The organism is Youxingia wuxianensis, from assembly GCF_014385085.1.
Lineage (GTDB): Bacteria > Bacillota > Clostridia > Oscillospirales > Ruminococcaceae > Youxingia > Youxingia wuxianensis.
This window is the reverse complement of sequence record NZ_JACRTD010000005.1, coordinates 114100-171770: the sequence shown is the minus strand read 5'-3', so window position 1 is coordinate 171770 and position 57671 is coordinate 114100. Positions and strand designations below refer to the sequence as shown.

General features: G+C 54.9%; 60 protein-coding genes and 1 pseudogene (2 of these 61 only partly in view). 42 read left to right on the top strand and 19 right to left on the bottom strand.

Translation table 11 applies throughout. The features are described from left to right. The 22 genes and pseudogenes from H8705_RS08520 to H8705_RS08415 all read left to right on the top strand — a co-directional run. Positions 1–64, top strand: the end of a protein-coding gene (locus H8705_RS08520) for a DUF4320 family protein (RefSeq protein ID WP_262395392.1). The gene continues 332 nt to the left of window position 1, outside the view; the window shows 64 of its 396 coding nt (coding positions 333–396); its start codon lies beyond the left edge, outside the window; its stop codon occupies positions 62–64. Further along, the gene (locus H8705_RS08515; protein WP_262395391.1) at positions 61–594 is read left to right on the top strand and encodes a hypothetical protein; all 534 of its coding nucleotides are present in this window, start codon (positions 61–63) and stop codon (positions 592–594) included. The genes H8705_RS08520 and H8705_RS08515 overlap by 4 nt, the downstream gene beginning before the upstream one ends. Before the next feature lie 83 nt (positions 595–677). Beyond that, on the top strand, positions 678–1262 hold the full coding sequence (locus tag H8705_RS08510; protein WP_087238891.1) for a DUF6550 family protein: 585 nt from the start codon (positions 678–680) through the stop codon (positions 1260–1262). A 66-nt stretch (positions 1263–1328) separates the two neighbouring features. Beyond that, complete coding sequence (locus H8705_RS08505; protein ID WP_262395390.1) at positions 1329–3086, top strand: hypothetical protein; 1758 nt, start codon at positions 1329–1331, stop codon at positions 3084–3086. A 22-nt stretch (positions 3087–3108) separates the two neighbouring features. After that, a complete protein-coding gene (locus H8705_RS08500) occupies positions 3109–3456 on the top strand; it encodes a DUF3852 domain-containing protein (protein WP_087295600.1) in 348 nt (115 codons plus the stop codon). 9 nt (positions 3457–3465) lie between these two features. Beyond that, on the top strand, positions 3466–3891 hold the full coding sequence (locus tag H8705_RS08495) for a hypothetical protein (RefSeq protein WP_118427275.1): 426 nt from the start codon (positions 3466–3468) through the stop codon (positions 3889–3891). A gap of 95 nt (positions 3892–3986) precedes the next feature. Beyond that, a complete protein-coding gene (locus tag H8705_RS08490; protein WP_118427273.1) occupies positions 3987–4886 on the top strand; it encodes a conjugal transfer protein TrbL family protein in 900 nt (299 codons plus the stop codon). Further along, positions 4883–6734 (top strand): annotated as a pseudogene (locus H8705_RS08485) (DNA cytosine methyltransferase). Before H8705_RS08490 ends, H8705_RS08485 begins: the two are co-directional and overlap by 4 nt. Positions 6735–6851: 117 nt before the next feature. After that, entirely contained in the window at positions 6852–7187 is a 336-nt protein-coding gene (locus H8705_RS08480; protein ID WP_262395389.1) for a 4-oxalocrotonate tautomerase, read from the top strand. Positions 7188–7250: 63 nt separating this feature from the next. After that, on the top strand, positions 7251–7508 hold the full coding sequence (locus tag H8705_RS08475; protein WP_116721455.1) for a hypothetical protein: 258 nt from the start codon (positions 7251–7253) through the stop codon (positions 7506–7508). 1 nt (position 7509) lies between these two features. Then, positions 7510–7902: a hypothetical protein gene (locus tag H8705_RS08470; RefSeq protein WP_116721456.1), complete on the top strand. Its 393-nt coding sequence runs from the start codon at positions 7510–7512 to the stop codon at positions 7900–7902. Continuing rightward, a complete protein-coding gene (locus tag H8705_RS08465) occupies positions 7899–8480 on the top strand; it encodes a hypothetical protein (RefSeq protein WP_262395388.1) in 582 nt (193 codons plus the stop codon). The genes H8705_RS08470 and H8705_RS08465 overlap by 4 nt, the downstream gene beginning before the upstream one ends. A 145-nt stretch (positions 8481–8625) precedes the next feature. Continuing rightward, the gene (locus H8705_RS08460; RefSeq protein ID WP_262395410.1) at positions 8626–10389 is read left to right on the top strand and encodes a VirB4 family type IV secretion system protein; all 1764 of its coding nucleotides are present in this window, start codon (positions 8626–8628) and stop codon (positions 10387–10389) included. 398 nt (positions 10390–10787) lie between these two features. Beyond that, complete coding sequence (locus H8705_RS08455; protein ID WP_316248651.1) at positions 10788–11585, top strand: hypothetical protein; 798 nt, start codon at positions 10788–10790, stop codon at positions 11583–11585. Positions 11586–11599: 14 nt separating this feature from the next. Continuing rightward, on the top strand, positions 11600–11857 hold the full coding sequence (locus tag H8705_RS08450; RefSeq protein WP_087238872.1) for a DUF6103 family protein: 258 nt from the start codon (positions 11600–11602) through the stop codon (positions 11855–11857). Then, complete coding sequence (locus H8705_RS08445) at positions 11854–12468, top strand: DUF3848 domain-containing protein (RefSeq protein ID WP_262395386.1); 615 nt, start codon at positions 11854–11856, stop codon at positions 12466–12468. Before H8705_RS08450 ends, H8705_RS08445 begins: the two co-directional genes overlap by 4 nt. Continuing rightward, positions 12465–13493: a hypothetical protein gene (locus tag H8705_RS08440; protein ID WP_262395385.1), complete on the top strand. Its 1029-nt coding sequence runs from the start codon at positions 12465–12467 to the stop codon at positions 13491–13493. The genes H8705_RS08445 and H8705_RS08440 overlap by 4 nt, the downstream gene beginning before the upstream one ends. 116 nt (positions 13494–13609) lie before the next feature. Then, complete coding sequence (locus tag H8705_RS08435; RefSeq protein ID WP_262395384.1) at positions 13610–14221, top strand: hypothetical protein; 612 nt, start codon at positions 13610–13612, stop codon at positions 14219–14221. A 3-nt stretch (positions 14222–14224) separates the two neighbouring features. Beyond that, positions 14225–16183: a MobP3 family relaxase gene (gene mobP3, locus H8705_RS08430; RefSeq protein ID WP_262395383.1), complete on the top strand. Its 1959-nt coding sequence runs from the start codon at positions 14225–14227 to the stop codon at positions 16181–16183. A gap of 255 nt (positions 16184–16438) precedes the next feature. Continuing rightward, positions 16439–17101 carry a DUF3991 and toprim domain-containing protein gene (locus H8705_RS08425; protein WP_262395382.1) on the top strand — a complete coding sequence of 221 codons (663 nt, stop codon included), beginning with the start codon at positions 16439–16441 and terminating at the stop codon, positions 17099–17101. Between the two features lie 116 nt (positions 17102–17217). Then, complete coding sequence (locus tag H8705_RS08420; RefSeq protein WP_262395381.1) at positions 17218–19035, top strand: type IV secretory system conjugative DNA transfer family protein; 1818 nt, start codon at positions 17218–17220, stop codon at positions 19033–19035. Beyond that, the gene (locus H8705_RS08415) at positions 19032–19289 is read left to right on the top strand and encodes a helix-turn-helix domain-containing protein (protein WP_087272026.1); all 258 of its coding nucleotides are present in this window, start codon (positions 19032–19034) and stop codon (positions 19287–19289) included. The genes H8705_RS08420 and H8705_RS08415 overlap by 4 nt, the downstream gene beginning before the upstream one ends. Positions 19290–19458: 169 nt before the next feature. On the opposite strand, the gene H8705_RS08410 is transcribed toward H8705_RS08415, so the two are convergent. The 14 genes from H8705_RS08410 to H8705_RS08345 form a co-directional block, all read right to left on the bottom strand. Then, positions 19459–20979: a transposase gene (locus tag H8705_RS08410; RefSeq protein ID WP_262395380.1), complete on the bottom strand. Its 1521-nt coding sequence runs from the start codon at positions 20977–20979 to the stop codon at positions 19459–19461. A 339-nt stretch (positions 20980–21318) separates the two neighbouring features. Further along, positions 21319–21735: a winged helix-turn-helix domain-containing protein gene (locus H8705_RS08405; RefSeq protein ID WP_195450538.1), complete on the bottom strand. Its 417-nt coding sequence runs from the start codon at positions 21733–21735 to the stop codon at positions 21319–21321. Then, a complete protein-coding gene (locus tag H8705_RS08400) occupies positions 21732–22127 on the bottom strand; it encodes a metal-dependent transcriptional regulator (protein WP_262395379.1) in 396 nt (131 codons plus the stop codon). The genes H8705_RS08405 and H8705_RS08400 overlap by 4 nt, the downstream gene beginning before the upstream one ends. 18 nt (positions 22128–22145) lie before the next feature. Further along, on the bottom strand, positions 22146–23894 hold the full coding sequence (locus tag H8705_RS08395) for an ABC transporter ATP-binding protein (RefSeq protein WP_262395378.1): 1749 nt from the start codon (positions 23892–23894) through the stop codon (positions 22146–22148). After that, entirely contained in the window at positions 23895–25679 is a 1785-nt protein-coding gene (locus tag H8705_RS08390; RefSeq protein WP_262395377.1) for an ABC transporter ATP-binding protein, read from the bottom strand. Between the two features lie 125 nt (positions 25680–25804). Then, a complete protein-coding gene (locus H8705_RS08385; RefSeq protein ID WP_262395376.1) occupies positions 25805–27271 on the bottom strand; it encodes an ABC transporter ATP-binding protein in 1467 nt (488 codons plus the stop codon). After that, positions 27268–28020, bottom strand: coding sequence for an energy-coupling factor transporter transmembrane component T (locus H8705_RS08380; protein ID WP_195450533.1), 753 nt, complete (start codon positions 28018–28020; stop codon positions 27268–27270). The genes H8705_RS08385 and H8705_RS08380 overlap by 4 nt, the downstream gene beginning before the upstream one ends. Beyond that, a complete protein-coding gene (locus H8705_RS08375) occupies positions 28020–28616 on the bottom strand; it encodes an MptD family putative ECF transporter S component (RefSeq protein WP_195450532.1) in 597 nt (198 codons plus the stop codon). Before H8705_RS08375 ends, H8705_RS08380 begins: the two co-directional genes overlap by 1 nt. Positions 28617–28746: 130 nt before the next feature. Next, entirely contained in the window at positions 28747–29733 is a 987-nt protein-coding gene (locus tag H8705_RS08370; RefSeq protein ID WP_087334709.1) for a helix-turn-helix domain-containing protein, read from the bottom strand. 33 nt (positions 29734–29766) lie between these two features. After that, entirely contained in the window at positions 29767–30573 is an 807-nt protein-coding gene (locus tag H8705_RS08365) for a class I SAM-dependent methyltransferase (protein ID WP_262395375.1), read from the bottom strand. A gap of 24 nt (positions 30574–30597) precedes the next feature. Beyond that, positions 30598–31344: a class I SAM-dependent methyltransferase gene (locus tag H8705_RS08360; RefSeq protein WP_392392080.1), complete on the bottom strand. Its 747-nt coding sequence runs from the start codon at positions 31342–31344 to the stop codon at positions 30598–30600. 111 nt (positions 31345–31455) lie between these two features. Further along, the gene (locus H8705_RS08355) at positions 31456–32148 is read right to left on the bottom strand and encodes a class I SAM-dependent methyltransferase (RefSeq protein ID WP_262395373.1); all 693 of its coding nucleotides are present in this window, start codon (positions 32146–32148) and stop codon (positions 31456–31458) included. Between the two features lie 18 nt (positions 32149–32166). Next, positions 32167–32952: a ZIP family metal transporter gene (locus tag H8705_RS08350; RefSeq protein ID WP_262395372.1), complete on the bottom strand. Its 786-nt coding sequence runs from the start codon at positions 32950–32952 to the stop codon at positions 32167–32169. A gap of 13 nt (positions 32953–32965) precedes the next feature. After that, positions 32966–33823, bottom strand: coding sequence for a class I SAM-dependent methyltransferase (locus H8705_RS08345; protein WP_262395371.1), 858 nt, complete (start codon positions 33821–33823; stop codon positions 32966–32968). A gap of 233 nt (positions 33824–34056) precedes the next feature. Between H8705_RS08345 and H8705_RS08340 the strand changes: the two genes are divergently transcribed. Both H8705_RS08340 and H8705_RS08335 read left to right on the top strand, forming a co-directional pair. Further along, positions 34057–34332: a metal-sensing transcriptional repressor gene (locus tag H8705_RS08340; protein ID WP_087180278.1), complete on the top strand. Its 276-nt coding sequence runs from the start codon at positions 34057–34059 to the stop codon at positions 34330–34332. A gap of 103 nt (positions 34333–34435) precedes the next feature. Further along, positions 34436–36310 carry a heavy metal translocating P-type ATPase gene (locus H8705_RS08335; protein WP_262395370.1) on the top strand — a complete coding sequence of 625 codons (1875 nt, stop codon included), beginning with the start codon at positions 34436–34438 and terminating at the stop codon, positions 36308–36310. A gap of 112 nt (positions 36311–36422) precedes the next feature. On the opposite strand, the gene H8705_RS08330 is transcribed toward H8705_RS08335, so the two are convergent. From H8705_RS08330 to H8705_RS08320, 3 genes are all read right to left on the bottom strand, one after another. Then, positions 36423–38153 carry an ABC transporter ATP-binding protein gene (locus H8705_RS08330; protein ID WP_262395409.1) on the bottom strand — a complete coding sequence of 577 codons (1731 nt, stop codon included), beginning with the start codon at positions 38151–38153 and terminating at the stop codon, positions 36423–36425. Continuing rightward, positions 38150–39895 carry an ABC transporter ATP-binding protein gene (locus H8705_RS08325; protein WP_262395369.1) on the bottom strand — a complete coding sequence of 582 codons (1746 nt, stop codon included), beginning with the start codon at positions 39893–39895 and terminating at the stop codon, positions 38150–38152. The genes H8705_RS08330 and H8705_RS08325 overlap by 4 nt, the downstream gene beginning before the upstream one ends. Before the next feature lie 75 nt (positions 39896–39970). Continuing rightward, the gene (locus H8705_RS08320; protein WP_006572684.1) at positions 39971–40600 is read right to left on the bottom strand and encodes a TetR/AcrR family transcriptional regulator; all 630 of its coding nucleotides are present in this window, start codon (positions 40598–40600) and stop codon (positions 39971–39973) included. Between the two features lie 166 nt (positions 40601–40766). Here H8705_RS08320 and H8705_RS08315 point away from each other — a divergent pair, with 166 nt between their 5' ends. The 6 genes from H8705_RS08315 (at position 40767) to H8705_RS08290 (ending at position 46119) form a co-directional block, all read left to right on the top strand. After that, entirely contained in the window at positions 40767–41387 is a 621-nt protein-coding gene (locus H8705_RS08315) for a TetR/AcrR family transcriptional regulator (protein ID WP_006572682.1), read from the top strand. A 69-nt stretch (positions 41388–41456) separates the two neighbouring features. Next, positions 41457–43208: an ABC transporter ATP-binding protein gene (locus H8705_RS08310; RefSeq protein ID WP_262395368.1), complete on the top strand. Its 1752-nt coding sequence runs from the start codon at positions 41457–41459 to the stop codon at positions 43206–43208. After that, positions 43205–44944 (top strand): ABC transporter ATP-binding protein, encoded by a 1740-nt coding sequence (locus H8705_RS08305; RefSeq protein WP_087270337.1) that lies wholly within the window; start codon positions 43205–43207, stop codon positions 44942–44944. The genes H8705_RS08310 and H8705_RS08305 overlap by 4 nt, the downstream gene beginning before the upstream one ends. Before the next feature lie 166 nt (positions 44945–45110). After that, complete coding sequence (locus tag H8705_RS08300; protein WP_262395367.1) at positions 45111–45677, top strand: class I SAM-dependent methyltransferase; 567 nt, start codon at positions 45111–45113, stop codon at positions 45675–45677. A gap of 6 nt (positions 45678–45683) precedes the next feature. Beyond that, positions 45684–45929, top strand: a complete 246-nt coding sequence (locus H8705_RS08295) for a heavy-metal-associated domain-containing protein (RefSeq protein ID WP_087238112.1) — start codon at positions 45684–45686, stop codon at positions 45927–45929. 37 nt (positions 45930–45966) lie between these two features. Next, entirely contained in the window at positions 45967–46119 is a 153-nt protein-coding gene (locus tag H8705_RS08290) for a hypothetical protein (protein WP_262395366.1), read from the top strand. 288 nt (positions 46120–46407) lie between these two features. Here H8705_RS08290 and H8705_RS08285 read toward each other — a convergent pair whose 3' ends face one another. Both H8705_RS08285 and H8705_RS08280 read right to left on the bottom strand, forming a co-directional pair. Further along, the gene (locus tag H8705_RS08285) at positions 46408–46806 is read right to left on the bottom strand and encodes a metal-dependent transcriptional regulator (RefSeq protein ID WP_193537364.1); all 399 of its coding nucleotides are present in this window, start codon (positions 46804–46806) and stop codon (positions 46408–46410) included. Positions 46807–47094: 288 nt separating this feature from the next. After that, entirely contained in the window at positions 47095–47508 is a 414-nt protein-coding gene (locus H8705_RS08280; RefSeq protein WP_262395365.1) for a metal-dependent transcriptional regulator, read from the bottom strand. 244 nt (positions 47509–47752) lie between these two features. Between H8705_RS08280 and H8705_RS08275 the strand changes: the two genes are divergently transcribed. From H8705_RS08275 to H8705_RS08220, 12 genes are all read left to right on the top strand, one after another. After that, positions 47753–47965: a FeoA family protein gene (locus H8705_RS08275; RefSeq protein WP_204741245.1), complete on the top strand. Its 213-nt coding sequence runs from the start codon at positions 47753–47755 to the stop codon at positions 47963–47965. A gap of 137 nt (positions 47966–48102) precedes the next feature. After that, positions 48103–50106 carry a ferrous iron transport protein B gene (feoB, locus tag H8705_RS08270; RefSeq protein WP_262395364.1) on the top strand — a complete coding sequence of 668 codons (2004 nt, stop codon included), beginning with the start codon at positions 48103–48105 and terminating at the stop codon, positions 50104–50106. Next, entirely contained in the window at positions 50106–50279 is a 174-nt protein-coding gene (locus H8705_RS08265; RefSeq protein WP_139193410.1) for a FeoB-associated Cys-rich membrane protein, read from the top strand. The genes feoB and H8705_RS08265 overlap by 1 nt, the downstream gene beginning before the upstream one ends. Positions 50280–50494: 215 nt before the next feature. Then, positions 50495–51046, top strand: coding sequence for a DUF3793 family protein (locus tag H8705_RS08260; protein WP_262395363.1), 552 nt, complete (start codon positions 50495–50497; stop codon positions 51044–51046). 44 nt (positions 51047–51090) lie between these two features. Then, complete coding sequence (locus H8705_RS08255; RefSeq protein WP_262395362.1) at positions 51091–51513, top strand: flavodoxin; 423 nt, start codon at positions 51091–51093, stop codon at positions 51511–51513. A gap of 110 nt (positions 51514–51623) precedes the next feature. Next, positions 51624–52544, top strand: a complete 921-nt coding sequence (locus H8705_RS08250) for a helix-turn-helix domain-containing protein (protein WP_262395361.1) — start codon at positions 51624–51626, stop codon at positions 52542–52544. Between the two features lie 169 nt (positions 52545–52713). Beyond that, positions 52714–52986, top strand: coding sequence for a DUF6110 family protein (locus tag H8705_RS08245; RefSeq protein WP_006575244.1), 273 nt, complete (start codon positions 52714–52716; stop codon positions 52984–52986). Positions 52987–53038: 52 nt separating this feature from the next. Further along, positions 53039–55153, top strand: coding sequence for a heavy metal translocating P-type ATPase (locus H8705_RS08240; protein ID WP_262395360.1), 2115 nt, complete (start codon positions 53039–53041; stop codon positions 55151–55153). Between the two features lie 89 nt (positions 55154–55242). Then, positions 55243–55419: a hypothetical protein gene (locus H8705_RS08235; protein ID WP_262395359.1), complete on the top strand. Its 177-nt coding sequence runs from the start codon at positions 55243–55245 to the stop codon at positions 55417–55419. Beyond that, entirely contained in the window at positions 55406–56377 is a 972-nt protein-coding gene (locus H8705_RS08230) for an ABC transporter permease (RefSeq protein WP_006575246.1), read from the top strand. The genes H8705_RS08235 and H8705_RS08230 overlap by 14 nt, the downstream gene beginning before the upstream one ends. Beyond that, positions 56374–57351, top strand: coding sequence for an iron chelate uptake ABC transporter family permease subunit (locus tag H8705_RS08225; RefSeq protein ID WP_262395358.1), 978 nt, complete (start codon positions 56374–56376; stop codon positions 57349–57351). Before H8705_RS08230 ends, H8705_RS08225 begins: the two co-directional genes overlap by 4 nt. A 2-nt stretch (positions 57352–57353) precedes the next feature. Further along, positions 57354–57671, top strand: the 5' end (the start) of a protein-coding gene (locus H8705_RS08220; protein WP_262395357.1) for an iron ABC transporter ATP-binding protein. It continues 435 nt past the right edge of the window; the window shows 318 of its 753 coding nt (coding positions 1–318); its start codon is at positions 57354–57356; the stop codon falls past the right edge of the window.

The window sequence follows — 57671 nt, the reverse complement described above, 5'->3', positions numbered from 1 at the left end:
TGGCTCGTTCCCGATCACGCTGACGGCTTCCGCCACAGGCAAGTCGGAGGTGTATTGGAAATGAGAAGACCGATCTTTCGCCGTCGCCCCGGCGAGGGCACCCCCATGATCCTTGCCATCGTGCTGGTCTTGCTGATGCTCTTCTGCGCCATTGGCGAATTCAGCCGGCTGTGGATCATTGCCCAAGGCGTAAAGGAGGCAGCGCAGCAGGCGGTCATTTCCACCGTCAATGACAACTACGACGATGTGTACCACGCCGTCCGCGAGGGATACGCCGCGGGCTGGTATCCGGACGGCACAGGCCGCTGGGATGAGAGCATCGACACCGGCGATGTGTACGGCCAGCTCTCTAAAACGCTCGGCTTGGAAAATGCAGCGGGCGGGTATCAGAAAATCTCGGGCGGCGAAGTGGAATACACCATTTCCGACCTGTCCGTGGTTCTGGAAAACAACAGCCTTGGTTCCGGCCAGAGCGAGGGTTATACCGCGCTGGTGGAGATCCATCTGGAGGTGCCCGTCCGGTTTCTGGGGAATCTTTTGCCCGCCGCCAGCATGACTTTGCACACGGAGGCCAAATATGTGCCTCTCTTCTGATCCATCCTGTCTTTCCAATAGACTTCCACAGCAAATTGTGGTATTGTCCCATTAACAAGAAATACACCAAGGAGGCATACACCATGACAGACAAGACAAAGAGGATCGTCCTCATCGCCGTCTGCTGCCTGCTCTGCGTTGCGGCAGCCGTTGGGATCGCCGTCCGGTTCGGCGGCAATGCCGATATTTCTTCCGGTGTGGTTTCCGATGATCCCACCCAGAGCGGTAATCCCAGTGTGGATATCGACAATAACGGCCAGACTGATCTGGATGTCCAGGTGGAAACGCCGGACGCATCCGAAACCGATCCCGCCCAGGGTGCAGACTCCAGCGGCCTGGAGCAGACCATCCAGGCAGATCCTGTAAAGCCGGAATCCCCCGAAAAACCGGAAGCACCCGCCGGCACCACCACGCTGCCGGATGACCACGACGGAACGGATGTGCCGGAGGAGGAGCGCAAGACCGAGGATGAGGCGCCGCCCACCTATGAGGAGACTCCCACAGTGACTCCCACTGAAACGGAGCCTGCCGCGGGAAGTACCAACAGCTCCGGTCAGGTCTATGTACCCGGCTTCGGCTATGTGGAAAACAGCGGTGAGAATCAGGGCGGCACTCTGGATGATATGTATGAAAACGGGAATAAGATTGGGATTATGGGTGGCGAGTAAGCTCCCCACATCCCCATGGCGCAGTCGGAAGCGGCTGCGCCCTTTTTTTGCCGAAAGGAGTCCTGCATGAGAAAAATTCTCGCACTCTTTTTATCCCTCGCTCTTCTTCTGGGAACGGCCATGCCTGCGTTTGCCGCCACCGGCGAGGGAAATATCGATGGTGGTGGCGGCAACATGGGCAGCGGTAATTCTTCAAGCTATTGGAATCCCGGCATGGACGGTGTGAGAGTTACAGTGATAAACGCTGAAAGCCATGCTGTTGTGACAACGCCGGTTGATCTCACCAACAAAACGCCCTCTACAGGTATCATCCACTTCGGGAAGGTCTGCAAACTCACATATAACGGTGGTGCGTCACTATCGCCGGTTGTGGGCGGTTATTCCTATCGAAATCCCTCCCAGAGTTTACCCAGAATCATTTCCTCGGGGTCATCTTCGGCCAGCATTGAGGCCATCCGAAGCTACTTCACGGATGAACAGGTCATTCGTTCTCTGGCAGGTTATGTCGGCATGGACTTCGATACATTGGTCAATGGCGACTACAAGATCATCATCGAGCCGATTGCGTACCTGAATTATGACGGACAGCAGTTTGCAATGACCGCCACCGAAGCTGCTTTGTATGATCAGGTGGTCAGTGGTGACCTGCGCTATTGGATGGGTTCGCTGACCCATCAGAATCTCCCACTCGCTATCTTCCTGGAGGAAGCCGACCTCGGGTATCCTGCGTGGTCAGGCAGCACCACAAGCAAGGTCAGCAACGAGCAGATCATCTCCTCGCTGGGGATCGGCATCGTCCGCTTCAACGATGAGGTGGAGGAACCGGAGGTGGATGAGTTTGACTACGAATACCGGGTGGACACCGATGTCATTACCTCGGTGGAGGTATCCGGCGGACAGTCAGACCCGGACAACCCGGTCACCGTGCAGTTTGTGATCGAAGGCAGCACCTATACCATCAGCAATGTGTACTATCCGGACGGCGACAGCCAGCTGGTCTGGGTGAAGTGGCATACCCCCGATGAACCCTGTGTTTGCACCATTCAGGTCAGGGTGCTGGGCGGAGGCACGGCGCAAAGCACCATCACCGCCAACATTGTGGATTTGGACGGCAACGACCCGCCCAATCCCGTGGCCGATGACCGAAACGACACCTTCACCCTCGTGGATATCCCAGAGAAAGAAGAAGTGTCCTCCGCCTCCTGGGGCATCTGGTCTCCCTGGTGGCAGGAGAATTGGGTGTGGGTTGAAAACTGGGAGAAGTGCTGGCACACGGATCGGTGGACGGACAGCGAGGGCAAATCCCACACGGACCGTTGGTACCACTGGGTGGACAACGGCTGGTGGGAGGATCAGGGCTGGTGGGAATTTGATTATAACGCCTACACAGCCAGCCTGACGGCAACCATGGTCATCACGCCGGACAGCCTGTCGCCCACGGCATCTTCCTCTGCGCTCAAGAGCGGATACGGCATCCAGCAGAGCGTTACGGCCAGCGTCAGCACCACACAGAGCGCCGCAGTTACTGCGGCTCAGAATGCGGTGACCTCTTTCCCGGAGTTCAACTACGAGGGCTTTTGGAGGCTCCTGAACCGAAGCATCAGCGGCAAACGCTCCACCTTCACTTTCAAGGACAATCCATACAGCACCTATAATCGTCCGACCCATTTCACACCGATATGGTATCCCGATGGGAGCTATACGCCGTACACCTGGCTACTGGACTGCTGGACACCGGCGGGAATGCTGTCGCTAAACCTCACGGACTCCGTCCGGATTTCCGGAGATCTTTGGGAGGACTGGCATATCGCCCCCACAAATTAACAACATACAACGGAGGGAATTTATGCGTAAATTCAACTATAAGCGCCTGATCGTTATGCTTGTCGTGGTCTTGGCAATGACCTGCCTCATGGCGACCACAGCTTTCGCCGCAGGTACCGGGGATGTGGCCGGTGCCGTCGAAAGCACCTGGTCCACTGCATCCACCCAGATCAAGTCGGTGGTCGACAATGTGGTGTTTCCCGCCATCGACCTGATTCTGGCCGTCTTCTTCTTTGCCAAGCTGGGCACCGCCTACTTCGAGTACAGAAAATCCGGCCAGTTCGAGTGGGCGGCTCCCGCCATCCTGTTTGCCTGCCTCGTGTTTACCCTCACTGCGCCCATGTATCTCTGGAGCATTATCGGCATCTAAGGAGGGTATATGAACTTTTTCGAGCAAGAGCTTCACAAAATCGTTGCCCCAAAGTATCCGGACGCCACCTATGTAGGCCGGGCCTGCTATGTGCGTCTCGATGAGTTGAATCGGGCAAAGATCCAGTTCGTCACGGGGATCGTCGCAAATCAATACCATGCCCTTCGCGTTTCCATTCTGAATCGGAACGAAGGCCAGGTGGATGTGCTGCTTCTGAATCTTTCCGACATCCTCGGGAAAAAGCAAACCGGCAACCCGAACTTCCGCAATGGGATCAATCCCTACATCTGGGATGACTACGGGAAAGCGGATTGGTATGTCTACCATCCCAACAGTCAGGACTACCAGCAGCTCACAGACGCAGTATCGGATTATCTGGAGGTGTTTCAGGAGCAAGCCCAAACCGCTGCCCCCCAGTGGCAGCAGACCATGTAAAGAACTGACCCAGGGGCCGTACCAGCTGTACGGCCCCTGGCCTTTTATCCCAAGCAGTTGGTGCGGCCTCACCCCGAAAAGAGGTGAACGAACCATTGTTTATTTGGGATTTTGTTGCCGACACCATCCTCGGTCAAATCGTGGATTGGATCTACGGACAGGTCATGGGCTTTCTCGGAAACTTTTTCGCCGAGATGGGCAACATGGGCGTCGAGCTGTTCGAACTGAGCTGGGTGCAGAGCATTGTACTGTTTTTCTCTTATCTGGCCTGGGCGCTCTATGTGACCGGTCTTGTTGTGGCCTGTTTTGAGTGCGGCATCGAGTATTCCTCCGGCAGAGGGAACCTCAAAGAAACCGCTCTGTGTGCCATCAAGGGCTTTATGGCGGTGAGCCTGTTTACGGTTGTGCCGATTCGGCTCTATGAGCTTTCCGTCACATTGCAGGCAAGCCTCACCGCGGGGATCACAGGGTATGGCACCTCCATCGGCGAGGCGGCAACCGAGATTGTGAATTCACTCAGCGGCATTGATTCGCTGACTGGAATGACCACCGGCTCATACTTCGGCTTTGCTTCCATCACCAGCCCAATCATGCTTTTATTCTGCATCATTCTGATGGCCTACGCCGTGATAAAGGTCTTCTTCGCAAACCTGAAGCGCGGCGGCATTCTGCTCATTCAAATTGCAGTGGGCAGTCTCTATATGTTCAGCGTCCCACGCGGTTATACGGATGGTTTCATCCAATGGTGCAAGCAGATCATCGGATTGTGCCTGACCGCTTTCCTGCAATCCACCATTCTCATCGCCGGTCTCATGGTATTCAAGGACCATGCCCTCCTTGGCCTTGGTCTGATGCTGTCCGCCGGCGAGATCCCTCGTATTGCCGGCGCCTTTGGTCTGGATACCACCACAAGAGCCAATATCATGTCTGCAGTCTATACCGCTCAGGCTGCGGTCAATACCACAAGGACCGTTGTTCAGGCGGTAGCCAAATGAAGACGCTGACAATGGGCAGCTTGTTTGACGGGATTGGCGGTTTTCCCCTGGCTGCGGTTCACAACGGCATCGTACCTGTGTGGGCAAGTGAGATCGAAGCCTTTCCCATTGAGGTGACAAAGATTCGTTTCCCCGACATGGCACATGTGGGCGACATTACAAAGCTTGACGGAGCAAAGCTGCCGCCGGTGGACATCATCTGCGGCGGCTCGCCCTGCCAGGACTTATCTGTGGCCGGAAACCGTGCCGGTCTCTCCGGTGAACGCTCCGGCCTTTTTATGGAACAGGTTCGAATCGTAAAGGAGATGAGAGATGCGGATAGACAACGAGGCCGAGCAGCTCTCGATATACGACCTCGATTTATGGTGTGGGAAAATGTGCCCGGAGCCTTCTCCAGCGGAACACCAAAAGGAGAGGATTTCCGGATCGTCCTCGAGGAGATCGTCCGAATTAAAGTCAGTGGTGTTTCAATCCCTCGACCTGACACCGGGCGCTGGGAACCTGCTGGGCGAATTCTATTGGGAGCTGATTTCTCCCTGGCGTGGAGATGCCTTGACGCTCAATACTGGGGTGTCCCCCAGAGAAGAAAAAGAATCTTCCTTGTCGCAGATTTTGCAGGACGATCCGCCAGACAAATACTATTTGACCAGGAAAGCCTGCCTGGGCATCCTGCGCAGAGCCTTTGAACGCGGGAAAGAGCTGCCCCGAAAGCTCAATCAGGCGCTTGAAATTCAGTCAGGAGTCGCTCCACCAGCCGATACGGTTCACAATCAGCAACCGCCTCACGCCAGCCAGCAGGACGGCTGCATCGAGGGCTTCGATGGCTATAACGGTGATCTGACCGGTGCGGTAGCGGCCACCCTGGGCGTGAACTGCGGGATGTCCACTGGCCGCAACGGCCTTGTCCAGCCGATTGCCTTTGCCGCAAACCAGCGGGATGAGGTCAGAGATCTGCACGATGTGGCCGGAGCGTTGGGCGCCCAGCCGGGAATGAAGCAGCAGACTTTCATCGCGGAGGGTGTCGTGGCCAAAGGCAACGGCGATTGTTTTCTGACGCCGGAACGGCACACATCTCTGAGTGCAGGCGGCGGTCAGGCCGGTCAGGGGTATCCCTGTGTCCTGACTGCTGGCTTCTCTGCCGGGGCAGGAGCCTCTGCCGGAAGCATCGGCTACGGCGAGGAGCTTGCCCCCACCTTGAAAGGCAGCGCCAGCGGAAACTGTATGCCATCCATCTTATGCCTGAACGACCAAGGCGGCAGCGTGATGGAGTGCAGCCTGGACATCACAGGGACGCTTCGGGCCCAGGAACATGGGCATCAGCCCTTGGTCTACGAGAACCACGGCATTGATTCCCGCTACGCCGGCCCCCATAAAGTGGCGCCTACCATGTCCGCGCGGTATGGTACAGGCGGAAACAATGTCCCGCTTGTGGAGCAGGAACAGGTATTCTGCATCACCGGCAATGCTATTGACCGGCAGCCTCAAAACGGCGGCAATGGGATCGGATACCAAGCAGACCTCGCCTATACGCTGACTGCCACCGATCACCATGCCGTGTTCAGCAGACAGCGAGTCGACATTTTCAAAGATGGAGAGGTAACAAGCACTCAAAGCGCACGCCAGCACAAGGATGCCACGGATCTGGTGCTGCAGGGTACAGATCAGCCAAGGCTCATCCGCAGGCTGACACCTCTGGAATGTGAAAGGCTCCAAGGTTTTCTGGACGGTTGGACTGACATTCCCAACGCCTCTGACTCTTCCCGGTATAAGGCACTGGGCAACAGCGTGGTCATTCCGTGCGTGGACTATGTCCTTTTTGGCATTGCTCTGGTGCTTCTCGCCGGCTGAGCCGGGCTTGTTGCTTATGCTTCGTTTGCAGCTTGCTTCTTCGTTGGGTTCTGTGAATAGCTATTTACCGCCGGGCGCAGTATGCTTTGCTTACAAAATCAGAGAAAGGAGTAACCCATGGGAGCAAAGAAGAATCTCTGCGGAATGATCCCGGAAGAACTGCACGCCAGAGCTGTGGCAGAAAAGGAACAGCTTGGCCTCAAGACTCTGGGCGAGTATGTGGAGCTGATACTCAAAGAACACTTCGAAGGAGGAGGAATCACTATGGCAGAAACCAAGACTCTCGCATTCAAGATCACCGAGGAGCTGGATCAGCGGCTGAAGGACTTCATTGCCGCAGAAAAAAAGCGCGGCAGAAAAATCACGCAGAAAGAATTCGTCATCGGTCTTATCGAGCAGGCGCTGGCTGAGTACGAGGCGCAGAATCAGCCCGCCGAGATGACCGAAGCATAAATATGCCGCACCGGCCGCTGGGGAGCATATCCCCGGCGGTTTGTTTTTTGGAGGTGAACCACCCTGTATATCTACCCTGACAATCTGACTGCCAAGGCCATGCTGTGGCTTTGGGAACTCAGGGATGTGGGCGTCATTGGCGTAGGGCTTTTGGTCTCTATCCTGGCGCTGACACAGACCGGAATTTTTATTCCGCTGGTGCTGACGGCAGTCTATGCCTTCCTCAGCATCCGTTTTGACGGCACGAGCATTCTGGATTTTATCCGGTATGCAGTGGCCTTCCTGATTACCAAACAGCAATTCTATGAATGGAGAATGTGATATGTTCCACGCCGACACACTCTATGACAACGAGGAAAACTTCGGCCTGCCGGAAATCGAGGAGCGGGATCTGTCCGCCTCCCTGACGCTCCGGTGGAGCCGGAAGCGCAAGCGGTGGGAGTGCCGCAACGCCTTCTTCTGGCAGGATGCCAAGAACAAGTGGAGCTGCCGCAGCCAGGACGGCAGATATTACTATGGCTTCCGCAGCCTGCGGGCCCTGCTGAAAAGCTATGTGGGCGGCCTTCTGTGCGAGAAGTCCCTCTGCTACAGCGCCAAGAACGCCAGGGCAAAATACTGGTTCAGCCAGAACCCCAGACGGGTGACCTGCTGTGTCACCATGCGCTGCACCGGCTTTTTCCCGCCTTGCTTTCCCAAAGGAGGAATGAAGCTATGAGCAGAAAGAAAAAAGAGAATGCCGCGCAATCGACCCGGCAGCTCATGGGGATCGACGGCATCAAGGACTATTGCATCGCCACCCGCGTGGGCGATCTGGTCTTTTTTATCATCAAGCCCACCAACATCAGCGTCCTGTCCGATTCCAGCATCAGCGCCAGGATCTACGCCCTGCTGAATGTGGTCAAGGGGCAGGCGGAAATTGAGATACTGGCCCTCAACTCCAAGGAGTCCTTTGAGCGAAACAAAAGCTTCTATCAGGAGCGCATGGGCAGCGAGGAACTTCCTGCCATCCGGCGACTTCTGGAGCAGGACAGCAAGCATTTGGATCGCATCCAGGTGCTGATGGCATCCAGCCGGGAGTTTTATATCATCATCCGGCTGCGAAGCGAAAAGGAAACGGATGTGTTCCCGTATCTCAGCCGCATTGAGCAGAGCATCAATGACAATGGGTTTACCACCCGCCGCGCCACCGAGCAGGATCTCAAGCGGATGCTGGGCGTTTATTTCGAGCAAAATGTGACCACCGAGAAGTTCGAGGACTACGACGGGGACCGCTGGGTCATCGTGGGCGAGTAAATCAATTCATCATAGGCCGTGGAGGTGTTCCACTCCATGGCCGGGATGCCTCCACGGAGAATAGGAGGCATCCATTTTGGCAAAGAAAGCGAAAAGACCGGTTCCGCAGAGCCGTGAGGAGGCGTCCATCAAATCCTTTTTGGATATGATTGCCCCCTCTGTGGTCAGCTTCATGCCGGATCATTTTATCTTCGGCAACACCTACCGCTGCGTTTGGGCACTCCGCGAATACCCGACCAGCACGGATGAGCAGGCTATTCTCCGCCATCTGGGAGAAAAGGACGGCGTCACCCTGCGGATCTACACCCGGCAGGTCACCCCGGCTGAGGAAAAACGCATCATTCAGAACGCCGCCAACAAGAACCGCCTGAACAGCTCCAACACCAACGACCTGCAGCAGACGGTCACCGCCGAGAGCAACCTTCAGGATGTGGCCACCCTGGTGGCCACCATGCACCGCAACCGTGAGCCTCTGCTCCACTGCGCTGTATACATTGAGCTGACCGCATCCGACTACAACAACCTCAAGCTGCTCCAGACCGATGTGCTGACGGAGCTGGTGCGGAGCAAGCTGAATGTGGATAAGCTCCTGCTCCGTCAGCAGCAGGGCTTCCGCTGCGTCAATCCCTGCGGCCACAACACATTCGGCATCCAGTTTGAACGGGTGCTGCCCGCCTCCAGCGTGGCGAATCTCTATCCCTTCAACTACTCTGGCAAGCTGGACTCCAAAGGCTTCTACATCGGCAAAGACAAATACGGCAGCAACATTCTGGTGGACTTCGACCAGCGGGACGAGGACAAGACCTCCGCCAACATCCTTATCCTGGGCAACTCCGGCCAGGGCAAGTCCTACCTGATGAAGCTGCTGATCCTGAATCTGCTGGAGTCCGGCAAATCCGTCATCAGCCTGGACGCCGAACATGAACAGCAGGAGATGTGCGAGGCGGTGGGCGGCTGCTTCGCAGACCTGATGGCCGGGCAGTACATCATCAATGTGCTGGAACCCAAGTGCTGGGATGACGGCGGAGACCCCAACGCCACCGACGCGCCGGAGGCCTTTCGCAAAAGCACCCTGCTGGCGCAGCACATCTCCTTCCTCAAGGACTTTTTCCGGGCCTACAAGGATTTCAGCGACGCGCACATCGACACCATCGAGATCATGCTGTCCAAGCTGTATCGCAAGTTCGGCATCACCGAGCGCACCAACTTCAGCCGGATGTGCCCGGAGGACTATCCCATCCTCTCCGACCTCTACGATCTCATTGAGGAGGAATTCAAGACCTACGACGCCGACCGTCACCAGCTCTACACCCAAAAGCTCCTGCAAGAGGTGCTGCTGGGGCTGCACTCCATGTGCAAGGGCGCTGACGCCCAGTTCTTCAACGGGCATACCAACATTACCTCCAGCCGCTTCCTGGTGTTCGGCGTCAAGGGAATGCTCAGCGCCGCCAAAAATGTCCGCAACGCCATGCTCTTCAATGTGCTGTCCTTCATGTCCGATAAGCTCCTGACCGTGGGCAATACCGTGGCAGCTCTGGATGAGCTGTATATCTGGCTGTCCAACCCCACCGCCATCGAGTACATCCGAAATTGTCTGAAGCGTGTGCGAAAGAAGGAATCGGCGATGCTGCTGGCCAGTCAGAATCTGGAGGACTTCGATCAGGAGGGCGTCCGTGAGATGACCAAACCCCTGTTCAGCATCCCGCCTCACCAGTTTCTGTTCAATGCCGGCTCCATCGACAAGCGGTCCTACATGGATATGCTCCAGCTGGAGGAGTCGGAATACAATCTCATCAAGTTCCCCCAGCGCGGCGTCTGCCTGTACAAGTGCGGCAATGAACGATATCTGCTGGAGGTTCACGCCCCGGCCTACAAGGAGAAACTCTTCGGAACGGCAGGTGGTCGCTGATGGCTGTTTCTGCTGCCGCAGTGGCCAAGGCCGCTGCCATGCTGCTTACCAACGAAAAGACCCGTAAAGGTTTGGGCTGGATTCTGGTGGCAATCTTTTCACCCGTCATTCTTTTGATCGCCCTGCTCTGCTCCCTTGGCTCAGGCGGGGCGGAGCATAACAACTATTCGGTGGAGGCATGCTTCTACGGAGCGGAATTCTCCGCAGAAGTTCCGGCGGAGTTCCGATATCACATCGTGGAAATGCGCTCGGCCTTTTCTCTTCTGGATTCGGCGGTGTCCTCTGCCAATGGGCAGATGGACAGCGGCAACAGCCTTGACCCGATCAGAGTCAAGGCTGTTTTTTATGCCCTCTGCTTTGGGGACGACGCCCCGTCCACACGGGCGTCGAACAGCTTCGTGGGGTGCTTCTACACCACCGAAACCCGAACACGAACCGTGGAAGTGACTCTGGAGGACGGGACCACAAGTACAGAGGAAGAAGAATACACCGTCGCGGTGCCGGTCTCTCTGTCCCAGGCCTACGCCAATCTGGAAGCCCATCTGGGCAGAGAGATCACGGACGATGACAAGAGCAACATCGACCATATCTATACCATGATAGCCGGTACCGTGGGAGGCGGCAGCTACAGCGGCGAGTATCTCAGAGGGGATGGGAGCAGCATAGAGCTGGACATCTCCGCCTTCACCGATCCAACCACCAAGAACGCCGCAGACCTTGTGACCTACGCCATCCACGCCTGGGAGTCCGGCTGGGGCTATGTCTGGGGAACATACGGCAGTGTCCTCACCGGTTCGCTCTTCGCCTACAAGCTGGAGCAGTACCCTGACGGTGTCGGCAGCTATGCGGACTTCATCCGTGCCAACTGGCTGGGAGGCAGAACCACAGACTGCGTGGGCCTGATCAAAGGGTACGGATGGCTCAATCCCGACACCATGACTATCGAGTATGGAACCAACGGGATGCCGGATCTTGGCGCCAACCAGATGTATTATAACGCCTCAGTATCCGGAACCATCGACACCATGCCGGATATCCCCGGCCTCGCTGTCTGGCATGACGGTCACATTGGCGTGTACACCGGTGACGGTTATGTGATTGAAGCTATGAATACCAAAAAAGGTGTGGTGAAAACAAAGCTGGAGGGTCGGGGCTGGACCCACTGGCTGCAGATCGAATACATCAACTACGACTGAGAAAGGAAGTGCCAATGAAGCAAGTGAACCTGACCATCACCTTCGACGAGGAGAAGCTCTCTGCGCTCAAACGCTATATGGGCAAGAAGGAGCTTGACCTGGACCGTGAGATGACGGATGCGCTGGTGAAGCTCTATGAAAAATATGTACCCGCCCCCGTGCGGGAGTATATCGATGAGAGCGATGTAAGCGCCGCCGCTCCGAGCAAGTCCCGGCGCAGCCCGAGAGCCGCCGCACCGAAGCCTGACCAGGAACCGGAGGTGATCCAGTGAACAAAGATGAGATCGCCATGGATTACAAGAAAGAGCTGAAGAAGCGGATCAGCGCAGACTATGAACGCCGGGTCAAGCAGTGGATGGCAGCCGATCCCTCTCAGCTGATCGATGCCGCTGAGGAGATCACCGCCGCACGGTTGATCCGTGACAATATCGAGGACGCCATCAATGAGGAGGACGCCAGATTTCTGCTGGGGCTGGACGAGCCGCTGGATGAGCTGGCAGACCGCTGGATTGCGGAGAATGGTCTGGATGCCTCCCATGGTGAGGAACTTCTCCACTGCGTCTGGACGCTTCGGGAGGAACTGTCTGATGACGCAGGCACACGCACGGTTCGTGATTTCCTGGCCACCCATGTTGGCGGCATCTTTTCCCTGATGACTCCGTGCGGCTTTGTGCCCCTGACCGCAGCCCAGGCGGAAGGACTGATGAGCGGCCAGAGTGCCGCGGCGCATCCCGGCGTGCCCGGCATCACGATGTCGCTCTCTGCCGACAATCTTCTCAGTCAGACGGTCAACAGCGCCAACTACGCAAACGGCGTGTGGCACCTCCTGACCGAGTACCCTGAGATGAAGCAGTGCGGGCCGGAAATGGGAGGAATGCAATGAGGGGCCGTGAGATCACACTCTGGCTCGACGAGCGGTGGTACGACGCTCTGAGCAAACAACTGAAGGGGGAAACGCTGGAGGAGCATCTGGAGAATATCCTTGATGAAATGTGCAACCAGCTTCCTCAGCGGGAGTACGAGCGCATCAGCCATGAGCTCTGGGCAGAGCAGCAGGCGGAGGAGGAGGCTCGGGAGGCCGCACGGCGCTTCGCCGTCTTTCATGTCACGGAGAACGGCGGCTCCGATTATATTCTGGCCGAGGAAAAACTCGAGCTGCTCTCGACCGCCCGCCGTCTGCGCAGCTACATCCGCAAGCCGCCCGACGAGGCGCCCCACCGCTTTGTCGAAACGCTGCTGCACACCCAGCGAATCTCTCAGGAGGAGTTCAACTCCTATGTGTCGGAGCGGCTGGACAACACCGGCCGGGTGGTGGGTGCCTACGACATCGACCTCGACAGCGGAGATATGGAAGCCGTCAGCATCATGGATGGCTGGAAGCGGTTCAGAATCCGGGATGTGAGCACCGCCGCCTACTTCGCTATGAAGAAGGGCAACGCTTCGTCGGACGAAAGGTGGCGGATCTTCCTGGACCGTCTGGAGGAGAGGGCGCTCATCCAGGAGCCGGAATACCTCACCGGCAGCCGGCGGCTCTGCGCCGAGGACATCTCCTTCGCCGAGGACATTATTCAGAACGACAACCTGCTGGAGTTCTACATGGAAGTATCGTTCAATGCGGATGAAGTGTTCGGAACCGATGTCTGCACCTCCGAGAATGACGACTGGCTGAACATCTATGCCAACTACGATCTGGATACCCGTCGCGTCTGTGACACGCTGGAGGTGTATCTGCAGCGGGGCAACGGCGACGAGGAGGCGTTCAAGTATCGCCTCAGCGCCGAGGAGCAGGCTCTGCTCCTCCCCAAGATGAACACCTACTGTCAGGAACACTGGGGCCAGAGTTTGGAGGAGTGCTGCGGGGACTATCTGTCGGAGCAGAGCCAGGAGTCCCCAGAGATGCAGATGTAGCGCCGTGTCGCCCCCTGTGAGCCGCTGTGTGCGGCTTTCAGCGACCAGCCGACCGTGTACCCCTCCAGAGGGAAGCGGGCGGAATTTGGGCCGCTTTCCAGGAGAGCGGGAAGCTGGTGAAAGCGAAGCAGGAGAAAGAGCCGGGGACAAGGCCGCCCCCGGCTCTCCCACTTCTGCCCGCAGTGCGGGCAGTTTCCGGCTTTTCGCAGCGGGGACAATCCGGCGGGTGGAAAGAGCTGTTGGACCCTATGATGCGGAAAAGCTCCGCTGTGGCAAGGGTTCTCAGCGGGGACTTGACGAAAAAAGGAGTGGTTTTACTGAAGTCTGAAAGCAGAAAAACGAAGAAGGGGTTCTGGATCTCTGAGGATCTGGACGAGAAGGTAGACATCTACCTGCGCATCGACAACTGCGCCAGCCGGAGCGAGTTCGTTGAGCAGGCGCTCCGGTTTTACATTGGCTACCTGAACACTAAGAACGCCGGCGCCTTTCTGCCCGAAGCGTTCTCTGCCATGATGACCGGCACACTGGATTACTATACCGGTCGCATGGGCTCGCTCCTGTTCAAGCAGGGTGTGGATCTCAATGTGCTGGGGCAGATCATCGCCTACGACACCGATATCGACGAAGGCGAGTACCAGCGTCTGCGGGGACGCGCCATTCGGGATATGAAGCGCACCAACGGGCGCATCTCGTTCAAGGATGCGCTGGACTTCCAGAAGTCGGTGTAACCCATGGCAAAGCTCGTACAGAAAAGCGGCTACATCAAATCCGAAAAGGCCGGCGGGTACATGAAATACATTGCCATCCGCGAAGGTGTGGAGAAGCTGACCGGCAACGGTCCCGTCACCAAAGGACAGCGGGAACTGATCCAAAAGCTCCTGCATGATTTCCCTGATGCCGTGGATCTGTTCGAGTATGAGGATTACCGTAAGACGCCTACCCTTGGTACCGCATCAGCCTTCATCACCATGGCGCTGGATGCAAACCTCCACGAAATAAATTCTGAGAGCGGATACCTGTCCTACATTGCCACCCGCCCCCGTGTGGAGCGCCGCGGGGCCCATGGCCTGTTCAGCTCCGCCGCCGCGGTAGACCTCGACGCAGCCATGTCCGAGCTGGAAGCCCATGACGGAAATGTGTGGACCATCATCTACTCCCTGCGCCGTGAGGATGCTGCCCGGCTGGGGTACGACAATGCGGACGCATGGCGCGGCCTGCTCATGATGCACGCACAGGATCTGGCCAAGGCCATGAAGATACAGGCTGATCACTTCCGCTGGTATGCGGCCTTCCACAATGAGGGGCATCACCCCCACATCCACATGATGGTCTGGTCAGACGATCCGAAGGAGGGCTTCCTGACCAGGGAAGGCATTGCGGCCATGCGCTCCAAGCTGACCAACACCATCTTCCGGGATGAGATGATCCAGATCTACGAGCGGAAGGATGTTGCCTATAAAGAGCTGATCGAAGCGGCGCAGGATACCATGCGGGAGCTGATTCAGAAGATGGAGCATCAGCTCTGCGACAACCCTGTCATCGAGAAGCAGATGCGCCAGCTGGTGCAGGCGCTGGAAACCACCACCGGGAAAAAGCAGTATGGCTATCTGAAGAAACCGCTCAAAGCATTGGTGGACACCATCGTGGACGAGCTGGCCCGGCAGCCGGAAGTAGCAAAGTGCTATGAAACCTGGAATCAGATCCGGGATGAGCTGAACGAGTGCTATGGCAGCCGTACACCGCGGGAACATCTCCCGCTCTCTCAGCAGAAAGAGTTCCGCCGGATCAAAAACGATATCATCCGGGAGGCCGAGAACATCCGCCTCGGCCTCCCGACTTTTGAAGATGAGAAGATGCAAGATGAGCCGGAGCCGGAGGCGGCACATGAGGAGCAGCGATCCAGCAGCGTATATGAACAGGCTCGACGCTATCGTGCCGCCAAAACGGTTCTGCAGGATGTCTATGCGCTGGATGAGGAACACGCCGAAGCCGTCCGGGTGCTGGAACAGCTCTGGGTGGAAGGATACACGGTGGCGGCGCATCAACTGGGAAAGTTCTACCGGGAAGATCTCTCCACCATGCGGGATCATGAAAAAGCGGAGCGTTGGTTTCGCTTATCCGCAGAGGCCGGAAATGACTTTTCGGCATACGCACTCGGGAAGCTCCTGCTCTCTCAAAAGCGCACCGATGAGGCGGTGCGCTGGCTGGACAAGGCCGCCGGGCATGGGAATCCGTTTGCCCAATACCGCCTTGGGAAGCTCTGTCTCACCGGTGAGTCCGTAAAGAAGGATGTGAGAAAAGCTCTGGAGTACCTGACTGCCGCCGCCAGACAAGGAAACCCGTTTGCTCAGTACACACTGGGCAAGCTGTATCTCCTGGGCCGGGATGTGGAACAGGATCGGGAGCAGGCCAGGGATTGGTTCACCCGCTCCGCTGCCCAGGGCAATGCGTATGCTCAATTCTTCCTTGACCGCTTTGACCAGTTCCGAGATCCGTCCGTCATGCTGGCGGCAACCAAGCTGCTCCATCACATGAGCCGGATCTTCCGGGACAATTCCATGCCGCCTCGCAATCCGGCAGGGATTCGCATTGATTCCAAACGGCGCAAGCGGCTGACGGAAAAGCGGATGGCCATGGGCCACAAGGCGGATGATCATGAGGAGCAGGTATCCTATCAGCAGACCATGTAACAGGAGGAGCCTATGTCGACTTACATTCATTTCACGGAAGAACAGAAGCAGCGAGCCGCCTCCGTTGATCTGGAGGAGTTCCTCCGCTGCCGGGGCGAAAAGCTCCTTGCCTCCGGCAGAGAGAAACGGCTGGCCCGTGACCATAGTGTCACCATCCGCGGCAACGAGTGGTACGATCATGCCGAGGAGCGGGGCGGCCACGCCGTCAGCTTCGTGCAGCGGTTTTATCACCTCAGCTATCCGGAGGCGGTGACCATGCTTCTGGGAGGCGAGCTGGGAACGGTTTATCCCTCTGCCGAAGAACGGGTAGAGGAGCCGCCGAAGCCCTTTGTCCTTCCGCCGGCCAATTCCAATATGCGCCGGGTCTATGCCTATCTGGTCAAGCACCGGAATATCGACCGGAGCGTTGTGGCGCACTTTGCAAGAGAGAAGCTGCTGTATGAAGACGCCGATTACCACAATGCGGTTTTCGTGGGTACGGATGAAGACGGCGTCCCCCGCCATGCCCACAAGCGCAGCGCCAACAGCTTCGGCAAAGCCTTCCGGCTCAATGTGGAGGGCTGCGATCCCCGCCACAGCTTCCACCACATCGGCACAGATGGGAGCCTCTATGTGTTCGAAGCTCCCATCGATATGCTCTCCTACATCACGCTCCATCCGGAGGGCTGGCAGAGCCACAGCTATGTGGCCTGCTGCGGCACCTCCATTCAGCCGGTGCTGAAGCTGCTGGAGCGGCAGCCGCAAATCAATACGGTCCTGCTCTGCCTCGACAATGACGAGGCTGGCCATCTGGCCAGCCGGCGCATGAAGGAACAGCTGGCAGAGAGGTACACGGTGGAAAGGCTCATTCCCGCACACAAGGATTGGAATGATGATCTGACCGCTGAGGAACCGTCCTACGCACAAGTCATGCAGTAAATAACAACAACGCACACCACTTCCTGTTCGCCCGAAGTAGGCCGTAACAAGAGTGATGTGCGCATTCAGAAGTATGGAACCGAGCAGGAAGTGGTGTGCCCTGAAAGGGGTTAACCATGCCACACCAAGTCCTGATTTTGTTGGCCGCCGGCGGGCTGATGTTTCTGGTCATCGGCTGTCTGGCCGCCTTGTCCCACTACTATACCCTGAGCGGGATCAAATCCAAAACGGTCGGCGACGGCCAGCACGGCACCGCAAGATGGGCCACAGCCAAAGAGATCCGGCAGACCTATGCCCATGTTCCCTTCGAGGTGAAGAAATGGCGCAGCGGCCAGAACCTGCCCACGGAGCAGGGGCTGGTGCTGGGGTGCAAGGGAAAGAAAGGCGAACTCACCGCCCTCGTGGACAGCGATGACATCCACTGCCTGATGATCGGTGCTTCCGGCATCGGCAAGACCGCCTATTTTCTCTATCCCAATCTGGAGTACGCCTGCGCCAGCGGCATGAGCTGGCTGGCGCTGGACAGCAAGGGTGACCTCGCCCGCAATTACGGCGCCATTGCCAAGAACTGCTATGGGTATCAGAATGTGGCCGTGATCGACCTACGAAATCCCACCCGCTCGGATGGCAACAATCTGCTGACGCTGGTCAACCGGTATATGGACATTGCCCGGAGTGACCCGAACAATCTCGCGGCCCGGGCCAAGGCCGAGAAATACGCCAAAATCCTGTCCAAGACCATCGTCAATCCGGACGGCGATGACAGCAACCGCGGTCAGAACGCTTTCTTCTACGATGCGGCGGAAGGTCTGCTCACCTCGGTCATCCTGATGCTTGCCGAGTTCCTGCCGCCCGATAAAGACCACCCCCAGGAGCGCCGGCATATCGTCTCCGTGTTCAAGCTGGTGCAGGATCTGCTGGAGCCCAGCCGTGTCAAGGGCAAGAGCCACTTCCAGCTCCTGATGGCAAAACTGCCGCCGGATCACAAGGCGAGGTGGTTTGCCGGTGCCGCCCTCAACAGCGCCGAGCAGGCAATGGCCTCCGTCATGTCTACAGTGCTGTCCCGCTTGAATGCCTTTCTGGACAGCGAGCTGGAGCAGATCCTGTGCTTCGACAGCGCCATTGACGCTGAGAAGTTTGCTTCGGAGAAGTCTGCCATCTTCCTGATCCTGCCGGAAGAAGACACAACCAAGAACTTCATGGCCGGTCTCATGATCCAGAACCTGAGCCGGGAGCTGTTCGCTGTGGCCGATGAGAACGGCGGCAAGCTGAAAAACCGGGTGGTGCTTTTCTGTGACGAATTCGGCACCATGCCCCCGTTTGATATACTGCCCCTTTTCTCCGCTGGACGCTCTCGCCGGTTAACGCTCGTGCCGATCATCCAGTCCTTAGCGCAGCTCGAAAAAAACTACGGGAAAGAGGGCTGCGAGATCATTCAGGACAACTGCCAGGACACCATCTTCGGCGGCTTTGCACCCAACAGCCAGACTGCGGAGGTGCTGTCCAAAGCCCTGGGCAGCCGCACCGTCCTCTCCGGCTCGGTGAGCCGGGGCAAGAACGATCCCAGCCAGAGCCTGCAGATGATGGAGCGCGCCCTGCTGACGCCCGACGAGCTGAAATCCATTCCCAAGGGCAGCTTTATCGTCATGAAAACCGGCACTCATCCCATGCGGACCCGGCTCCAACTCTTCTTAAACTGGGGCATTACCTTCGGGGAGCCGTATGTGGTGCCGGAGAGAGCCAACCGAGCGGTGGCCTATGCCAACCGGGTGAATCTGGAGCGGAATCTCCCGCAGCTCAGTGAGCCGGAGGAGATGGACGAAAGCCGCGGCTATGCGGTATCCAGCCGGGGCGGCATCGCCCATGCTCCGGCTCAGGAGAGGGCTGTAAAAAGAGGAAAGCAAATGAAGACATTCGGAGAGGAGGAACGATGAGTTACTTCGGAACGATTTACGCCGACACTGAGCTTCCCTCCAGAGCGAAGGCGGTCTATATGTACCTGCGGGATCGCTCCGATGCCGAGGGAAAGTGCTGGCCGGGCATCAAGACCATTGCCTCGGACATGAAGCTGTCCCGCTCCACGGTCAAGCGGGCGCTGCACGATCTGGAGCAGCACGGCTATCTCCAAAAAGATTCCCGGCACAGGCCGAATGGGAGCAGCACCTCCAACCTCTATACCGTGAAATAAAAGAGAGAGTGGTTTGTACCAAAATGTGACATTAAGGTCAAAAGGGAGGTTTTGAAGTTAGCGCAGCTAATGTTAGGCCTGTTTTGCTGCTCCAAAACAATATCATACCAATAAAAATTGCCTGCCGGCCCTCTATACGGGCCGGCAGGCAATCCAATCTTCCGATTGTTTAACTGAGGAGAGGATTTTGGGCGCAGGACAACAAGCCTCTCCGGTGTCGAAGAAGTTTGTTGAAATTCATTGCGGAGATTTTAGCCCCAAAAAAGAATTTACTCGGGATAAATCCTCTCACGGGCATCTTGTCTACTTGGTACCGGTTACGCAGTATGGACGGAACCGATTCTATTCCGTTCCGAATTCTATGCCAATTTTGAAAATCAGGTGCATGCATCTGTTGCTGCTGCCTTGCGCGCTCCACAGCCGAGCGGGAAAGTGACATTTGACAGGTCGCCCGTCGCTGCTTTGCCTGGCATTCTTCGCGGTGATCACATCCCATGCAATGTTCAGATTTAAAGTAGGCCCTGATTCGGGACGTTCTTTCTGTGTAGGAGCAGCGTATTGGCGCATATCCGGCTGGACATTGCTGCACACTCTTTCCGTTATCACTTAGCAGAAAACCGCCGTAAATATCCGGTACAGCTACACCCTTTAATGCTGTATTGATGAGCTCAATATTTTTCTCTGCTGCAAGTTCTCTGCACTCCTGCCCCACATAGCCGCCATCCGCAACAATCCGCACGGTCTCCTTTTGTTCTTCTGTGCGCGTAAGATGGTCGCGAAGAAAGCGCGGGTCGGAAAATATGTTTTTCTCATATTGATAATCCGTAATCACGGAACCGCTGCTGTCCACACTCTCCACCACATTCGCAGCATACCCAATATGGTCTTTCCCTGCCTTTGCACAGTATGTCGCATCCGGGTCAGTAGGATTTTGCAGGGAAGTTGTTGACGGGGATTCCTCTCCCTTCTTGCGAAGCCGTCTTCCGCCGCTTCCGGCAATGGTCTGCTCGTCCAGGCATCGGACAAGCAGACGATACTCCTCTGTTTCCTGATATTGTGCCGCACTCCGTAGCAGAAGCTGGTCCGCATCTTTCAGAATGGTCTCCATTCGCTCATTCATATCTGTGTTCCGGCAATGATACACGATGAAATTGCGGTCACCTGGCTGGCAGTAATGTTCCAGCCCTGTCAGTTTACCGATGCCTTCCTTCTTTTCGATACGCTTGGCAAGTCTTGCAACACAGGAATAGAGCAGCTCGATCCGGCTTAATTTTCGGATATTTGCCTCGATCATCAGCGAATCCATACGTTTGATGTGAGAATTGATCCCCATCAGTTTTGCGATTTTGCGGTTCAGATCGCAGACGCACTCATGGAACAAATCTACGTCGGTAGTTTTTTCGTATTCATAGCAGCGTTTCCGAAAACGGGACAAGGATTTGTCGCTCAACGGCTGCTCCTCGTAGCTGGTGGTGTGGAGAGCATACTGATAATGGATGTCCAGCATCAGATTCTCAACAATCTCGTCATCGGACAAAGTAAACAGTTCTTTTATAATGAGCGCACCCACAATAATATTGACTGGGGTATTGGGTCGTGAAGCATTTTGAGAATACAAAACTCGGAAACGTTCTTCGTCAATGGCGGGAAAAATCTCATCAGAAAACACTTTTGCCCATGACTTTTCCAAAAAGCTCCGCTCCCGTCTCGTGAGCCGGAGACTGCGGTCGAATATGGACAACTGCTGGCTTCCGTTGGCCCTGTATGACATCTTCCGCCACCACCCTGTTTTTATCTACATTATATCAAACCTGAAGTATTGTGTCACACCCCCTTTTGACCTTAATGTCAAAATGTAGTACAAACCGCTCTCTGAATGAATGGTAATTTCAAAATCTTCCGCCAAGGGAGAACTGCACCCATTCGCTGGACCCAGGGGCGGTTCATTGTGAACCACCCAGAAGGACTCACTCTATCAGAGATTTAGGTCAGAGAAAAGACATCCATGCGAAAGAAAATAGTGGTGGAATTACGGTTCATCGACATCCAGACAGTATCCGACTTCCCGCACGGAGCGAATGTAGAACGGGGCATCTGGATTAGCCCGATACAGCTTCTCGCGCAGGTTGCAGATATGAAAACCTATCGTATTGTTTTCGTTTCCTGTAGTGAAATCGCCCCAGACCTGTTCGTAAATCTGTGCGTAGGTCAGCACACGGCCTTTGTTGGTGGCCAGCAGCAGGAGAATCCGATATTCTTTTGCGGTAAGCTGAATCTCCTGGCGATCCCGAAAGACCTTTCGTCTGCTTGGAAAGATCTCAAGACCAGGGAGCGACACCATCGGTTCCTCATCAACCTCGATTTTTTCTATCTCAGGGTGGTTTTTGAGGATAGACAGGATCTGCTCCAAAACTTCCGTATCTCTTTCATGCAGCTCCAGAATCATGACTCGTCCGATGATATCACCGCTTTCTCGTTCAGTTTATAAGCAACTTTCAGTCGCTCAAAGGTTTCCTCGCTGATCACATGCTCAATCCGGCAAGCATCCCGTTCCGCCGTTTCGGGGTCTACGCCGGCTTCAATCAGCCGGTCGGTAAAGAAGCGATGCTTTTCGTAGGTGGCCTCGGCAACCTCACGGCCAAGGTCAGTCAGGTGCAGGAAGTGATCCTCGTCCATGAGCAGAAAGCCGCCCTTTCTCAGCGTAGCCACCGCATGACACACGCTGGGCTTCGATACCTCCATGTGCCGGGCAACATCCACGGAGCGTACCATGCCCATCTTCTTATGGAGAACCAGGATGGCCTCCAGGTAATCTTCACCCGACGCATGAAGTCTCATCGGGACCTCCCTTCACTACTATGCCAGGCTCCATCCGGCTGCATTCTTTCGGATATTGACAAAATCCTGATAGATACCAGGCTGCTCCAGAAGTTCCTCGTGGGTGCCATGCTGTGCGATTTGGCCGTTGTCAATTACCAGTATTCGGTCGGCATTCTGGATGGTGTTCAGACGGTGAGCAATCACAAGCAAGGTCTTACCCTTTACCAGTTCCGAAATAGCCTCCTGAATATAGCTTTCATTGTCGGTGTCAACACTTGCGGTAGCTTCGTCCAAGATGACGATAGGTGCATCCTTCAAGATACAGCGAGCAATCGAAATACGCTGTTTCTCGCCGCCGGAAAGCGTAGCACCGCCTTCTCCAACCACAGTCTGGAACCCGTCCGGCAAAGCCATAATGAAATCATAGCAGCGAGCTTTCTTCGCAGCCTTATAGACTTCTTCCTCCGTAGCATCCGGCTTCCCCATGCAGATGTTGTTATAGATAGTATCCTGAAACAGATACACTCGCTGGAATACCATACTAATCTGATCCATCAGCTCCGACAGAGGTATATTCCGAATATCCACACCTCTAATTGTCACACTGCCAGATTTCACATCCCAAAGCCGAGCCAGTAAGTTTGCGATGGTAGATTTGCCGCCCCCAGAAGGACCTACCAAAGCCGTCATGGAATTTTTCTTCATGTCAAAGTTAATGTGATGCAGCACTTCTTTATCCTGATAAGCGAAAGCAACATCATGGAACTGGACCTCCGGCTGTCCAGGATGTGCCTGGACCGGAAGATGTTGTTTTCCTGTGTCGGGAAGTTCCGGTTCCTCCAATACAGCCTCAATGCGATCCAGTGCGGCGTTCATCACGGTCAAGCGGGACGCCTCGCCATAGAGCGCCTTGAGCGGCCCGAACAGGTCAAAAACGAACAGAAGGACACCAAATACATAAGCCAGAGAGAGCGCATCGCTCCGCTCCAGAAATACCGCCAAGCCAAAAATCGCAGCAATCCCGATTCCATAAAGGATATTTAGCCCCATGGTCCACGGAGTCATCTTCCGTTCAAAAGCGAGGGAAGTATTTCTGGAACGCTTAAAATTCCCGGTCAGTTCTTCCGACTTCTCACCCAGCAGGTTATAACTCTTAATAACGCCAATGCCTTCCACAAAGGACAACACGGCATCAGTCAACCGTTCACTTTGTTCCTGACGGCCCGCCGCTTCCCGAAGGGATACTTTGTTCATTCCTCTGGATACCAGCCATGCCAAAACCGTTACGATGGCAGCAATCAGACCAAGCTGCCAGTTCAGATAAAACATGAAAGCCAGCAGAACCAGAGAGGACAGCAGATAGCTCATCATGTTGCCCAGCGTACTCATGGCAACTTCCTCAATAAACACCATATCGGTGCTGAGGACTGAACTGATTTTGCCGATGTTACCGGAAGTGAAGTAACCCATGGGCAGTTTACGCAGATGTCCGCCCAGCTCCATGCGCTTCTCGGCAAACATCAGATAGCCCGCAGCACTCTGGAGACTGTCGCTGAAATAGTGGACAATCATCTGCGCCAGCACAGCTGCAACAAGGCCAAGCCCCACATAGAGACAGGTCTGTTCAGTCAGTGTCCCAGCCGCAAATCCGCCCAAAACTACAAAGGCCAGAAAAATTGGCATTTTAGACAGGATGGACTCCAAAAATGCACAGACAAATGCCCCCTGGATTCGGCTCTTATAGTGACCGGAGAGTTTCAAAATTCTTGAAAACAGTGCAAACATTTAGTTTCCCTCCTTTGCAGTATGTACTTTCCATTCGGCGCTATCCTGGGCCGCCTTCCACAGTTTTTGATATTCCGGGCAAGACTGTATCAAGTCCTGATGCTTTCCTGCTGCAACCAGCTTGCCTTGGTCTATAACACAGATCTGATCGGCGTTCATAACAGCGGGCAGCTTATGAGCGATAACCACCAGGGTCTTATCCTTCACCAGTTCCGCAATCGCTGCCTCCATCTTCTCCTCGTTTTCGGGATCAGCGTAGGCGGTGGCCTCGTCGAGCACTACAATGGGGGCATCTTTCAAAATGGCTCGGGCCAGAGAAATACGCTGACGCTGACCGCCGGATAGCATCTTGCCCGCGTCACCCGCCATGGAATGGATGCCTTGAGGCAATTTCTCCAGAAATTCCATACACTGAGCCTTTCGCGTCGCCTCCAATACTTCTTCATCGGTGGCGTCCAACCGCCCAATGCGAATATTCTCCAGCAAAGAAGTGTTGAACAGGTATTGATCCTGCGCCACATAGGAAATGCGGCTGTTCAGAGCCTCCAAACTCATATCACAAAGTTTCTGCCCGCCAAGGGAGATGCTGCCTTTTTGCGGGTCATAGTAGTGGATCAGAAGTTTTGCCAGAGTGCTCTTGCCCGAGCCGGACTCTCCCACCAGGGCTGTTTTCTGACCAGCCTTGGCCGTAAAACTGATGTCGTGGAGCACTTCTTCCTCCACCACCATTGGCTTTCCGTCCGGGCCGGGTTGTGCCTTGGTGTAACCAAAAGAAACATGGTCATAAACGATGGAATCGTCTTTCCCGTGGAAGCTGTCAGGCGTCTGCTGAAGCTCCGGCGCATCTAAAACCTGCTCCAATGCAGAAATCTTGTAGTTAAGCTGGGGCATGGTGGGCAGGAAGCCCAGAGATTTTAGGAGTGGCATCCCGATGCTCAGGGAGAGGCACAGCACTAAAATCAGGTCCGGCAGGGCTGACCAGCCCGAAAGAACAAACCATGATCCCAAGGGCAGAGTGAGGATGATCGTGCAGGGTAATAGACTGCTGTAAATCGCCATCCAGAGCCATGCCGCCTTATACCACGCCAAGGTATAATCCCGATAATCCGAAACATCTTTACGAAACCGTTCATAGGAGTCCGCATCCTTGTTGAATACCTTGACAACTTCCATGCCGTTGATGTACTCGATGATGGTGTTGTTCATCTTCTGGCCAGCCATATAATAGGGACCCATTTTTTTCATGCCCACCGAGTACATGGTCATCATGGCGATCAGGCTGATGGGGATGGAAGCCAAGGACAGCAGTGCCAACTTCCAGTCCACGAAAAACATCGCCACATAGACTGCAATCGGGATCATCAGGTTTGCAATTCCCTCCGGCATGGAGTGCGCCAACAGGACCTCCAGACTGTCCACATCATCAACAAACAGCTTTTTGACCGTTCCGGTGCCTTTATCCTGGATCACTCCCAGCGGCAGTTTCTCAAACCGCTTTTGAAGGGCAGTTCGCAGACGAAGCAAAGTGTCATAGGCTGCCTTGTGTGAGATATTCAGTCCCCAGCCGTAAAAAATGGCTTGCAAAACCAGGCACAGCAATACTAAAACCACTCGCAGGATAATGAACGCAGCGTCGATTGTTTTCCCCATGACCAACGGCGCAATCACCTGGTAAGCCAGAATGAAGGGAATCACCCCCATAAGAACGCTGACCAGTACGACCACTGTAGCCACATACATATTTTTCTTATATGGCCCTGCATACTCAAAGATTTTTTTGAACATAAGCCCTCCTTATATTGTGCCGTACTGTCTGTATTTCAAAAGCAGGAGGCCGCCAAGGTGAGCGGCCTCCTATCATAATCTTTCTATCCAGTCAAGGCGGCCCTGACATTCATAATTTCTAAAGTTTACTGGCGGATTCGGAAAAAATCCAAAACCTTTTTACTGCCGGATTCGTCCAATGGATAGCTTTCTTTTATTTGCCCTTTTTCCATATGGACTACATAAGAACATCCCGCCATCACCAATTCTGGATCATGTGTAATAACAAAAAGCGTTTTGCCCTGATCTGCGAGTGATTTCAAACTCAGCGCCACTTCTCGCATATGTTTGAGATCAAGCCCGCTGGTAGGTTCGTCAAACACAATGATCTCCCGGTTACTCACAATGGCAGACGCAATCGCTACCCGCTGTTTCTGCCCGCCGGATAGCGAAAGCGGATGCCTGTCTTTGTATGCCAGCAGATCAAACTGTTCAAGGATTTTATCCACAACAGTTTCATCCTCGTTGTCCATGCTCAGAAGGACTTCATCTGTTACACTTTCAGTAAATAGCTGATGGCTGGTATCCTGCATTACCATATAGCAGTGTTTGAGCCGGGCTTTCCAATCAAGGGCTTTTCCGTCAACCTGCAAAATGCCACATTTCTTTTCCAGTCCGCAAATGCAGCGGGCCAGAGTAGATTTTCCCGCACCGTTCAGACCGATAATAGCAATCGTTTCTCCAATGGGCAATTTTGCATTCGGAATATGGAGACTTTCCGGTTCCCGCTTTTTATATGAAAAGCAAAAATTTTGAAGCTCCATCTGCTTAGCTATGTGCGTCTGATACTGATTAGCCGGTTTCAGTTTCGAGAGAGAAAACGGCCGCAGCCCCATTTCCTTTTGAGTGCTATCCGATAAGCTGTCAAAATCAGCAGGTGTGTATTCCTGTTTAATCTCCCTATTTTTTACATACAGCACACGATCCACAAGGTCGTGAAGGTAGTAAAGGCGGTGTTCTGCAATCAGAATTGTTTTACCCTGCTTTTTCCAGAGGCTCAGGACCTGCCGCAGATCGTCAATGGCAGACATATCCAAATTTGAAGATGGTTCGTCAAGGGCCATAATTCCCGGCAACAATACGCTTGAAGAAGCGCAGGCTATTTTTTGCTTTTCACCACCGGACAGAGCAAACACGCTCCGTCCCATCAAATCTTCAATATGATAATCGGAAACCGTCCGTTCCATCCTTTTTAGGATATCCTCTTGGGGATAGCCCAAATTTTCGCAGGCAAAGGCTAATTCACTATCCGTATCCACATTGAAAAACTGGCTTTTAGGATTTTGAAATACAGATCCCACCATAGCAGCCAAGTCATAAAGCGGCGTATCGGATACGCTTTTTCCGTCCAGAAAGACATTGCCCTCTAAATTGCCCTCGTAATAATGAGGCACCAGCCCGTTTACCAAACGAGTAATCGTTGTTTTCCCACAGCCGGATTCCCCTGTGAGTAAAACAAATTCCCCTGTTTTTATGGTGAGATTGATATTTCTAATCCCTCCGCCGCTGGAGCCTTCACCATAAGAAAAAGAAACATTTTGAAAATCTATCATGGCAAAATCCCTCCTGCGGTGATTATCGGTGAAGCAATCGCCCAAAGCACTACAAAGCTACAAAACAAGATCAGCACCACATCGGCAAAATTGAATTTAAGCTGGCAAATGTTTGTGCGTTTGACAGGAGCGCCGAGGCCACGGGTAATTGCCGCCGCTGAAAGTTCCTCACCGGTTTTCACGGAGCAGGTAATCATCGGGATCAGCTTATACTCCAATATTTTTGAAGATTTTTTTCCTCCAAGTTTAATCCCTCGCATTTTCATAGCGTCACTGATTGCTTCTGACTCCTGAAAGACAGTTGGAAAGAAGCGGAACATGACCGTTAAAGGAATCGTCACCTCTTTGGGCATATGGATTCTTTCCATGCCGGAAATCAATTCACTGACAGTTGTTGTTTTCACTGCATAGGCAGCAATCGCAACACTGGGAAGGATTCGGCAGAAGAATCCTGTTGTAAACAGAATGAGGAAATTTAATATCCCCGTAAGGTGCGGCAAAACATAAACTTGAACAGCATAAAAAGCAGAAAATACAGCAATATAGCTCACCGCTTTTGCACATTGTTTTGATGTAAACAGCAATATAGCCGGAACCGCACAAAGAACAAGGCGGATCAGCCCCATAGCTTCTCCGCCTGTCCCTCCCATGACAAAAATACTGATGATGAAGATGAGCAACAGCTTTGTACGCGGATCAAGCGGCAGGCCCGTTTCTGCTTTTTTGCTGAGTAGAATTTCCCGCGCCATTATGCAATACCAGCACGCTGGAAGTGCTTTTTACAAATGGCCTTTCCAATCAGGCCGCCAACAATACCAAACACAAAGCAGGCAACCAGCAGAATAGGAGCAATCCACATGGGCATATATGTATTCAGTGTAGCGGCATATTCTGCGCCATATCCCTCGGTCAGCATTACCAAATAGCTTTCACGGTTCAGGAAAATGGGAGCAAAGTTGCCAAACACCCAGATGCTGAACACTCCGCAGGAAAGGACTGTGCTTTTCGCGCTCTTGTAGTCAGCCTTTTTCAGAATCACATCAGCCAGCAGGCCACCAACGAGACCAGTTACCATAGTAAGATAGCCGTTACCGAAGAACACCATAATCAGGCCAATCAGGAAACCCATGATTGCGGTCATCCCGAATTTTTTAGCCTTTGTAACATACAGCATATAAGGGATGCCGCCAATCAAAGGGCACAGCACCGCCATCAGCGGAATAAAAATGGGAATAAAGCCAATCATCGCCACCAACATAACAATGACGACATAGATAACGGTGTAGATGCCGATGGTGATTAAGTCTTTTCCCTCAAGCCGGGAAGTTTTTTTCTGGGAACTCATACCAGTCTCCTCCTTATCTCTGAGAAAATGAAAATATGGTGCAGTTAGCATTACCTAACCGCACCACATAGAATATCAGTTATCGTAGACTAATCCAACCCAAAACCTACCCGTTTTGACCCAAAAACAGTCAGGCTTCTTTTTTTGTGCTATCGAACCGGCTTTCTCGGTAATTTTTTGGCGCCACTCCATATCTCTTTTTGAAGGCGGCTGCAAAATTGCTGGCTTTCCCATATCCGACTATCGTAGCAACCTCACTTACATTCCAGTTGCCTTCCAAAAGCAACTGTGCCGCCTGTGCCAAACGCTGCTCTATAATATATTGATGGATCGGCATACCGTAGAATGATGAGAACCCGCGTGTCAACTTCGTCATGCTCAAGTGTACCATACGAGATAATTCCTCACACGAAGGAGCAAATGCAAGCTGACCGTCTATAATTCTCTTGGCTTCCATAATGGCGGTCCTCTCAGTCCGAGACATCGAAATATCGTTGCCCATCAGGATGTCCAATTCAAGCACTTCGCTTAAATAAATAGAAAGCAGTTCCAGCAGCTTGCCATCTAAATATAAATAGCCAAGACCGCCGCGATACTGTGTGAACCGGCTTGTCTCCGCTAAAATTTGCTCCATAACGGGTGTTACCGGGACTTTAGAAATCCCGTTAAGAAGTTTCTTTTCATAAGCAGTTACTTCCTGCCCGTCAAAGTAATCTGCAAGAAGGCGAGAAAAATAGGAAACAGGGATTTTTATGCTCTTGAATAAGAAATTGCTGTCTTTTTTGTAGCAAATGTATTCTGTACCCCCGTGCCCAGCATAAATACAGGACTCATTCTTTTGAATAGAGACAGAACGCCGTTCATCCATGATGCCCCAGGAAATTCCGTCATTCAGGCAGAAAATAATTTGCATATACTCCTTGCTGACACATCCCTGCACATTCATATCAGAGCGGTAGTTTAATTCCCAATCAGAAAGAATCACCCCATGCTTAATTTTTGTTTGAGTAATACGTCCGCTCCCTAATTCATTGGGGATATCCAAAGCAATAGTTTGTGGAGAATTGGAAAGCAAATCATTATAGAGTTGATTGAGGTAACAATTATCATAGATCATGGGGAGATTTCACCTCTTTTCACATAAAAATTTCTATAACTTCAACTGTACCATCTTCACCATACCGAACCGGTCTGAAACCGCCATGCTGACCTTAGTGGACAGCTTCAATCCGGTTCGGGGGATATGGCGGTAATAAGGCTCCTCAGCCAGCACCCTGACCCCGCTGCCGGTTTTCCCGGCCAGCACCGATGCGGAATCCACATAGAAAAACATCTGAGCATCCCCGTGGCCCACCTGCTTCATGTACTTTTTCCGCATCATGGCCATGCCGCTTTTGCTCACGGTATCAAAGACGATTTCAATCTCTCCAAACCCCGTGAGCATCCGCAGGAGGCCCACAACCTTGCTTTCCTCAAAATAGTGGAACAGGCCGCCGGCGGTGACCAGAATGGGAGCATCCGGCGCATCCGTGCGGATCTGTCTGATCCAGTCCTCAGCAAAGGCGTCTCCGGCAAGATAGGTCCCCCGCTCCGGCTCAGGCAGCAGCTCCCGACGGTATTCCACCACATGGGGCAGATCCACGGCATACCAGTGCGACCTTCCATTGTCGCAGCGATAATAGGCCGTCTCCAGACCGCAGCCCAGCTGGACGATCACACCGTCCGGCCTGTGCTCCAGAAAGGTCCGGATGTACCGGTCCATATTGGCGGACCGGACGGCGGAGGCCAGCAGAGTATACTGGCTCTGTCCGTCCTGCTCCGGCAGGCTGGAAGGCAGTTTCTTTTTCAGTTCCAGCGCCTTGGGATCGTACAGGATCTGCGGGCAGTACTCGCTGGCATAGATCCTGCCCAGCATGGGGACAAACAGCGTGTCCTCTACAACGCCCAACTTGGACATGGTCAACCCTCCTGTTTGGACAAATTACTTTCTGCCCACAAGCAGCCGGGAAGAGCCCAGCATCATCATGGCAGCCCGGCGGCGTGAACCGAAGGCTTCTTCCGCGGTATCAATGAGCCGGACATCCTGATAGCCCATCTCCCGCAGTTTTTGGGCAAAGGCATCCATATCGCCGTACAGCCTGGGTTTCATATCATCGTTCAGCGCGAAGACGCCGCCTTTTTTCAGCACCCGCAGGCTCTCCAGCAACAGTTTATGCATATCGGCTCCCATGACATTGTGGTAGACATAGTTGCTGATGACCGCGTCAAAACTCTCATCGGGGAAATCCAGATGATTAGCGTCACCATGCCGGAACACACACCGGGAGGCCACGCCCTCGCTGGCGGCGTTTTTCTCACAGAGGGCCTTGCTGTAATTGTAAACAGCTCCCCAGTAGTCCATGCCAGTGACCTTTGCCTCCGGCCAGGTCAGGGCCGCACGGATCGACAGGGCCCCGGAGCCGCAGCCGACCTCCAAGAGACTGCCCTGGCCGTCATAGTCCAGATGAGAGAGAACGACCCGGTGAACCTGTTCCATGATCCCGCCGCCGCCAAAGGCATACTGGCGCCTGATCCATGCGATCCAGACCAGCAGGGCTGCCAGCGCCGCCGTAACAACAGAGAACAGAACGCCGAGAGCCGTGATGTGGATCACCGAAAAGGAGAGTATGGCCAAAACCACGGCCAGCGCCGTGATGCCGCCGATAATATAGAACACGGGATTGGACATCCAGCTTCCGTAGTCTTCGCCGTGGCTGCCGAGACGGATTTCTGCTTGTTGATTACGCTTTTGCTGCATTCGATTTTCCTCCCTGTCATTTAATATTTGTGTACAATTCGTTTACGGGTGTTTCTCCTTCGCCTTCCGGCAGACAAAGGACGCTATGCCCTGAACGGTGCGAACCTTTGCCGGCCCGAATGTTTCCTCCAGACGATGCCGCAGGCTCTCCGCCGTCTCAAAGGGCGGGGTGAACCAGCCCTTTGGCACATACAGCCTGCGGATCAGCCAGTCCGTGCGGCGGTTTTGTCCCCGCACATAGAAGCAGCCGCAGAAGGTCCCGCTGGGCCGCAGTACACGAAAGATCTCCCGCCAGGCGGCCTCCTTGTCCGGGAACGCATGAAAGCCGTTGAGTGAGAGCACGATGTCGAAACTGCCGTCCCCAAAAGGCAGCGCCCCAACATCCCCCTGCTGAAAACGCACATGGGAAAGTCCCTCGCCCCGGCATTTTGCCCATTCCAGCATCTCCGGCGAGTAATCCAGGCAGGTGATCTCCGCCTCCGGCATTTCCCGGTAGAGGGGCATGGTCAGGATACCGGTACCCACGGGGACTTCCAGCAGTCTTCCGGAAAACCCCTCCGGTATTCCGGAAAGGGCGACGCAAAGGTAGTCCTGGGTTTCCGCCCGGCCCATTCCCCATACCAGACGGCACACCGCCCGGCCTGACAGGGTGGAACAGGTGATCATGCCATCATAAAATGTCCGTTTGCCTCCCAATCCCCGGTAGGCGTTTTGAATCCGCTCTTCTTGTCCCATTTTTTCACCTTCACTCACTCAAGCACCCAGCGCCACATCCAGCGTCATCATAAGGGTAAAACCGACTGCAAACAGAATAGTCCCTATATTGGAGTGCTTTCCCACTGACATCTCCGGGATCAATTCTTCCACTACCACATAGACCATCGCTCCAGCGGCAAAGCTCAGGGCGTAGGGCAGTACCGGAACCAAAATCCCCGCCAGAAGGATGGTCAGAATCGCACCTATGGGCTCCACTGCACCGGAAAGCGTTCCGTACAGAAAGGATCGGGATTTGGAAAATCCCTCCGCTTTCAGGGGCATAGATATGATCGCACCCTCCGGGAAATTCTGAATGGCGATCCCCAGAGAAAGGGCCAGAGCCCCCGTCAGCGTGATACCGCTGTCTCCGTAGAGCCACCCGGCATAGACCGCCCCTACCGCCATTCCCTCCGGAATATTGTGCAGCGCCACAGCCAGGGTCAGCATGGTCGTCTTTCCAAGACTGCTTTTGATGCCCTCAGCCTCCGCGCTACCGCGGTGCAGATGCGGGATCAGCCGATCCAGTCCCAGCAAGAAAAAGACGCCGAGCCAGAAACCCACAACGGCGGGGACAAAGGACCACCGCCCCATGTCCGCTGCCTGCTCCATCGCGGGCAGCAGCAGGCTCCAGATGGAAGCCGCCACCATGACCCCCGCCGCAAAGCCGGTGAGCGCACGCTGTACCATCTCACCCAAATTGTTCCGCAAAAAAAAGACGCAGGCCGCCCCCAGTGTCGTCCCGGCAAAGGGAATCAGCAGCCCTTGCCATAGTTCAATCGGCATATTCTCCTCCAATCTAACCGTGAATGTATTCCGCAAAGTCGATCCGGACGATCTGCAGGTGCATCGGTCCGTCGGCCAGCTTTGCCAGCAGCTGGTGGACGGGCCGAACCGCCGGATCATGAAGCGATTGATAGCCCAACATATAGCCCCGGCTGGAAACAGAAAAAAGCAGCGACCAGGGCTCCAGCTCCCCCTTGGCGTCCTTGACGGAAAAATAGGCGCCCACATCCCGGATGCCCGCCTGCTTCACCCAGGTTTTCAGCATGAGCCGGACAGCCGTTTTCCCGGCCGTGTCAAAGACGAGCCGCCCTCCTGGGAAGCGTTTTGCGACGCCTGTGGCCAGAGTTCTGACCTCTTCTGTCGTGAAGTAATAGAAGACCCCGGCGGCAAACAGCACCGCCCCATCATCAGGATCAGCGCGGACAGCATCCATCCAGTGCGGGTCTTTCAGATCAAAGGCCAGGTTTTTCTCCCGCTCTCCGGGAGGAAGCAGGCGATCCCGCAGCTTGATCACATCCGGCAGGTCGATGTTCCAGATGCTGCACCGACCGTTGTCACAGGCCCGCCCGGTATTGTCCAGACCGCAGCCCAGATTGATGACGGCGGCTCTGGGATGGGCATTCAGATAGTCCCGCACCTCCCAGGCGAGGTCGTTTTGGCGCATGGCCACCTCCAGCGCACCGAAGGTCTGCATCAGACTGTTTGCCTGCCGCTCCAAAGGAGAAAAGTCGTAGTCCACCTTTTCCATCAGCATTGCCGCCGTTGAGTCCTGATAAAGGCCAGGGAACCGCTGTGAGCAAAGCCGCCGGCCATACAACGGGATGATGAGAGTCTCCTGCACGGAGTCCTTCTCGATTTTATACTTCTCCATAGTCCCTCCTCAAAAGGTGTAGTACCCTATGTTTGATTATAGTTAGCTATCGCTAACCAGTCAAGTCATTTTCTCTATTTATAAATCATTTTCCCTCTAAGTCGCTTTTCCAGATTTATGAGTACATGGAACCAATCGCTTTTTATACCCCTTCCGATCCAGCTGCAGATTGACAATACGCTGCAAGTTCGATATACTTTACATATACCCCTAATGGTATGGAGGCGACTATTGTGAGACAGTGCATGGATGCGGATAATCTGCACCGCAGACTCAAGAAAATCATTGGTCAGGTTCAGGCGATTGACCGAATGATAGATGAAGATGTCCCCTGTGAGGATGTTCTTGCTCAAATCAATGCTGCCAAATCTGCGCTTCACGGATGCGGAAAGGTGGTTTTGGAGGGGCATATTCGCCACTGTGTCCGGGATGGCATTGAGCACGGGGATGCGGATAAAACAATCGAAAGTTTTACAAAAGCTGTAGAACGATTTTCCAACATGGGTTAATACCAAATGAGGCAGCCGAAAGGCTGCTTTATTTCTTGACAAAATATACCCCCATGGGTATAATATACATATACCCCCTACCGTATGAAAGAGAGGAACAATCATGAAAGTGCTTGTCAAAAGGCTCGAATCGTTATTGGAATTGGGCGGCATCAAAAAGGATATTATCTTTTTAATTATCTCCGGAGCTGCAGTGCTGCTTAGCCTGCTGGATGTCCGTCCATTTCCTTTTGATATGGCATGGATTGCGATTATCCTGTGTGGTATTCCGATTATTTTAGAGGCGATTATTGGTCTGGTCACCTCCTTCGATATAAAGGCGGATGTGCTGGTATCATTGGCTCTGATTGCCTCTGTTGCGATTGGTGAAGATTTTGCCGCAGGTGAAGTGGCGTTTATCATGCAGCTTGGCAGCCTACTGGAGGAACTGACTGTAGCCAAAGCCCGCGCCGGGATTGAGAAGTTGGTGCATCTGACACCCCAAACGGCTCGGGTGCTGCGCGATGGAAAGGAAAGCATTGTTCCTGCTGAACAGGTGCAGGTTGGAGATCTGCTCCGCGTTCTGCCGGGAGAAAGCGTGCCGGTGGATGGCAAAATCGTATCTGGGCAAACCTCGATCAATCAGGCTGTGATGACTGGTGAATCACTGCCCGTAGACAAGACAGTGGGGGACGAAGTGTCCAGCGGCACAGTGAATCAGTTCGGCGCTTTTGAGATGGAAGCCACAAAGGTGGGTGAGGACAGTTCGATTCAGCGTATGATCCGTCTGGTGCAGAGTGCAGATGCAGGAAAAGCCAAAATTGTAGGGCTTGCCGATCGTTGGGCAACCTGGATCGTTGTGATCGCCTTGAGTGCCGCAGCCATCACTTGGCTTATCACAGGGGAGATCATCCGTGCCGTAACCATTCTGGTGGTATTTTGCCCCTGCGCTCTGGTGTTGGCTACCCCTACCGCAATCATGGCCGCCATCGGAAACGCCACAAAACACGGCTTTTTGGTGCGCGAGGGGGATGCGCTGGAGCGGCTCGCAAATGTAAAAGTAATAGCCTTTGACAAAACAGGCACGCTTACATACGGGAAGCCAAAAGTCATGGATGTTGTAAGCGTATCCGATCAATATACAAAAGAACAGATTTATCGTTTGGCCGCTTCTGTTGAACTGCTGTCAGAACACCCTCTGGGCAAAGCCGTAGTAAACTGCTATAAAAGCGAATACGGTGCGGAACTGGAACCAGTGCATCATTTCCAGATGATTCCCGGCAGAGGAGTTTGCGCACAAACAGAGGCAGCAGAACTCCTGGCAGGTAATCTGGAACTTTTGAATGAACATGGCGTCTTTATGGAATCGGTTCCCACAGTGGATGAAACGATCTGCAAGGGCGGGACTATTATCTATCTTTCGGCAGACGGTATGCTTGCCGGCTATCTCACTCTCTCCGATACGCTGCGGAAAGAAAGCGCAGATATGATCCATACGCTTTTTGAACTAAATGTACAGCCGGTATTGTTGACCGGAGATCATGAGAGTGCCGCAAACGCCATTGCAGGTCAGCTGGACATTCATGAAGTACACGCCAATTGCTTACCAGAGGACAAGCTGAATTCCATTGGCGCATATCAGGAAACAGGGAAACCCGTGTGCATGATCGGGGACGGCATCAATGATGCTCCAGCCTTGAAAAAAGCAGATGTGGGCATCGCTATGGGCGGCGTTGGCAGCGACATTGCTGTAGACGCAGCAGATATCGCGCTGGTAGATGACGAAGTAAAGGAACTGCCGCATTTGATTGAGCTTTCCAAGCGAATGATGACAACGATCAAGTGCAATCTGACATTTTCTATGGCTCTTAATTTTTTGGCCATCATTCTCGCCATCAGCGGGACTTTGAACCCTGTAGTCGGAGCATTAGTACATAATGCGGGCTCAGTACTTGTTATAGCAAACTCTGCAATTTTATTGAATTGGGAAAAAAGATAATGCTATTTCACATTCGATAAAAACATATGAATCCAAAAGAGGGAGTGCCGCCACCGGAATGTATCCGGTGACAGCACTCCCTCTTTTCGTGATGATTTAGGAACGGCTTCTCTCAGAGCTTCCACTGGCCGGACTCTTTACGGCCAGATACGAACGCTTGATACAGGCCCCCCTGAGCCATGAGCTGGCTGTGGGTGCCCCGCTGAACGATCTGTCCGCCGTCCAGCACCAGGATCTGGTCGGCGTTGCGGACCGTCTTCAGCCGGTGAGCGATCATCAGAATGGTCTTGTTCCGAGTCAGGGCTTCAATGGCCTTTTGCAACCGGTCCTCATTCTCCGGGTCTACATTGGCGGTGGCTTCATCCAGAATCACGATGGGAGCATCCTTCAGGATAGCCCGGGCAATGGAGATGCGCTGCTTCTCGCCGCCGGAAAGACTGGAACCACCCTCGCCGATGACGGTGTCATAGCCTTGGGGCAGGGTGAGAATGAAGTCGTGGCAACAGGCTTTCTTCGCCGCAGCCACCATTTCCTCGTGGGTGGCATTGGGACATCCAAACTTGATGTTGTTTTCCACCGTGTCGGCAAAGAGATAGACCTTCTGAAATACCATGGAGATCTGATCCATCAGGTCCTCCAGAGTATAGTCCTTCACATTCTGACCGCCCACAAGGACGGTGCCGCTCTCCACATCCCAGAACCGGGCGATGAGATTACACAGTGTGGTTTTCCCGGAACCGCTGGGGCCCACGATGGCGGTGGTGGTTCTGTCCGGGATGGCGAAGGATACATCCCGCAGGATAGGCCGCTGGTCATAAGAGAACGAAACATGGTCGAAGGTAATGCTGTGCTCCCTGGGCGTGCCGGCCCGACCGGTCTCTGCCAGCTGGGGCATGGCGTCCGTCTCATCGGCATGGGCCATGCAGCTGCTGACGATACGCAGCAGGGACATGCCGCTGCCCGCCGAGGAGATCTGAGCAAAGACCAGGAAGGACATGATGACCACCATCAGAGCGTTGGCCAGAATCATCGTTCCGGAGAGATAGAACCATACCGCCGCAAGCATCATGGCCACGCTTCCCAGCTGGAGCGCGATCCCCTGCGCCATAATATAAGGGGTGAACATCTTTTCGATGTTCAGGTTGCTGCGGCAGTTGTATTCCAGTGCTTCCTGCAAGGTGCGGTCACCCCGTCCGGTGAGGTTGAAGGACTTCACCACGCTCATGCCCTGCACATACTCCAGCACCGCCTCCACCAACTTGGCCTCGGACTTCTGACGGTGCGGGGCGAGGGCGGCGGATTTTTGCTCCATGGCCGAGGTGATGAACAAATAAACTGCTGTGGCCGCCACCACAATGAGACCGATCCGCCAGTCAAAAATCAGGATCATCACCGTAAAGACCAGAGCGTTGAGCATCCCGCCCAGCATGGTCACCAACACCATGGGGGCCACAGTCTCCACATTGTCCAGTACAGTGGTGCAGACCCCGGTGAGCTCTCCCAGGCTGTTGTCGTTGAAGTAGCCCATGGGGACGGATTTCATCCGCTGCCCGATGGCCACGCGCTTATTTGCCGCCATGAAGTACCCTGCGTGGGTCTGCTCAAGCTGGGAGAAATATCTGGTCACAGCGCTGCCCAGAATACTGACTGCCAACAGGCCCAGCGCCTGCCACGCCGTGGCAGGGCCGGTTTTTCCATCCAGCAGAGCCAGGATGGTGTAGTAGATGGCGGCAATCTCAAACATATGGAATACCGCATTGAAAAAGCAGGCGATCACCGAGCGCCGGATGTTGCGCTGTTCCTCACCGGCAAACCGCCAGATACCTCTGAATGTCTCGATCATACCGTTTCTCCCTCCTTTGCGCCCATGTGAGCCTGCCACAGATCGGCGTACAACGGACAATGGCGCAGCAGGTCTTCATGCCTGCCCTGCGCCTCGATGCTTCCATCCTTCACCACCACGATCTGATCAGCGCCGATGATGGTGGACAGGCGGTGGGCAATGACGATGACCGTCTTACCCTCCACCAGTTTTGCCACTGCCCGCTGGACCACTGCTTCATTCTCCGGATCAATGTAGGCGGTGGCCTCGTCCAGAATCACCACGGGGGCGTTTTTCAGCATAGCCCGGGCGATGGCGATACACTGCCGCTCTCCTCCGGAGAGATGGGCGCCTCCGCCGCCCACCCGGGTGTCATAGCCATGCTCCAACTGGCGGATGAAACCGTCGCATCCGGCGGCTTTGGCGACTTGTTCCACTTCTTGATCCGTGGCATTTACCCGGCCCATACGGATATTTTCCCGGATGGTATCGTCAAAGAGGTAATTGTCCTGAGAAACAAAGGCCACCTGGTCATAGAGTTGTTCCAGCGGGATACGGCTTTCCTCCACGCCGCCCAGGGTAATGCGGCCCTCGGTCACATCCCAGAAACCGGCGATGAGCTTGGCAATGGTGGACTTGCCCGAACCGGAGGGACCAACCAAAGCGGTGAGGCTGCCGGCCGGAATGGTGAGGGAGATGTTGTGGAGGATCTCCTTGTCCTGGGCATACCCAAAGGAGACATGATCCAAGGCGATATCCGGTCTTCCCAGCTGTGCCGGCTGTGTTCCGTGATCCTGCTCCGGCTTCAGGAGGATCTCGTCCACCGAACCCACGATGGTACCCACCTTGGCAAGATTATCCACAAAGCCCATGGCGGCAATGAGAGGTCCCACAATGCTCATGGACAGGATGATGGTGGTGAGAAATAACTCTGCGGACAAGCTGCCGTCCGTGTAGAAGATCCAGCCCACAGGCAGCACCGTAATAAGCGTGGTGGGAGCGATGGCATAGGCCAGCGCCATTCCAAACTGGCATTTCTTCATCCAGTTGTAGTAGTAGGCAGCATTGGCTCGTACCCGGGAGGAGAACTTCTCATAGGAGTTCTTTCCCTGATTGAAAGCCTTGATGACCTCAATGCCGCCGATGTACTCCACAATGGTCTCGTTCATGGCCTGGGTCGTCTCCACCGCACCCTGATAGTCCTTGCCATAGCTGCCCATGATGGCCATCATAAAAGCCATGCCCACAGGAATGGACACCAGACTCAGCAATGCCATGCGCCAGTCCAGCGTAAACAGATACACGAGAACGCATACCGGCGCCAGCAGATTGGAGGTCATCTCCGGCAGCAGGTGGGCCAGTGTCGTCTCCATACTCTCCACCTGATCTACCACGATCTGTTTGAGCCGTCCGCTGGAGGTGTCCAGAATGTCTCCCAAGGGTAAGCGGGGCATTTTGGACAGAACCATCTTCCGGATGTCCCGCAGGATCTGGAAGGTGGCCTTGTGGGAGAGGGAGAGCGCCAGATTGTAAAGCAGAGTTTTGGCCAGATAGCCACCAAGGGCCACCATGCACCACAGAAGATAGAAGTTCCAGTCCCGCTGCCCGGTGAGAAGCGCTACCAGGATACGCCCTGCCGAGAGATACGGCAGCAGACCCAGCAGGACACCCGCCACCGCGCAGAAGATGGCGGCAATCAGGCCGCCGTGATGATCCTTGCCCAGCTGCCACAACCGCAGCAGTGGGCTTTGTGTTTGCTGCATAAATAAGCCTCCTTTAGTTAGTTATTGCTAACCTTTGGTTCTATGAAAAGGCCGCCGGAAAAGCGGCCTTTTGCACTACCGGAAGTTTTCAGGATGAAAAATCGTTTCAAATCCTGCCATGTGATAGCGGTTGAGCTGGCGGACATAGTGGAGCGCCCGGGCCTTATCCATGCGGTGCCGCACTGGCTCAAACATTCCGTTGAAGTAGGCGGTGGTAACGATATGGATCAAGTCCTCGGTGACCTGACCGGAGCGGACGCTCTCACAGCCGATGACCTCCATGTATTTGTAGGTGTAACTGACTTCGATCTCCACCAACTCGTCAATATAGTGGGCATATTCCGTCCCGGCGGCCCGGCGGAGTAGCAGTTCAAACTCCGGCAGGTGCTCATAGATGTAGTCAAACAGTCCCTCCTGGGCATGGGCGGTGTAACGCCCCATCTCCTCCTGCTGGGTTGGGCCGTCAAACTGGTGAAAAGACTCCTGAATCTCCAAAAAACGGCGCTTCAGCTCTCCCGCGGCAGGCTCCACCAGGGCCCGGAACAATCCCGCCTTGTCAGTAAAGCGGGTATAGATGGAGCCGGTGCTGGTTCCCGCCGCTTTGGCGATGTCCCGCAGGGAGGCCAGAGCAAAGCCTTTTTCCAAAAATTCCTGACGGGCGCAGCGGAGTACATTTTCATAGACCCCTTCGATCTGCTTTGCCATGGTATCGCCTCACAATCCAAAACAGTGTTTTATAACGATGTTTTGAATATACAACCAAAAAGCGAGTTTGTCAAGAGAGGATTTCCCCTTGACAGGGGCAGAAAGGGATGCTATATTGATAATAAGATTATCGGTAATCAAATTATCATTTGTCGGGAGGGGTGTTATGGCAAGACCGGATACTTCCATCGACCCTCGGATCATGGATAGTGCCAGAGAGGAGTTCCTGGCGCTTGGCTTTGAGAGGGCTTCCCTGAAATCCATCTGCCAGCGGGCTGGGGTGACAACCGGCGCCCTTTATAAGCGTTACGCCGGAAAAGAGGAGCTGTTTCGCGCTGTGGTGGCGGATACGGTGGCGGATTTGGATGCTGTTTATGAGGAGCGGACGGCGGTGCCGGCATCCGCCCTCTCCGACGAAGACCTGATCCGGGCGTGGTATATGGATGAGGAATACATGCTGTGGTGGTTCCGCTTTCTCAATGAGCGGCGGGATGGCTTTGTGCTGCTGCTCACCGGAGCGGAGGGCACCGCTTACGCCAACTTCCAGCACGACTGGGTGGAGAAAATGACGGAAGGCACCTGGACCTACTACGCCGAGGCCAGACGCCGGGGCTTGTGTACTGTGGATATGACGCAGGAGGAGCTCCATGTAGTCCTGTCCGCCTTCTGGACCACCATTTACGAGCCCTTTATCCACGCCTTCGCCTGGCCGGAGATCCAGCGCCACTGCACTTTGGTCTGCCGTCTCTTTGACTGGTACGCTGCCCTGGGATTCCCCAAGGGATGAAAAACGCCTCTGCGGAGGCTTTTTTCTCGCTAATAAGTTAGCAATAACTAACTAAAAAGGAGTGATACTGTGTTTCAAAAAGTCCTGCGCTACACTGGACGCCACCGGAAGACGACTTATGCCTCCATTCTGGTACTGGTGGCCGGCGTGGCCATGAGCGTGCTGCCCTATTTCTTCCTCTACCGCCTGCTGAGACCCCTGCTGACTGGGGGCAGTCTCACATTGGAGGAAACCCTGTTCAACGCCGGGGCCATGGCTCTGTGCATGGTCCTCTACGGCCTTCTCTATGTGGAGGGGCTGGCACTGTCCCACCGTTCCGCCTATCATACTTTGGAAAACCTCCGGCTCCATCTCCAGAGCAAGCTGGAAAAGCAGCCCCTGGGCGCGATCCAGGAGAAGGGCGTTGGCGTCTGGAAGAAGATGTTCATTGACGACATCGAGAGTATGGAGCTGCTGCTGGCCCACGCCCTGCCGGAAGGGCTGTCCAATCTGGCGGTGCCGGTGGTGGTATTTGCGGCCATGTTTCTCACGGACTGGAAGCTGGGCCTGCTTTCCCTCTGCTCCCTTCCGCTGGGCGTGCTGGCCATGGGCATGATGTACCGCTCCGGCATGAGCAAGATGGGAGACTACTACGCCGCCGGGCAGAAAATGAACAACACCATCGTGGAGTACATCAACGGCATGGAAGTCGTGAAAGTCTTCAACCGGGACGGAGAGTCATATCACCGCTTTGAGACCGATGTAAAAAACTACCGTGATTTTACTCTGGATTGGTTCCGGGCCTGCTGGCTGTGGATGGCCCTCTACACCAGCATTTTGCCCTGCGTGGCGCTGGTGCTGCTGCCAGCCGGCGGCTATCTGGTACTCACCGGCGCCTCCACCTTGCCGGATTACGCGCTGGTATTGTGCATGTCTTTTTCCGTGGGACCGCCTCTGATCCGAGCCATGAACTTTATGTCGGTGCTGCCCCAGCTGAGCTACAAGATTGACCAAATGGAATCTCTGTTCAATATTCCGCCCCTGAAAGAAGGAAAAACGGATTTCAACGGAAACGATTTGCAGATCCGCTTTGAGAATGTGCGGTTTTCTTATGAAAAGGACGAAGTCCTCCACGGCATCTCCTTCTCTGTCCCACAGGGGAGCCTCACTGCGTTGGTGGGAGAATCCGGCAGCGGGAAGTCGACCCTTGCCAAGCTGCTGGTCCACTTTTACGATGTGACGGACGGACACATCACGCTGGGGGGGCAAGACCTGCGAGAGATGTCCCTCGCCTCTCTGAATGAGCAGATCTCCTTCGTCGCGCAGGAGCAGTTCCTGTTCAACACCAGCCTGTTGGAGAACATCCGGCTGGGAAGACCCGGCGCCACCGACGAGGAGGTGCTGGCGGCGGCGGAACGGGCTCAATGCGGAGAGTTTCTGAAACGGCTGGAAAAAGGAATCTATACCATGGCCGGCGATGGCGGCAAAGGGCTTTCCGGCGGGGAGCGGCAGCGGATCGCCCTGGCCCGGGCGATTTTGAAGGACGCTCCCATCGTGGTGCTGGATGAGGCCACCGCTTTTTTGGACCCGGAGAATGAGGAGAAAATGAACGCCGCCATTGCCGAGGTGATCCGGGGCAAGACGGTCATCGTCATCGCCCACCGGCTTCAGTCCATTGCAGGTGCCGATCAGATCGTGGTGCTGGATCAGGGCAATGTGGCAGGGATTGGCCGCCACGATACATTGCGAAAGACTTGCCCCGCCTATGAAAAACTGTGGCGGGCTGCCGAGGGAGCCGCTGCCTGGCGTGTCTCTGCGGAGAAAGGAGGCGACGAGGCATGATCGCGCTGATGAAACGAATCCTGTCCGTATCCGGCCCCTATCAGGGGCGGATCAAGCTGGCCTTTGTCTTTGCGTTCCTGAAGGCCATGCTGTCCAAGGCCCCCATCGGTCTGTCCTTCTTGGCCCTGAGCGCTTTTCTCCAGGGAACCATGACGGCACGGCTGTGCCTGTGGCTGGCGGTGGGCACGGTGGGCTGCGTTCTGCTGGAGTGCCTGTGCCAGAACATCGCCGACCGGCTCCAGGCCGCGGCGGGCTATATGGTATTCGCCGATCTGCGCATGGAGCTGGGACGGCATCTGCGCCGCCTGCCCATGGGCTATTTCACAGAGGGCAACATCGGCAAAATCAGTTCCGTTCTGTCCACCGACATGGTGTTCATTGAGGAGAACTGTATGCACGACATTGCCAACATGATGAGCTATACCTTTGCCCAAGCCATTCTTGTGCTGTGGCTGGCCTTCCTGAATCCCTGGCTGGGACTGGCCGCCTTGGTGGTGGTAGGGATCATTTGGCAGCTGGGCCGCGCTTCCCTGGGGAGCACCCTGGCTCACTCTGATGTCCGACAGGAGCAGAGCGAGGCTCTCACACGGGCAGTGCTGGACTATGTGGAGGGCATTGGTATTGCCAAGACCTTCAACCTGCTGGGAGAGCGTTCCGAGCAACTCACCGAAAATTTCGCCCGGAGCCGCAAGGTCAGCATCGAGTTCGAGGAGAGCCAGGCTCCCTGGATGCGGGCCCTCTATCTGGTGTGCGGTCTGGGCTCGGTGCTGATAATCCCCCTGTCACTCTGGCTCTATGGCCGTGGGCAGCTCTCCATCACCTTCCTGCTGGGTGTCTTGCTCTTCGTCTTTGACCTCTTCGGCCCCATTAAGGCACTCTACAGCCAAGCCACCCGCCTGACGGTGATGAACGCCTGCATGGACCGGATCGAGGCGGTACTGGCCCAGCCAGAACTACCTGACCGGGGCCGGGAGACCTTACCCAAAGCCGGCGGTGCCCCGGAGGTGGAGTTCCGAAATGTCACCTTCGCCTACGGGGAGAAAGAGGTACTGCATGATGTCTCTTTCACACTGGAGAAAAACCGGATGCTGGCCCTGGTGGGGCCCTCTGGCGGCGGTAAAAGTACGGTAGCCAACCTGCTCTCCCGGTTTTGGGATGTCAAACAGGGCCAAATCTTAGTGCGGGGCAGGGATATCCGCGATATTCCTCTTTCTGATCTGATGGATCAGATCTCTATGGTGTTCCAGCGGGTCTACTTATTCCAGGATACCGTCTATAACAACATCGCCATGGGGCGGACAGACGCCACACGGGAGGAGGTCTATGAGGCAGCCAGAAAAGCCCGATGCTATGACTTCATCATGGAGCTGCCCGACGGCTTTGACACGGTCATCGGCGAAGGTGGAGCCAGCCTATCCGGCGGAGAGCGGCAGCGGATCTCCATTGCTCGCTGCATTCTGAAGGATGCTCCCATCGTCATTCTGGATGAGGCCACTGCCAGCGTGGACGCCGACAATGAGAGCTACATCCAGGAGGCCATCACCCAACTGTGCCGGGGCAAGACCCTGCTGGTCATTGCCCACCGGCTCAATACCATTCGTCACGCCGATGAGATCCTGGTTATCGACCAGGGGCGCATCGTTCAGGCTGGCGCCCACGACACACTTATGGAGGAGGAGGGCATTTATCGCCGCTTCATCACCGCCCGCTCCAATCCCACCAGTTGGTGCCGGTAAAGGCAGAGGCGCGAAAGAAAAGAATGACCGGGATGCGTGTCCCGGTCATTCTTCGTTCCAGCTTCTTCCCTTGATTGATCCCGGGGGGCATACAAATCCAATATAGTGGCATCTTGCAATTTCATGCGACAAAGAGTATGATGTAGTTAGCGGGCACTAACGGGACATGGACGTACTGGAGTTGGCCTGCGGAACAGGCCAGCTGTCCGTGCCGCTGTCTCCATGTGTCCGGAGCTGGGAGGCAACCGACTTTTCAGCTGAAATGATCCGTCAGGCCAAAAAGCAGGTGCATTCGTCCCGGCTCCATTTCTCCGTCCAGGACGCTACCAAGCTGCCCTACGGCCCGGAGAGCTTCGATGCAGTCGTGATCTCCAACGCCCTCCATGTCATGCCTCACCCGGAAAAAGCTCTGGCGGAAGCCTGGCGGGTTCTGAAGCCGGGGGGATGGCTGTTCGCCCCCACCTTTGTCTGGGGCAAAAGCCGAAGCGCCAGACTCCGGCTCTGGTTCATGGGGCTTTCAGGCTTTCGGGTGTATCATGTCTGGACTGCCGGGGAGCTGATGGCATACCTGTCCGAGCGCGGCTATTCCATCGTTCGCCATCCGCTTCTCGGAAGTTCGTTGGCGCCGCTGTGCTGTCTGATGGCCAGGAAGATCCCCGATGAACGGACCGCGGCACGGCAGACCACCTTCCGGTCCGCGCAGCTCGATGATCCAAAAGTCAAGAAGGAGTGAGAGAACATGTGGAAGTACACAGTGGAAGTCAATGGAATGATGTGCGGGATGTGCGAGGCCCATGTCAATGACGCTGTGCGCAAAGCCTGCCCGGTCAAAAAGGTGAGTTCTTCCCGGAGCAAAAACCAGACCGTGATCCTCTCTGAAACAGAGCTGGACACGGAGGTGCTCATGAACGCCATTCGCGGCACGGGGTATGAGGTCGGAGCGATCCAGAAAGAGCCGTATAAAAAAAGAGGACTATTCGGTTGAGTTCATTGGCGGCAGCGGTCAGAAAAGAGGCGTGAATATGAACACGGCAATGCAGTCGTTTGGATATGGATTAGCGGCTCTGCTGTTTTGCATCGCTATTCTTGGCGTGTGCCATAACATCAAAAAAACTGCCCGAAAAGTTTTGAAAAGCCAGCAGCCACATAAGGGCGATCTATCGCAAAAGTTTTGATTTATGTCACAGAATTGCTTAGTTGTGAACTTATCCCTATCAAAATAAGCGGTGGATGCGTTGTTGCATCCACCGCTTTATATGTTGCTTATCATCCTTCCCGGTGGCGTTACCCACGCGCTTGCCGGATGTTGCACTGCTGCCATTATCATTCCAGTAACTCCAGCGGCACCACGCAAAGCTAAAAAGCCGCCTTTGATCAATCTGTTCTTAATAGCCTCCTGATAAAAGCATGATCGGTACCGAATGTCATTTCAACGCAGGGGGGCAAGCAGCTCTTTCCACAATTCAATCGGCACAGGTTCCTCCAGCCGAATGGTTGGTATATTCTTTTTTGAGTCGCTTTAATCTCTCAAAGGATTCCGTGCTGATTGCGTGTTCAATGCGACAGGCTTCCTTTTCTGCGGTTTTCGGGTCAACACCGGCCTCCATCAGCATCGCAGAGAAGAATTGGTGCTTTTCCAGTGTGATTTCGGCGACAGAACGGCCCGCTTCGGTCAAGATCAGGAAACGACGCTCGTCCATTCGCAGAAATCCTTTCGCACGCAGAGAGGCAACCGCGTGGCATACACTTGGCTTCGATACCTCCAGATGCTGTGCTACATCCACAGACCGTACCACCCCCATTCTCCTCTGAAGGAGTAGGATAGCTTCCAGATAATCTTCCGCTGACGCACGCACTTCCAATCCCATCACTCCTTGTCCATCCGGCAACCACTATGGTTTTGAGCCAAGTCCAGACCTTCTTTTCATGGGAAGGCTATTGTCTGAATTCAATAAAGCAAAAGAATCCAAGTGGTTAGCTTTTGCTAACCACTTGGATTCTAACATACACCGATACTGTTGTCAATGTGTGTATCCCGTCCGCAACCCCTTGCCCTCTCGGCAGGTAGCGGTCTGTACCCTGAGCGTTCGGATTTCCTGTCAGCGGTGTAGCTTTCTGAAGATCAGTCCTGTGCTCCTGAAGACTCTACATCAGATATTTTTGTCTGATTCAGGTGAGCCTGCATGGCGGCGAAGGATTTTTGTCTGATTCAGGTGAGCCTGCATGGCGGCGAAGGATTTTTCGCTGATCACATGCTCGATCCTGCAGGCATCCTCTGCGGCTGTTTTTTCATCCACGCCAAGACCCTTGAGCATTTCTGTCAGTACCGTGTGCCGGGTGTACATAGTCTCAGCAATGGCGAGACCTTTTGACGTCAGAGTGATTGCGCCCTCTCCGTCAACCTCCACATAACCGTCTTTTTTTAGAATGGACAATGCACGGCTGACGCTGGGCTTGGTATAGCCCATCTGTTCTCCCACGTCAATGGCCCGCACAAAGGATTTTGTTTGCCTTAAAATATAAATGGTCTCCAAATACATCTGACCAGATTCATGGATTGCCATACAAGACCTCCATTGGATAAAGCATTTTGATTATTATAGCACAGTCCGGAAAAATGAACCAGCCTGTTTATCGGAAACAGAGATTTTCTTTTCTGAACATAGGTTCCCGCTTGACAATTGATTTGGCATGGTATATTATAGTAGAGGGTTAGATATTGCTAACCTAATTTTTTCGTGGCCTGGTTTCCTATCGCTAACCAGGCTGTGAGCAAGTGATCGAATCAACGCTGAAAAGGTGATGGATATGACATTGTTGGATGCTCTGGACGGGCAGGAATATATCATCAAGCAAATCAATACGGACGATGAGGAGCTGAATGCTTTCCTTTTTTCTTTGGGTTGCTATGTGGGAGAGCCGGTGACCGTGGTATCCCACCTCAAGGGCGGCTGCGTGGTTTCCATCAAGGATGGCCGCTACAATATCGACAACCAGCTGGCCTCGGCCATCGAGATATAAGATCTGGAGCACTTATTACGCCCCAGAGCCCCAGATCTAAGGTATTCATTCATGTTTATTCTGCCCAACGGTTAGCGTAGGGCAACCGCTGAGTTGTGAATAAAGTACATCGCACACATAGAGAAGGAGGAAATTTCATGCGTATTGCCTTGACTGGCAACCCGAACTCCGGCAAAACCACCATGTACAACGCCCTCACCGGGCGAAATGAGAAGGTGGGCAACTGGGCCGGCGTGACGGTTGAAAAGAAGGAGCACCCCATTAAGAAAGCCTACTGCAGCGGGACGGAAGATCTGATCGCCGTAGATCTGCCCGGCGCCTACTCCATGTCTCCGTTCACATCAGAGGAGAGCATCACCAGCTCCTATGTAAAGCACGAACATCCCGATGCCATCATTAACATTGTGGATGCCACCAACCTGAGCCGCAGCCTGTTCTTCACGACCCAGCTGCTGGAACTGGGCATCCCCGTGGTGGTTGCCCTCAACAAAAGCGACATTAACGCCAAGAAGCAAACCACCATTGACACGGCTGCCCTCTCTGCGAAGCTGGGCTGCCCGGTGGTAGAGACCGTCTCCACTGCTGCAGAAGGGCTGAAAGCTGTGGTGGATGCCGCGGTTGCACAAAGCGGTAAAACCCAAAGAGCTCCCTATGTCCAGGGCGACATCGATCTGACTGACAAGAAAGTTGTAGAGGAAGCCGACCGCAAGCGTTTCGCCTTTGTCAATTCCCTGGTCTCCCAGGTGGAGAAGCGGAAGGTCCTCACCAAGGACAAGGGCAAGGGGGACGCCATTGACGCGGTGCTGACCAACAAGTTTCTGGGCATCCCTATCTTTGCCGTGGTCATGTTCCTGGTGTTCCAGATTTCTCAGGTGTGGGTGGGCACACCCGTTGCTGATTATCTGGTGGGCTGGATTGAAACCTTCCAGGGCTATGTGGCAGACAGTCTTGCTGATGCCAATCCGCTGCTGACTGCTCTTTTGGCTGACGGTATCATCGGCGGCGTGGGCGCTGTGGTGGGCTTCCTTCCCTTGGTGATGATCATGTACTTCCTCATCGCCCTGCTGGAGGACTGTGGCTATATGTCCCGTGTCTCCGTGGTGCTGGATCCCATCTTCAAGAAAGTGGGCCTTTCCGGTAAGTCTGTGATTCCCTTCGTCATCGGCACGGGCTGCGCCATTCCCGGTGTCATGGCCAGCCGTACTATCCGCAACGAGCGGGAGCGCCGGGCCACTGCTATGCTGACCCCCTTCATGCCCTGTGGAGCCAAGATTCCCGTCATCGCCCTGTTTGCCGGTGCCTTCTTTGATGACGCAGGCTGGGTCAGTTTCACCATGTACTTTACCGGCATCGTCCTGATCTTCCTGGGCGCTCTGCTGGTCAACAAGATCGCCGGCTACAAGAACCGGAAGTCTTTCTTCATCATCGAGCTGCCGGAGTATAAGGTACCTTCTCTCTGGTTCGCTTTCAAAGCTATGTGTGCCCGGGGATGGGCCTATATCGTGAAGGCCGCCACCATTATTCTGCTGTGCAACACCGCCGTGCAGATCATGCAGACCTTCAACTGGAGCTTTGCCGTGGCGGAGACTGCCGACAGCTCTATTCTGGCCTCCATTGCTGGTCCCTTTGCCTATCTGCTGGTTCCCATCGTTGGTGTTCTTAGTTGGCAGCTGGCCGCCGCCGCCGTCACTGGTTTTATTGCCAAGGAAAATGTGGTGGGCACATTGGCCGTCTGCTTTGTGGGTCTGGAAAACCTCATTGATACCGATGCTCTTGAGATGATGGAAGGCGCTGGCGCTGAGGTGGCTGGAATTATTGCCATTACAAAGGTGGCGGCTTTGGCCTACTTAATGTTCAACCTGTACACACCTCCCTGCTTTGCCGCCATCGGTGCCATGAACTCCGAGATGAAGAGCGCTAAGTGGCTGTGGGGCGGTATCGGCCTCCAGCTGGGTACTGGCTACACAGTGGGCTTCCTGGTCTACCAGATCGGCACCCTGATCACCACCGGTTCCATTGGCGCCGGCTTTGTCCCCGGTCTCATCGCTGTAATTGTGTTCGCCGCAGTTCTGGTGTGGCTGTGCCTGAAGGCGGATAAGGATCTGAAGCAGGAGTATGCGCTGAATGGAGCGAGAGCCTGATGATCGACTATATCGTAATTGGCATTCTTGTGGTAATTATCGCAGCCGCTGCGTTCTATGTCTATAAAGCAAAAAAGAGCGGCAAGAAGTGTATCGGTTGCCCGGATGGATGCTCTTGCAGTTCCAAAAAGGCAGACCAGCATCACTGCTGCTGCAGTACCCACGAGAAATAGAAAAGATGCGGGGGCCTTCCGTTTGGATGGCCCCCGCTGATCATTTCATGCATCCATGAACTTTCCTATTGACAAACACGATTTGATATATTAAAATCAGGATGCAGGTTAGCTATCGCTAACCACTGGGAGAAATCCCAATAATTTTTTGCATATGGGTTAGCGATTGCTAACTTCCTGCTTTGGAAGCGACATACCATATAAGGAGGCGTGTTATGTCAGAAGATCTGCTGATTCGTCACTGTTCTCCCACCCTGGCGGGAATCAAGACGGGAAACCTCTTTTCCTGTGCCTGCCCCAGCCGGAAGGATCTGACGAAAGACTTGTGTCGACTGAACAAGAAACTGGTTCCCAGAGGAATACGCGTCCTTCCGCTCCGGGTTCGCAAAGGCCGCGCTTTGATCTATGCCTACCGGCCCAATGCATTGGAGAGCGATCTGACCGATCAGCGGGCCAGAGCCTTGCTTCTCAAATACGGCTATGTGCCGGAAAACCCCAATGGCTGCGTGGTTCACCTCATCCGCCGGCTCCGGAGCGAGGGGGAATTCCCCCATGAGATCGGCCTGTTTTTGAGCTATCCCCCTGAGGATGTGCTGGGCTTCATCTGCAATCGGGCGTGCAATCACAAATGCGTGGGCTGCTGGAAGGTCTACGGCAACGAACAGGCCGCCAGAAATATCTTTGAGAAATACGAGATGTGCAGCAAAATCTACTTCCGGCAGTGGCAGCAAGGGAAATCCATCGAGCAGCTCACCGTGGCTGGTTGATGTTTCTACCATAACAAATCCAGAAAGAAAGGTCGTTGAGTCTTATGAGTAAAGTTGCAGTTGTGTATTGGAGCGGCACGGGAAACACCGAGGCCATGGCCATGGCGGTGGCTGAAGGCGCCAAGGGCAAGGGCGCCGAGGTATCTGTGATCACCGCCGCGGAGTTCTCCCCGGAGCAGGTCAGCGAATATTCCGCCATCGCCTTTGGCTGCCCCTCCATGGGGGCGGAGCAGCTGGAGGAGAGCGAGTTCGAGCCCATGTTCACCGCCTGTGAGGGCAGGCTGAGCGGGAAGAACATCGCCTTGTTCGGCTCCTACGGCTGGGGCGATGGCGAATGGATGCGCAGCTGGGAATCTCGCTGCAACGACGACGGCGCCAATCTGGCCTGTGACAGCGTGATCTGCAACGAAGCTCCGGACGATGACGCTCTGGCGGCTTGTCGCGAACTGGGCGCGTCGCTGGCCTGACAAAAACACCGCAGAAGGCAGGAGGCGCTCGTCTCCTGCCTTCTGCCTGTATCCCCGGTCAGCATAGGCAAAACCATTTCCGAACCCAGAGAAACAGGTCGTGAGAAATCATGCTGAAAGAATATTTATCGAGCCAGGACTCCGGCACAGGCCGTTGGAGCAGCAGTATGCCAGGGGTGCAGATCTGCCGGTTTTCCCTGCCGGAGCCGGAGCAGGAACCTCTGCAGTCTGTCCCGGTGTGCGGCGCACTGCTCCAGTTTGAGGTACTGTTCTGCCTGACCGGCCGCCTTACTGTCCGAGCGTTACAGGGTGCTTCCTGCACGGTGGAGGCGCCGGGCATCTTCCTCCTCTCCGACAGCTCCGCTCTCCGCTCGTGTCAGTATAGCGGAAATCTGGGCGGCATTTTGATCGCCGTAGACGCCAAAGCCGCAAAAGAAAGCCTTGTGACGGTCTGCTCCACCCTGGGGATGAGGTTGGACACCAGGATCGTCAAGGAGAAGATGACGGCGAGGAACGGCTGCATGACCCTGTGCGGCACACCTTGGACGCAGTCATTTTTTGAAACGGTTCGCTATCTGTCTGAGCAGGAGCAGGAACGCTACTGTGTTTTCAAGTCGGTGGAACTGCTGTATCTGCTCTGCACCGAGGTATCTGAATCGAATGGCTCTCTCTCCGGCTCAGGCTGCCCAGTATCCCACAGTCTGTTGGAAGTCAAGGCATACATCCAGACGCATCTGTCTGATAAGCTTACCATTGCGTTCCTCTGCAAACAGTTTTCGCTTTCCCCGACCTTCTTGAAAGAAGGGTTCCGCCGCGCCTATGACATGCCGATTCACAGCTTTTTGGTTCAACAGCGCCTCCGACGGGCACAGGAGCTGATCTGCACCACCCGGATGCCCATTCAGCAAATTGCGCAGGCTGTGGGGTATGAGGGTATGAGCCAGTTCAACGCAGCGTTCAAGCGGGAGTATGGCATGACTCCCGGCCAGTACAGAAAAATGTCGGAAACCGCAACTCCGCGTCCGTTTTGACAGCGACAAACACCCACCTTTTCTGCTACAATAATCAGACATTCCAAAGCATTCAGAAGGAGTGACAGCGATGAAACAGCATCGTTTTTGGGCGTGGGGCGCTGTGATCTGCATGATTATGGTCATGGTCACCGGCTACAAACGGAAATAAGGGAAAGGAAGGATCACAATGAGCGTTTATACGAAACTTGCCTGCTTTGCGGGTGGTGCGTTGTTTGGTTCTTTTGGCATCAAGCTGCTGTCCAGCAAGGACGCCAAGAAAGCCTATGTCCATGTCACGGCCGCCGGCCTGCGGATGAAGGATTCGGTCATGGGGACTGTGACCACGGTGCAGGAAAACGCCGCGGACATTCTGGCCTCCGCCAAGGAGCTGAATGAGGACCGGGCTGCGAAGGAAGCGGAGGAAGCCGCCGCTGCCAATCTGGAGAGCGAAGAAGCCTGATTGACCCAGAGGGAGCCGCCAGCGGCTCCCTCTTTTCGTGAAGGAGGAACCTATGAACGCAACCATATTGCACGAAAGCCGGGGGCGCATCCGGTTCCGGCTGCGGCAAAAACAAATGACACTCGCTCAGGCGGATCTGCTGGAGGCATGGATTCAGGGAAAGTCCTGGTGCCGGCAGGTCACCGTCCACGAGCGCACCTGCTGCGTCATCCTGTACTACGATGGGACTCGCCAAGCCGTGCTGAACGAAATTCGGCATTTTTCCTGGCAGGAGGCGGAGCGGACCACCGCGCTGCCCGCCCACAGCAGCCGGGCGCTGAACCGGGAATTCGAGGAGAAGCTGGTGGCAAAGGTGGTGTGCAAGGCCGCCTGCACCCTGTTTCTCCCGCCTCCGCTGCGCCTTGCCCGCATACTCTGGCACATGGTCCCCTTTGTGCGGCGGGGCCTGGGCTGCCTGCTGCGCCGCCGCGTCAAGGTGGAGCTGCTGGACGCCCTGTCCATTTCCATCTCGGCGTTCCGGGGCGACTTTGATACCGCCGGCACCGTCATGTTCCTGCTGGAGGTGGGCGAGCTGCTGGAGGAGTGGACAAGGAAGAAATCTGTGGCGGATCTGGCCCGGTGTATGTCGCTGAATGTGGACCGGGTCTGGCTGCGCACGACCCAGGGCGAAGTGCTGGTCCCTGTGTCCCAGATCCAGCCGGGGGATGCGGTAGTCGTCCGCGCCGGCGGCATCGTCCCCGTGGACGGCCTGGTGCTGGAGGGGGAGGTCACTGTCAATCAGGCGTCCCTTACCGGCGAATCCATCCCGGTACCCAAGCGCCCCGGAGGCGCAGTCTATGCCGGCACCGTGGTGGAGGAGGGCGAGTGTGTGCTGGAGGTAAAGCAGGCCTCCGGTCAGAGCCGCTATGACCAAATCGTTCACATGATCGAGCAGTCGGAGCAGATGAAGTCGGAGGCTGAGAGCAAGGCTGCCAATCTGGCGGACAAGCTGGTACCCTATACCTTCGCCGGGAGCCTGCTGAGTTTTGCCCTTACCCGGAATGTGACACGGGCTCTGTCGGTGCTGATGGTGGACTTCTCCTGCGCCCTGAAGCTGGCCATGCCTCTGGCCGTCCTCTCCGCCATGCGGGAGGCGGGACGCGCCCACATCACCGTCAAGGGCGGCAAGTTCCTGGAGGCGGTGGCTGCGGCCGACACCATCGTTTTCGACAAGACCGGCACCCTGACCCACGCCTGCCCCCGGGTGGCTCAGGTGGTGTCCTTCGGTGGCAAAGAGGAATCCGAAATGCTGCGGCTGGCTGCCTGTCTGGAGGAGCACTTCCCCCATTCCATGGCCAACGCCGTGGTGGAGGAGGCCAGGCGCCGGGGCCTGCGCCACGAGGAGTACCACTCTAAGGTGGAGTATCTGGTGGCTCATGGCATCGCAAGCACCGTCGATGAGGAGCGAGTCCTCATCGGCAGTGCCCACTTCGTCTTTGAGGATGAGCGTTGCGTCATTCCGGAAGGCGAGCAGGAACGCTTTGATGCCCTGCCGCCGGAGTATTCCCACCTGTATCTGGCAGTAGGGGGGCAGCTGGCCGCTGTGATCTGCATCTCCGACCCGCTGCGGGAGGAGGCGAAGGAAGTTCTGTCCACCCTCCGTGCTCTGGGGGTCACCAATACCGTCATGCTCACCGGCGACAGTTACCGCACCGCCGCAGCCATTGCCGCCCAGGTGGGAGTGGATGACTTCCGCGCTGGAGTCCTTCCGGCGGACAAGGCGGAGTATGTGGCACGGCTCCGCCGGAAGGGGCATACCGTCCTGATGGTGGGCGACGGCATCAACGACTCACCGGCCTTGTCCGAGGCGGATGCGGGCATTGCCATCAGCGACGGCGCCGCCATCGCCCGGGAGATTGCAGACATCACCATTGCCGCCGACAGCCTCTGGGAGATTGTAGAGCTGCGTCGGATCGCCATGGCGCTGATGGCGCGCATCCACTCCAACTATCGCTTTGTCATTGGCTTCAACGGCGCCCTGATCGCTCTCGGCGTGGCCGGTGTCCTGCCGCCTGCCACCTCCGCCACGCTGCACAACCTCTCTACTCTGGGTGTCAGTCTGCGGAGTATGAGCCGGTTGACTACTCAGACACAGCCCGTTCAGAACAACAATTTGCAGAATGGCTAAAAAACAAATTCTTTCCGTTTGGTAGCTTGTGCTTTTTGCGCGGTTGCACATAGCTAACTCGATATGCTATAATAAGCTCACGATGCGCAGTGCGTGATGCATGGCAAGTCCAATCGCCGCTGCGCATTGCTTATGGGATGCAGTTAGCTATCGCTAACCGCCAAAAAGAAGGGAGAGGATTTTATCAGACCGTATCGATCTACCATTGTTCTTTCTGTTCTGCTACTTATATTGTCCGGCTGTTCACTGTTTGTGGGCGTGATTGACCTGACACCCGGTGAGCTACTCGCAGGCAATTTTGAGCAGCTGGAGATTTTCCTGATCTCCCGGCTGCCGCGCCTGCTGGCCATCCTATGCACCGGCATTGGTATGAGTGTGGCAGGACTCATCATGCAGCAGCTGTGCAGCAACAAATTTGTGTCCCCAACCACCGGCGCCACCATCTCCTCGGCCCAGTTCGGCATCCTGCTGGCTCTGCTGTTTATGCCGGCCTCCACACTGTGGAGCCGGGCCATTTTTGCCTTTGCTACGGCGATTCTGGGCACCTGGATCTTCGTCTGGTTCATTCAGCGCATCCAGTTCAAGGATGTGGTGATGGTCCCTCTGGTGGGCATCATGTTCGGCAATGTCATCGGCGGCATTACCAACTATCTGGCTTACAAATATGAGATGACCCAAGCTCTGTCCTCCTGGCTGGTGGGCCACTTCTCGCTGGTGCTGAAAGGCCGGTATGAGATCGTCTGGCTGACGGTCCCGCTGGTGGTGCTGGCCTTCCTCTTCGCCAACCATTTCAACATTGTGGGACTGGGCAAGGATTTTTCCAAGAACCTGGGTGTCCCGTATAACCTGGTCCTCTTTTCCGGGCTCACCATCGCTGCCATGATCACCGCCAGCATTGTGGTGGTGGTTGGTTCCATCTCCTACATCGGGCTGATCGTGCCCAATGTGGTGGCCATGTACAAGGGAGACAAGATCCGGGGCACGCTGGTGGATACCGCTCTGTTCGGCGCCATTTTTGTGCTGGTATGCGACATGATCGGCCGGATCGTAATCGCCCCCTACGAGCTGCCCATCGAGCTGATCGTGGGCATCCTGGGAAGCCTGATCTTTATCGGCCTGCTCTTTTACCGGCTCAAGCACGGCCGAAAAGCCATCCGTCTGGGCAGCGCTGGAACAGGCTGCTGCTCCGCCATGCCTAATCTGAAGGGAGGTGCGGACCAGTGAACACCGCTGCCGTGCGCGCCAACCGGCGCAAACTCCTGATCCTGGCTGCGATTGTTTTTCTTTGTGCAGTAGGATATATGTTGGTGGAGGTCAACTTTTCTAATCCCAAGCTTCTGGCCTACGCCATGAAGATCCGCACCCCCAAGCTCATTGTCATGCTCATTACCGCCTTTTCCATTGGCGGTGCCTCTCTGGTATTTCAGTCCATCATCAACAACACCATCGTGACCCCCTGCCTGCTGGGGATGAATTCCCTCTATACCCTCATCCACACGGCGGTGGTGTTCTTTCTTGGATCTGCCAGCGTGGTGGCCTCCAACGCCAATCTGTCCTTCGCGGTGGATGTGGTGCTCATGGGCATTACCGCTACCATTATCTACAGCTGGATCTTCAAAAAGACCAAGCACAATGTGCTGTATGTGCTGTTGGTGGGCACAGTACTAACTTCGTTTTTCAGCAGCATTCAGACTACTCTTACACGGGTCATGGACCCCAATGAGTACGACAGTCTGCTGAATACTCTGGTGGCAAGCTTCAGCAACATCAATTCCGAGATCATCGTCTTTTCCCTGATCCTCTTGGCGAGCGTCATCTTCGCACTGCGAAAGGAGCTGGCCCTGCTGGATGTGCTGACATTGGGCAAGGAGCAGGCCATCAATCTGGGGGTGGACTACGACCGCTGCATCCGCCGCCTGCTGCTGGGCGTGACTCTCTGCATCGCCGTGGCCACCGCCATGGTAGGACCCATCTCCTTTTTGGGGCTCATCATCGCAAACCTGTCCCGTCAGCTGCTGAAAACCTTCCGGCACACCCAGCTGGTGCTGGGCTCGGCCCTGTTCGGCATGATCGTGCTGGTGGGCGGGCAGCTCATCGTCGAGCATGTGTATTCCTACTCCGTGCCGGTGAGCGTGTTCATCACCGTGGGCGGCGGACTTTACTTCCTCTACCTCCTCCTGACAAGAAAGAAGGTGTGACCATGCATGTACAGGAATTGACAAAACAGTATGATGGAAAAACCGTAGTGGATGGCGTGAGCTTCGCCATTCCCAAGGGCAAGGTGATTTCCCTGATCGGCCCCAACGGCGCGGGCAAGTCCACCGTCATGGGCATGATCTCCCGACTGATCGCCCACGACAGCGGACTGATAGACTTTGAGGGCAAGGACATTGGCAAATGGAAAAGCAAGGAGCTCTCCAAGCGCCTTGCCATCCTGACCCAGTCCAATAACATCCAGATGAAGCTGACTGTGCGGGAGCTGGTGACCTTCGGGCGCTTCCCCTATTCAGGCAACCGG

What these genes read in the sequence shown, in the direction of transcription:
- H8705_RS08515 (WP_262395391.1), top strand. Translation starts at nt 61, where the DNA reads ATGAGAAGACCGATCTTTCGCCGTCGCCCCGGCGAGGGCACCCCCATG.
- H8705_RS08510 (WP_087238891.1), top strand. Translation starts at nt 678, where the DNA reads ATGACAGACAAGACAAAGAGGATCGTCCTCATCGCCGTCTGCTGCCTG.
- H8705_RS08505 (WP_262395390.1), top strand. Translation starts at nt 1,329, where the DNA reads ATGAGAAAAATTCTCGCACTCTTTTTATCCCTCGCTCTTCTTCTGGGA.
- H8705_RS08500 (WP_087295600.1), top strand. Translation starts at nt 3,109, where the DNA reads ATGCGTAAATTCAACTATAAGCGCCTGATCGTTATGCTTGTCGTGGTC.
- H8705_RS08495 (WP_118427275.1), top strand. Translation starts at nt 3,466, where the DNA reads ATGAACTTTTTCGAGCAAGAGCTTCACAAAATCGTTGCCCCAAAGTAT.
- H8705_RS08480 (WP_262395389.1), top strand. Translation starts at nt 6,852, where the DNA reads ATGGGAGCAAAGAAGAATCTCTGCGGAATGATCCCGGAAGAACTGCAC.
- H8705_RS08470 (WP_116721456.1), top strand. Translation starts at nt 7,510, where the DNA reads ATGTTCCACGCCGACACACTCTATGACAACGAGGAAAACTTCGGCCTG.
- H8705_RS08465 (WP_262395388.1), top strand. Translation starts at nt 7,899, where the DNA reads ATGAGCAGAAAGAAAAAAGAGAATGCCGCGCAATCGACCCGGCAGCTC.
- H8705_RS08460 (WP_262395410.1), top strand. Translation starts at nt 8,626, where the DNA reads ATGATTGCCCCCTCTGTGGTCAGCTTCATGCCGGATCATTTTATCTTC.
- H8705_RS08450 (WP_087238872.1), top strand. Translation starts at nt 11,600, where the DNA reads ATGAAGCAAGTGAACCTGACCATCACCTTCGACGAGGAGAAGCTCTCT.
- H8705_RS08440 (WP_262395385.1), top strand. Translation starts at nt 12,465, where the DNA reads ATGAGGGGCCGTGAGATCACACTCTGGCTCGACGAGCGGTGGTACGAC.
- mobP3 (WP_262395383.1), top strand. Translation starts at nt 14,225, where the DNA reads ATGGCAAAGCTCGTACAGAAAAGCGGCTACATCAAATCCGAAAAGGCC.
- H8705_RS08425 (WP_262395382.1), top strand. Translation starts at nt 16,439, where the DNA reads ATGCTTCTGGGAGGCGAGCTGGGAACGGTTTATCCCTCTGCCGAAGAA.
- H8705_RS08420 (WP_262395381.1), top strand. Translation starts at nt 17,218, where the DNA reads ATGCCACACCAAGTCCTGATTTTGTTGGCCGCCGGCGGGCTGATGTTT.
- H8705_RS08415 (WP_087272026.1), top strand. Translation starts at nt 19,032, where the DNA reads ATGAGTTACTTCGGAACGATTTACGCCGACACTGAGCTTCCCTCCAGA.
- H8705_RS08405 (WP_195450538.1), bottom strand. Translation starts at nt 21,735, where the DNA reads ATGATTCTGGAGCTGCATGAAAGAGATACGGAAGTTTTGGAGCAGATC.
- H8705_RS08400 (WP_262395379.1), bottom strand. Translation starts at nt 22,127, where the DNA reads ATGAGACTTCATGCGTCGGGTGAAGATTACCTGGAGGCCATCCTGGTT.
- H8705_RS08395 (WP_262395378.1), bottom strand. Translation starts at nt 23,894, where the DNA reads ATGTTTGCACTGTTTTCAAGAATTTTGAAACTCTCCGGTCACTATAAG.
- H8705_RS08390 (WP_262395377.1), bottom strand. Translation starts at nt 25,679, where the DNA reads ATGTTCAAAAAAATCTTTGAGTATGCAGGGCCATATAAGAAAAATATG.
- H8705_RS08385 (WP_262395376.1), bottom strand. Translation starts at nt 27,271, where the DNA reads ATGATAGATTTTCAAAATGTTTCTTTTTCTTATGGTGAAGGCTCCAGC.
- H8705_RS08380 (WP_195450533.1), bottom strand. Translation starts at nt 28,020, where the DNA reads ATGGCGCGGGAAATTCTACTCAGCAAAAAAGCAGAAACGGGCCTGCCG.
- H8705_RS08375 (WP_195450532.1), bottom strand. Translation starts at nt 28,616, where the DNA reads ATGAGTTCCCAGAAAAAAACTTCCCGGCTTGAGGGAAAAGACTTAATC.
- H8705_RS08370 (WP_087334709.1), bottom strand. Translation starts at nt 29,733, where the DNA reads ATGATCTATGATAATTGTTACCTCAATCAACTCTATAATGATTTGCTT.
- H8705_RS08365 (WP_262395375.1), bottom strand. Translation starts at nt 30,573, where the DNA reads ATGTCCAAGTTGGGCGTTGTAGAGGACACGCTGTTTGTCCCCATGCTG.
- H8705_RS08360 (WP_392392080.1), bottom strand. Translation starts at nt 31,344, where the DNA reads ATGTCCAATCCCGTGTTCTATATTATCGGCGGCATCACGGCGCTGGCC.
- H8705_RS08355 (WP_262395373.1), bottom strand. Translation starts at nt 32,148, where the DNA reads ATGGGACAAGAAGAGCGGATTCAAAACGCCTACCGGGGATTGGGAGGC.
- H8705_RS08350 (WP_262395372.1), bottom strand. Translation starts at nt 32,952, where the DNA reads ATGCCGATTGAACTATGGCAAGGGCTGCTGATTCCCTTTGCCGGGACG.
- H8705_RS08345 (WP_262395371.1), bottom strand. Translation starts at nt 33,823, where the DNA reads ATGGAGAAGTATAAAATCGAGAAGGACTCCGTGCAGGAGACTCTCATC.
- H8705_RS08335 (WP_262395370.1), top strand. Translation starts at nt 34,436, where the DNA reads ATGAAAGTGCTTGTCAAAAGGCTCGAATCGTTATTGGAATTGGGCGGC.
- H8705_RS08330 (WP_262395409.1), bottom strand. Translation starts at nt 38,153, where the DNA reads ATGATCGAGACATTCAGAGGTATCTGGCGGTTTGCCGGTGAGGAACAG.
- H8705_RS08325 (WP_262395369.1), bottom strand. Translation starts at nt 39,895, where the DNA reads ATGCAGCAAACACAAAGCCCACTGCTGCGGTTGTGGCAGCTGGGCAAG.
- H8705_RS08320 (WP_006572684.1), bottom strand. Translation starts at nt 40,600, where the DNA reads ATGGCAAAGCAGATCGAAGGGGTCTATGAAAATGTACTCCGCTGCGCC.
- H8705_RS08315 (WP_006572682.1), top strand. Translation starts at nt 40,767, where the DNA reads ATGGCAAGACCGGATACTTCCATCGACCCTCGGATCATGGATAGTGCC.
- H8705_RS08305 (WP_087270337.1), top strand. Translation starts at nt 43,205, where the DNA reads ATGATCGCGCTGATGAAACGAATCCTGTCCGTATCCGGCCCCTATCAG.
- H8705_RS08300 (WP_262395367.1), top strand. Translation starts at nt 45,111, where the DNA reads ATGGACGTACTGGAGTTGGCCTGCGGAACAGGCCAGCTGTCCGTGCCG.
- H8705_RS08295 (WP_087238112.1), top strand. Translation starts at nt 45,684, where the DNA reads ATGTGGAAGTACACAGTGGAAGTCAATGGAATGATGTGCGGGATGTGC.
- H8705_RS08290 (WP_262395366.1), top strand. Translation starts at nt 45,967, where the DNA reads ATGAACACGGCAATGCAGTCGTTTGGATATGGATTAGCGGCTCTGCTG.
- H8705_RS08280 (WP_262395365.1), bottom strand. Translation starts at nt 47,508, where the DNA reads ATGGCAATCCATGAATCTGGTCAGATGTATTTGGAGACCATTTATATT.
- H8705_RS08275 (WP_204741245.1), top strand. Translation starts at nt 47,753, where the DNA reads ATGACATTGTTGGATGCTCTGGACGGGCAGGAATATATCATCAAGCAA.
- feoB (WP_262395364.1), top strand. Translation starts at nt 48,103, where the DNA reads ATGCGTATTGCCTTGACTGGCAACCCGAACTCCGGCAAAACCACCATG.
- H8705_RS08265 (WP_139193410.1), top strand. Translation starts at nt 50,106, where the DNA reads ATGATCGACTATATCGTAATTGGCATTCTTGTGGTAATTATCGCAGCC.
- H8705_RS08260 (WP_262395363.1), top strand. Translation starts at nt 50,495, where the DNA reads ATGTCAGAAGATCTGCTGATTCGTCACTGTTCTCCCACCCTGGCGGGA.
- H8705_RS08255 (WP_262395362.1), top strand. Translation starts at nt 51,091, where the DNA reads ATGAGTAAAGTTGCAGTTGTGTATTGGAGCGGCACGGGAAACACCGAG.
- H8705_RS08250 (WP_262395361.1), top strand. Translation starts at nt 51,624, where the DNA reads ATGCTGAAAGAATATTTATCGAGCCAGGACTCCGGCACAGGCCGTTGG.
- H8705_RS08245 (WP_006575244.1), top strand. Translation starts at nt 52,714, where the DNA reads ATGAGCGTTTATACGAAACTTGCCTGCTTTGCGGGTGGTGCGTTGTTT.
- H8705_RS08240 (WP_262395360.1), top strand. Translation starts at nt 53,039, where the DNA reads ATGAACGCAACCATATTGCACGAAAGCCGGGGGCGCATCCGGTTCCGG.